Below are 57671 nucleotides of genomic sequence, written 5' to 3' on the forward strand. Positions count from 1 at the left end.
AGTTCTCGACGTCTTCGACGATATGGGTCGACAGCAGCACGATCGACTCGGCCGCCACATCCGCCAGCACTTGGTGAAAGCGGTTGCGCTCGGCCGGGTCGAGGCCGGCGGTGGGCTCATCGACAATCAGCAGGCGCGGCGAGCCGATCAGGGCCATGGCGATGCCGAAGCGGCGCAACATGCCCCCCGAGTAAGTGGCGAGCGCGCGGTGCGCGGCTTCCTGCAGGTTGACCTTGGCCAGCAGGCCTTCGACTTCCTCACGGCGCTGGCGGCTGTCGGTACGCCCCTTGAGCCAGGCGAACCGCTCAAGCAAATCCCGCGCACTCACCCCCGGGTACGCCCCCAACTGCTGCGGCAGGTAACCCAAGCGGCGGCGCAACTGCCCGGGCTCGGCGAGCACATCCAGCCCATCCAGTTCGATGCTGCCAGCGTCCGGTTGCTGCAAGGTTGCCAGGGTGCGCATCAGGCTGCTTTTGCCCGCGCCATTGGGGCCGAGCAAACCGTACATGCCAGGGCCCACATTCAGGTCCACGCCGCGCAACGCTTGGACGCCATTGTTGTAGCGCTTGCGCAGACCGCGCACTTGTAAACCTGAATCGACTGACATCCACACCTCCATCAAGGGACAAGCCCTGCAAAAGGGCGGCGAGCGACGGTAGTCAAGGGCGGCGGCGCGGCGCTACCCGATTCAAGTCATTTTCCAACCGTATCCCGCGCGGTGATCAAAGCCATGGCCCATCCCCGCGCCGCTGTCACCCGCGCCAGGCAAACGGATACGGGGCAAAAACGATTCGATGCGGGTAGTCCACACAATGAGAATGACTAGCATCTCCTTCCACGCAGTTACCTGCCTTCAGCGCCTGGGCCAACGCCGGCCCGGGCCCTTGCGATGAGAAGACGTTGAGCCATGGCCACTCCCAGCACCTCAACCGCAGCACTTTTGCGCCGCTCCCTGTCCGAAGCCCTGGGCCAGCCTGCCGAGCAGATCCCCCTGGAGGCCAACCTGATCGAATGGGGGCTCGATTCGGTGACCCTGATCCGCCTCGCCGGCCAATGGCGGCGCCACGGCCTGGCCGCACGGTTCGCCGAACTGGTGGCCGACCCACGCCTGTGCGCCTGGCTGGCGCTGCTGGACACCGCGCCGGTGACGCCAGCGCCCACCAATAGCCATGCGCACGACGGCCTGCCCTTTGAACTGGCGCCCATGCAGCACGCGTACTGGGTCGGCCGTGCACCTGGGCAACAGCTGGGCGGTGTGGCGGCGCACTTCTATAACGAATTCGACGGCCACGACGTTGACCCGCTCCGCCTGGAAGCCGCCGTACAGGCCTTGCTGGCACGCCACCCCATGTTGCGTGCGCAGTTTCTGGAGGAGGGTCGCCAACAGATCCTGCCCCGTAGCCCCTGGCCGGGGCTGAAGGTGCATGACCTGCGCCAGGCCGATGCCACACAACTGCAACAGCAACTGCAAGCCTTGCGCGCCGCGCTGTCCCATCGCCAGTTGGCGGTGGAACACGGCCAGGTGCTGGATATTCAGCTCTCGCTTTTGCCCCACGGCACCCGCCTGCACCTGAACCTGGACATGCTCGCCGCCGACGCCTTGAGCCTGCGCACCCTGCTGGGCGACCTGGTGCAGTTGTACCGCCAACAGCCCCTGCCCGCGCTGGCCTACAGCTTTCCGCGCTACCTGGCCGACCTGCGTCAGGAACAGGCCAGCCCCGAGCACCGAGCACGTCACCAACACGCCCGCGACTATTGGCTGCAGCGCCTGGACACCCTGCCCGGCGCCCCGCGCCTGCCCATCAAGCCCCAAGGCGATGAGCGCCAAGTGCGTCGCCGTCATCATTGGCTGGCGCCGTCCCAGCGCCAGGCATTTGAACGCCACGCCCGCGAGCACGCCCTTACCCCGGCCATGGCCCTGGCGGCGGTGTTTTGCGAAGCCCTCGGCGCCTGGTGCGAGACGCCCGAGCTGTTACTCAACCTGCCGTTGTTCAACCGCACGCCGTTGCATGAGGACGTCGAGCGCCTGGTCGGTGACTTTACCTCCTCGATCCTGCTGGCCTGGGATGGCCGTGTGACCGGCACCTTCGCCGCCCGTGCCACAGGGCTGCAACGACGCTTCCACAGCGATGCGGCCCACAGTGCATTTACCGGGCTGGAGGTGTTGCGCGAGCTGTCGCGCCTGCGTGGTGAGCAAGTCCTGGCACCCGTGGTGTACACCAGTGCCCTGGGCCTGGGGGAATTGTTCGCCGAGGGTGTGCAGGAGAGTTTCGGCCAGCCGGCCTGGATCATTTCCCAGGGCCCACAAGTGTGGCTCGACGCCCAAGTCACCGAGCTGGACGGCGGCATCCTGGTCAACCTCGATGCCCGTGAAGGGCTGTTCGCCGAGGGCGTCCTGGATGGACTGTTCGACGCCTATGCCGGCCTGTTGCAACGTTTGTGTCATGACGCAGCAGCCTGGGATCAAGCGACCCCGGCGCTGATCCCCACGCGCCAGTTGGTCGAGCGCAGCGCCGCCCAGGGCCAGGTCGAGACGCTGCCGAGCCAACGCCTGCACGAAGGCTTTTTCACCCAGGCCCGGCTGACGCCCGCGTTGCCCGCCCTGTTGTACGGCGAGCACAGCCTCAGCTATGGCGAGTTGGCCGAGCGCGCCCTGCGCGTCGCGGCGTACCTGGAGGGCCAGGGCCTGCAACGCGGTGACGTGGTCGCCCTGCAACTGCCCAAAGGCCCCGAGCAGGTGATCGCCGTACTGGGCATCCTCGCGTGCAGCGCCACCTACCTGCCTATCGGCATCGACCAGCCCGCTGCGCGCTGCCGCGCGATCTGCGACAGCGCTGGTGCCCGCCTGCTGCTTACCCAACTGCCGCAGGCGGGCAGCGCACTGGCGGCGCCACGGGCCGGTGCGGTCAGCGACCTGGCCTATATCCTCTACACCTCCGGTTCCACCGGTGAACCCAAGGGCGTAGAGATCAGCCACCTGGCCGCCGCCAACACCCTGGAGGACCTGCAACGGCGCTTGCAGCTCAACCGCGATGACCGAATCCTGGCGCTCTCGGCGCTGGAGTTCGACCTGTCGGTATTCGACCTGTTTGCACCACTGGCCTACGGCGCGGCGGTGGTGTTGATCGAGCCCCACGCCCAGCGCGATGCCCTGCGCTGGCGCGAACTGGCCACCCAACACCGCGCCACCGTGCTCAATTGCGTGCCGGCGCTGCTCGACATGCTGCTCGGCTGCGGCGACGCGCCGTTGCCCTTGCGTGCCGTACTACTGGGCGGTGACAAGGTCGCGCCGCAGCTGGCGCCACGCCTGTGGGCCCAAGCCCCCGGTTGCCGCTTCATGGCCCTGGGCGGTGCGACGGAAGCGGCGATTCACTCGACGCTGTTCGAAGTCGTGCCCGGCCAGGCGTTGCACTGGCATTGCCTGCCGTACGGCAAACCCCTGGGTAACGTCAGCCTGCGCATCGTCGACCCGCAGGGTCATGACTGCCCGGACTGGGTGGCCGGCGAACTGTGGATTGGCGGGGCCGGAGTGGCCCAGGGTTATCGTGGCGACCCAGTGCGCAGTGCCGAACGCTTTGTGGTTTACAACGACCTGCGCTGGTACCGCACCGGCGACAGTGCGCGCTACCACCCCGACGGTACGGTCGAGTTCCTGGGGCGCAGCGACTTCCAGCTCAAGCTGCACGGCTACCGTATCGAGGCCGGTGAAGTGGAACACGCGCTGCTGGCCTGCCCCGGCGTCGACCAGGCGGTGGCGCTGCTCGCGGGCCAGCACCTGGCGGCGGTGGTGCGCCTGGCGAATGGCCCGATGCAACCTACCGCGCTGGAGTTTCCAGGCCTGGCCGAACGTCTGCCGGCCTACATGATTCCCAGCCTGATCCTCGGCTGCGCGCAATGGCCGTTGACCACCAATGGCAAGGTGGACCGCAAGGTACTCAACGGCTGGCTGGCCGACCATCGCGGCACTCACCAAGCCTTGCTGTCGCCGCCCTGCGGCGCCATTGAACAACAGGTCGCCCACGCCTGGCAGCAGTTGCTCGGCTGTGGCCAGGTGTGCCGCGAGCACAACTTCTTCGCCTTGGGCGGCGACTCCCTGAGCGCCACGCGCCTGGTGCGCCTGCTGGCCGAACAAGGGCTGGGCGGCGCACGAATCGCCCAGGTATTCACCAAGCCAGTGCTGGCGCAGTTTTGCGCCGACCTGCATCAACAGGCCCAGGCCGAACCGCAACGCACCGTTGTCCCGGATCTGGCCCAACGTCACGCGCCCTTCCCCATGACCGAGGTGCAGCAAGCCTACTGGCTGGGTCGTGACCCGAGCCTGGTATTGGGTGGGGTGAGCTGCCATTTCTACCGCGAATACGACGTCGAAGACCTCGACCTGCCGCGCCTGCAAAACGCCCTCGGGCGCCTGATCGAACGCCACGAAATGCTGCGCGCGGTATTCGATCAAACAGGCCAGGCACGCATCCTTCCCCAAGTACCCACCTTCGTGATCGGCCAACGCTACGTTTGCGTCGAAGACCTGCGTGAGCACTGTGCCCACCGCGTGTTCGATCCCGCCCAATGGCCGCTGTTCGATGTGCAGGCGGTGACCCAGGGCCGGCATACCCGCCTGGCCATCAGCCTGGACAACCTGATCCTCGACGCCCTCAGCATCCTGCGGTTCTATGCCGAACTCGACGCGTTGTATCGCGAACCGACGCTGGCCCTGCCATCGCTGCAATTGTCCTTTCGCGACTACCAGATTCAGGCCGGCGTGGAACCCGCCGAACTGCACGCCGCGCAGCAGTTCTGGCAAGAACGCCTGCCCACCTTACCGCCGCACCCGCAACTGCCCCTGGCTGCCGACCCCGCCAGCCTGGGCCGACCGCGCTTCGAGCGCCTGCAAGGGCAGGTCAAGGCCCAGGCCTGGCAAGCGATCCTGGCCAAGGCCCAACAGCACAGCCTGACCGCCTCGGCGGTACTGCTCTGCGCCTTTGCCGAAACCCTCGGGCGCTGGAGTACGCGCCCGGACCTGAGCCTGAACCTCACGCTATTCGACCGCCGGCCTGTGCATCCGCAGATCGATCAGGTGATGGGCGACTTCACCTCCCTCACCCTGCTCGGCTACGTGCCCGTGGCCGGCGAACGCTGGCTCGACCGCGCCAGGCGCACTCAGCACACGCTCGGCGAGGCCCTGGAACATCGCTGCGTGGGGTCGGTGAGCCTGTTGCGTCAACTGGCACGCAGCAATGACGAGCACCATGTGAGCATGCCGGTGGTGTTCACCAGCGCCCTGGGCGTACCGGATGGCACCGCCGCGCCGGTGGACGGGCCATTCGCCAGGCAGGTCTTCGGCCTTACTCAGACCCCGCAGGTGTGGCTCGACCATCAGGTGGTCGAAGCTGACGGCGGCATCGCCCTGAACTGGGACCGCGTGGTCGGGCTGTTCCCCGAAGGGCTGGTCGAAGCGATGTTCGACGCCTACCTGCACAGCCTTGACTGGTTGGCCGAACACCCCTGGGACAGCGCCCCGCCTGACCTGCTGCCCCTGGCCCAGGCGCAGGTACGCGCACGGTTGAATGCCCCTGGCGCCAGCGTTGCGGGGGACCCGAGCCTGCATCAGGGCTTCTTCCAACAGGCGCACCAATCGCCGCAACGCCCTGCGCTGTTGTGGGGCGAGCATGGGAGCCTGAGCTACGGCGAACTGGCCGACCGCGCACTGCGCATCGCCCGCAGCCTGATGGACGCAGGCGTGGCGGCCGGTGACCTGGTGGCAGTCTCCCTGGCCAAAGGCCCGCACCAGATCGCCAGTGTGCTGGGCGTGCTGGCAGCGGGCGCGGCCTATCTGCCGGTGGGGGTCGACCAACCCTTGCAGCGCTGTCAGCGCATCCTGCAACAGGCCGGCGTTGGCCTGATCCTCGCCGAGCACGACCCACAATTGCCTGGGGTCAAGCACCTCACGCCTTCACAGGCGCAATGCGCCGAACCGTTATTGGCCCCCCCGGCCGTGTGCGCCAACGAACTGGCCTACGTGATCTACACCTCCGGCTCCACCGGCCAGCCCAAGGGTGTGGAAATCACCCACCGCGCCGCGATCAATACCGTGGCCGAGATCAACCGTTGCTACGGCATCGACGCATCGGACCGGGGCCTGGCGCTGTCAGCACTGGACTTCGACCTGTCAGTGTATGACCTGTTCGGCCTGCTCTCGGTGGGCGGCGCCCTGGTGTTGATCGAAGAAGACCAGCGCCGCGACGCCCGCGCCTGGCTCAAGGCCCTGCAACAGCATCGCGTAAGCCTGTGGAACAGCGTGCCGGCGCTGCTCGATATGTTGCTGGAAGCCAACGCGCTTGAGCGCCAGCCCCTGGCGCTGAAAGTGGCCCTGCTGTCGGGCGACTGGATTGGCCTCGACCTGCCGCAACGCCTGCGTCAACAGGCGCCACACTGCCGCTTTATCGCCCTCGGTGGCGCCACCGAAGCCGCGATCTGGTCCAACCACTTTGAAGTCCAGCAGCCGTTGCCGGGCTGGCGTTCAATCCCCTACGGCGTGCCACTGGCGAACCAGGCGTACCGGGTAGTGGACGCCCTTGGCCGCGACTGCCCGGACTGGGTCACTGGCGAGTTGTGGATCGGCGGCGCTGGCGTCGCACGCGGCTATCGCCATGCACCGCAGCTGAATGCCGAGCGCTTTATCGACGGTTGGTACCGCACCGGTGACCTGGGCCGCTACCGACCCGACGGTTTGCTGGAGTTCCTTGGCCGCGCCGATACCCAGGTCAAGGTCCGTGGCCACCGTATCGAACTGGGGGAAATCGAAGCCGCCCTGGCCCGTCATTCCTGTGTAAACCAGGCCGTGGCACTGGTCGCGGACACGCGCTTGCTGGCGGCGGTCACTGCCAGCACCCACGCCGAAGTACTCGCCCAGCACCTGGAACACTGCTTACCCGCGTATATGCGCCCGGAACAGATCCTGGTGCTGGAACGCCTGCCCCTGAGCGGCAACGGCAAGGTGGATCGTCGCGCTTTGCTCGTCACCTTGGCGGCTGCGGCCCAGTCACGCCCCGCGCCGGACGAAGCCCCGTTGAGCGCCGCTGAACAGCGGGTCGCCGAGTTGTGGCAGGAGTTGCTCAACGTGCCCAGCGTGTCACGCCACGACAACTTTTTCCGCCTGGGCGGCGACAGCCTGCTGGCCACGCGGTTTCTTGAAATGCTGCGCAGCCGCCTTGGCCTGGAACTGCCCATGGGCCAGCTGTTCGGCGCCGCCAGCCTGCTGGAAGTGGCGCACGCCCTTGAGCGCCAGCCCTCCCCCGACACCGTTGAAGAAGGCCTCATCTGATGCCTGCGCAAACTCCCCCTCTTCCAGGAGCTGTCCCCATGCCCGCCGCCAAACTGTTAAGCGAACTCAAATCCCTGGGCGTCGAGCTCTGGCCCCAGGATGGCCAACTCAAATTCCGTGCGCCCCAGGGCCTGCTCAATGCCGAGCGCCTGGCGCAACTGCGTGAGCACAAGCAACAGATCCTGCACCTGCTGCAAACCCAGGAGCGGCCCGAGGTCGTGGCCGACCCGGCTCAGCGCCACGCGCCCTTCCCGCTCACCGACGTACAGAACGCCTACCTGCTCGGGCGCCAGTCTTCGTTCGGCTACGGCAATGTCGCCTGCCACGGTTACCTTGAACTGAGCTGGCCGAGCCTCGACCCGCAGCAGGTGGAACAAGCGTGGAACCGCCTGATCGCGCGGCATGACATGCTGCGCGCGGTGATCGCCAGCGAAGGCTCCCAACGCGTGCTGGCCGAAGTCGCGCATTACCCGCTGGCCGTCACGGACCTGCGCGGCACCACCCGCCAACAGCACCAACACGGCGTACAACAGATTCGCCAGGCCATGGAGCAGAAGCTCTACCCGACCGAGGCCTGGCCGCTGTTCGAGTTGCGCCTGAGTCGCAGCGACAGTGGCGACACCCTGCACTTTTCCATGGACTCGCTGATCGCCGACTGGGCTAGCGCGCAATTGCTGTTCAATGAGCTGGAGCAGTTGTTGCACGATCCAGAAGCCCGCTTGCCCACGCTGGACATCAGTTTTCGCGACTATCTGCTGGCCGAACGCGGCCTGCTCGAAGGCAGCCGCCACCAACGAGACCGCGACTACTGGCTGGCGCGCATCGACGAACTGCCCGCCGCACCGCAGCTGCCGGCGCCCCTGAGCGGCGAAGACACCCGCGTGCCGCGCTTTCAACGCCACTCTGCGCAACTCGACGCCCAGCAATGGGCCGCCCTGAAAAGAGCCGCCAGCGCCCTCGGTCTCACCCCCTCCATCGTGGTGCTCAGCGCCTATGCCGGCACCTTGCAGCGCTGGAGCCAGCAACCCGCCTTCAGCCTCAACCTGACCCTGCTCAACCGCTTGCCCCTGCATCCGCAAGTGGGCCAGTTGGTGGGGGACTTCACCTCGGTCAGCCTGTTGCAGGTCAACGATCCCCAAGGCCAGGACTTCACCAGCCAGGCGCGCCAACTGGGCAACCAATTGTTCGCCGACCTGGAGCATCGGCTGTTTTCCGGCATTCAAGTGATGCGTGAAATCGGCCGGCGTCGCGGCCGGGAAGCAGCCGCCATGCCGGTGGTGTTCACCAGTGCCATTGGCCTGGGGATCGAACCTCCGGCCAGCAGCCAGCGCCGGGTCGGCCACGGCATCACCCAGACGCCCCAGGTGACCCTCGACTGCCAAGTGATGGACGACGCCCAGGGCCTGCACATTCACTGGGACGTGCGCCAAGGCGTGTTCCCTGGCGGCCTGGTCGAGGACATGCAACAAGCCTTCGTTTCCGAACTGCGATTGTTAGCCCTTGACCCGGCTGCCTGGGACCACCCGATGCACGTGCCGCTGCCGGCCTGGCAACAGCGTGAGCGCCTCGCTGCCAATGCCAGCGCCGCCCCACTGCCCACCGGTCGCCTGCATGACGCCCTGCTGGCCATGGCGTGGGAACGGCCGCAGGCGCTGGCGGTGGTCGATGCCCACGGCAGCCTGACCTACGCCGCCTTGATGGAGCGCGCCCTGGCGGTGGCCGCGGCCTTGCACGCCGCCGGTTGCCGTGCCCAGGAACCGGTCGCAATTCTCATGCCCAAGGGCCGCGACCAGGTGGTGGCGGCCTACGGTGTGCTACTGGCTGGCGCAGCCTACCTGCCCCTGGACAGCAACGCCCCGGCCGCCCGCCGCGACCGCGTGCTGCACAGCGCCAAGGTGCGGTATGTGCTCGGCTGTTCCCATGCGCTGCCCCAAGTGCCGTTGCCCGACGGTCTGGCCTGGCATGCCGTCGACCAATTGGCCCCAGCCACGCCGGACTTTCCGGCACCCGACGGCAGCCCCGACGACCTCGCCTACGTGATCTACACCTCAGGCTCCACGGGGGAGCCCAAAGGCGTGATGATCAGCCATCGCGCCGCCCTCAATACCGTGCAGGACATCAACCGGCGCTTGGAGGTCAGCGCAACTGACCGCGTGCTGGGCCTGGCGCAACTGAGTTTCGACCTGTCGGTGTATGACCTGTTCGGCCCGCTCGCGGTCGGCGGCACCTTGGTGCTGCCCGACCCGGCACGCGGCGCCGACCCGTCGCACTGGGCCGAGCTGGTGCAGCGTCATCAGGTGACGCTGTGGAATTCGGTGCCCGCGCAGCTGCAGATGCTGGCCCACTACCTGCAGGCCGAGCCACGGCCTTTGGACAGCCTGCGCCTGGCGCTGCTGTCGGGGGACTGGATCCCATTGAACCTGCCGCCCCAACTGCAAGCGCTGTTGCCAGGCCTGGCCCTGTTGGCCTTGGGCGGCGCCACCGAAGCCTCGATCTGGTCGAACCTTCACCCCATCGGCGCGATTGACCCGGCGTGGCGCAGCATTCCCTACGGCCTGCCGCTGGCCAACCAGGGTTTTCGCGTGCTGGACAGCCAATGGCGCGATGCGCCCACCTGGGTGCCGGGCGACCTGTACATCACCGGCGTCGGCCTGGCCCAGGGTTACCTGGGTGATCCAGCATTGAGCAACGCCCGGTTTTTCGCCCACCCGCTCGACGGCCAGCGCCTGTATCGCACCGGTGACCGGGGCCGCTACTTGCCGGGGGGTGAACTGGAGTTCCTCGGCCGTGAAGACGGCCAGGTCAAGATCCGTGGCCATCGTGTGGAGCTGGGCGAAATCGACGCCGCGTTGCTCGCCACGCCAGGCGTAGACAGTGCCGTGAGCCTGCTCAACGGTGAGCTGCTGGCCTTCGTCACCGCCACGCGCGTCGAGCCCGAACCGCTGCCGGGCGCGCCGTTGCTGAGCGCGGTGCAGCGTTACGCCGACAGCCAGGTCGGCAGCTTCGATGCGCAGCAGGTACGCGACTATCAGGCCGACCTCAACGCCGCGGCATTGAGTTCCATGCTGGAGGTGATGCGCAAGGCCAAGCTATTTTGTGGCGCGTTGGCCGAGCCGGATACGGCCGCCATCCTGCAGGCCCTGCAAGTACAACCCCGTCATCATTGGCTGGTACGCCGCTGGTTGGCGGCCTTGTGTGACGCAGGGCTGTTGCAACGCGAACAGTCCCGCTATCGCCTGCTGCACAGCGGGCCGACCCCGGCGCTGGCCTGGGGCCGGGTGGAACAGGCGGTCGCGTGTGGGTTATGCAGCCAGGCGCTGCTCGACTACCAGCTCGACCATGTGCGGCAACTGCCACAACTGCTGCGTGGCGAGGTCAACCCGTTCGACCTGTTGTTCCCCCAGGGCCAGCAAGACCTGGCGTTGCAGCTGTATGGCGGGGATGCCGTATCGCGCTACAACAACCACAGCATCGCCGCGCTGATCAACCGCCTGGCCACCCACCACGAGGGCGACGGCCCGCTGCGCATCCTGGAAATCGGCGCGGGCACCGGGGCCACCAGCGCCCCGGTGATCAGCCTGCTCGATGGCCTGGAAGTGGATTACCTGTTCACCGACATGACCGCCTTCTTCCTGCCGGCGGCCAAGCAACGCTTTGCCGACCACCCCTGGGTGCGTTACGGCGTGCTGGACATTGACCAGGCCATTCGCCCCCAGGGCTTGGCCAGCAACAGCGTAGATATCGTGCTGTGCGCGGGCATGCTCAACAGCGTCAAGGACATCGACCACGCCCTCGGCCAGATCAGCGAATTGCTCAGCCCCGGTGGCTGGCTGGTGTTCAGCGAACCGACCGGTGAGTGGCCCGCCATCCTGCTGACCCAGGGCTTCATGATGACCCCGGCGGGCGGTGACCACGACCAGGGCCGCAGCGGCTTGCGCAGCGCCCAGACCTGGCAGGCACGGTTGCAGGCACTGGGCGGCGAAATGCTGCCCGCCCTGCCCCACGCCGACCACCCGCTGGCGGCTCTGGGCATGCAGGTATTCGCCGCGCGCTTGAAGGCCGGGTTCCAGCGCTTGAGCGTTGAGCACCTGCGCCGTGCCCTGGCGCAGCGCCTGCCGGACTACATGCTGCCGGCACACCTGCAAGTGCTCGACTGCCTGCCCCTGACCGCCAACGGCAAGGTCGACCGCCAGACCCTGGCCCACTGGCGCCCCGCCGTGGATGCCCAGGCCGAAAGCAGCCAGGACGCGCCCAGCGACCCGCTGACCGCCGAGCTGTGCCGGGTGTGGGCCGAGGCCCTGGGCTTGGCGCAGATCGGCGCGGACGACAGCTTCTACGAGAAAGGTGCCGATTCGCTGATCCTCGCCCGCGTCGCCGGCCAGTTGCGCGAACAACTGCCCCAGGCCCACAGCCTGAGCTACGACACGCTACTGCGACAAATGCTCAACGAGCCGAATGTGCGTGCCCTGGCGCGCCTGCTCAACCACGGCCAAAGCACACCTGCCGCTGCGGCGCCTGACCAAGCGCAGCGCGCGCCCCACAGTAACGCCCTGGTAGTGCCTTTCGGCGGTGGCGAGAGCGGCCCGGTACGGGTGATGTTCCATGCCGCCCTGGGCACGTTGGATTATTTCCAGCACCTGGGCCGTGCACTGGCGGCTCAACAGGCCGGCCCGGTGATTGGCTTTGCGGTGGCCGACACCGCGCAATACCTGGCGCTGGAACCCAAGCGCCTGATCGAAAGCGTGGCCCAGGACTACGCCGATCGCTTGATCGCCGACGGCCATCAACGCTTCCAGTTGATCGGCTACTGCCTGGGCGGCCTGCTCGCCACCGAAGTTGCCCGGCGCCTGCTGGAACGTGGCATGGAGGTGGTAGACCTGAGCCTGATCGACAGCATCCCGATGTTTATCGACACCGACGAAGAGCTGGCCTATGAGGCGATCTTCGTGCCCAACCTCAACCTGGACCCGGTGAAAACCGTGTTCGGCGCGCACATCGAAGACTACGACGTGTACCGCGCCATCGACCTGCTGATGGCCCGCGACAACCGCCGCGTACCCGCTGGCGCCATGGCCGCCCTGAGCGGCGATCCCGGCCTGGAGGCGCTGGCACTGGCGGTGCGGCAACAGTCGGCACGCAGCCAGGAGGAGCGCCTGGCCGAGTACGCACGCCTGGCGTCTGGCCAGGCCGGCGTGCCCATCGGCCCCGAGCTGGTACCGACGCTGTTTCGCGTGTGCCGCCACAGCATGCGGGCGGCGCGGTTCGATCCGCCGCCGTTCCTCGGCAACATGACCTACCTGCGCTGCCTGGAGCAGCAATCGTTCGGCATTACCGGCGGCGTCGGGCACCTGGCGGCACCGTTCTGGGAAGACGCGTGCCTGGGTCAATTCACCCTGATCGACGTGCCCGGCAACCATTTCAGCGTGATCGAACCGCCCCACGTGCACACCGTCACGGCACACCTGCTTGAGGCGCTTGGGAAAAACTCATGACCACTGCCCTGGATACCCTCAAACGCCCGGTCAACCGCCTGATTCGCCTCGGCGTGGTGTTCGCCGCGATCGGCGCTCTGGTCAACCTGGTGCCCTTTATCGGCCTCACCGAACTGGGCCGCTTGCTGCTCGCGGGCAACGCCGACAGCCCCACGCTGTGGCGGTGGGCGGCCCTGGTAGTCATCGCCCTGAGCCTGGGTTGGATGGCCAGCGGCGTGGCGCTGTGGCTGACCCACCTGGCCGACCATCGCCTGCAATCGAGCTTGCGCGAAGCCATGGTGCGCAAGCTCGGTCGCGTGCCGTTGGGGTGGTACACCGACACCACCTCGGGCGCGGTGCGCAAGGTGGTGCAGGACGACCTTGAAGACCTGCACCACCTGGTCGCCCACCACGCGGTAGAACTCACCGCCGCCATTGTCACGCCGCTGGCGGGGCTGGTATGGCTGACCACGTTGAACTGGCGCCTGGCGCTGCTTGCGGTGCTGACTCTGCCGATCTATGCGGTGGCCTACAGCCTGATGATGCGCGGCTTCGGCACCAAGATGCAGTTGCTCGACAAGAGCATGACCCGGGTCAGCGCAGCGATTGTCGAGTTTGTCCACGGCATTGCCGTGGTCAAGGCGTTCGGCCAGGTGGGCCAGGCCCATCGCAGCTATCAACAGGCGGTCAATCAGTTCAGCACCCAATACGCCGGTTGGGTCAAGCCGCTGCTGCGCCTGGAGGCGTTTTCGTCGATGGCCCTGAGCGTGCCAGTGATTGTGCTGGTCAGCCTGGGGGTGGGCAGCGTGTTGCTGGCCCAGGGCTGGGTCACCCCGTTGCAGCTGTTCGCCGAAACCCTGGTGGCGGTGGTGATTCCGCAGTCACTGCTGGTGATCAACCAAAGCCTCACCGCGCAACGAACCGCCCTGGCCGCGGCCGACCGCATCGAAGCGCTGCTGGAGGTCGACGAACTGCCCACGCCCAAGGTGTGCAGCCCCCCCCAGGGCAGCGACATACGCTTTGAACAGGTGCAGTTCGGCTATGACCCCGCGCACCTGATCCTCAATGGCGTCGACCTGTACTGCCCGGCCGGCAGCGTGACAGCGCTGGTGGGGGCTTCCGGTGCGGGCAAGTCAACCCTGGCCAAGCTGGTGCCGCGTTTTCACGACGTGAACGCCGGGCGAGTCTGCGTGGGCGGTGTGGATGTGCGCGAGATCGACCCGCGCCAGCTCTATCAGCATGTGGGGTTTGTGTTGCAGGACGCGCAACTGGTGCACGGTACCGTCGCCGACAACCTGCGCCTGGGCCGCCCCGAGGCCAGCGATGCCGAGGTCGAAGCGGCAGCGCGGTCGGCGCAGATTCATTCGCGCATCCAGGCCCTGCCCCGGGGTTACCAGTCGGTGATCGGCGAGGACGCGATTTTTTCCGGCGGCGAGGCCCAGCGCCTGTCCATCGCCCGCACGTTATTGGCCGACACGCCGGTGCTGATCCTCGATGAAGCCACCTCCCACGCCGACCCCGAGTCCGAAGCGTTGATCCAGGATGCCCTGTCCGCCTTGGCTCGGGGCCGTACGGTGCTGGTGATCGCACACCGCCTGGCCAGTATCTGCGGCGTCGACCAGATCGTGGTGCTCGACCAGGGCCGCGTCATCGAAAGCGGGCGCCATGAACAACTGCTGCAGGCCAACGGTGCCTACGCCCGGCTGTGGCGCGCCAGCGCTGAAACCACCGCCCCCGACATGGAGATGTCCTTGTGATCCGCAGCCTCGTGACTTTATTGGGCCCGGCCCATGCCGCACGCTTGTACCGCTACCTCGCCTGGCTGGTGACCAGTGCCGTGCTGCAAGGGGTAGCCGTCGCGTTCCTGGTGCCGGTCCTGCACGCGCTGTTTGCCGGTGACCTGCGCAGTGCCTGCCTGTGGCTCGCCGGCCTGGCGGCGATGGCGGTGCTGACCTGCATTGCCCATTACCAGCAGGCCATGAAAGGCTTTGCCCTGGCCCTGGTGGTGTTGACCACCTTGCACGACCGTCTTGGCCAGCACCTGGTGACCTTGCCCCTGGGCTGGTTCAACTCGGAAAAGGTCGGGCGCCTGTCGCGCAGCGCCACCAGCGGCACGCTGATGGTCACCGGCTTGTTTGCTCACTACCTGGGCCCAGTGGTGTCGGGTGTGGTGGTGCCGGCTACGGTGGCGTTGACCCTGTTCGTGTTTGACTGGCGCCTGGGCCTGACCGCGGTGCTGTGTGCGCCGCTGATCTACTTTGCCCATCATTGGTCGGCGGCCGCCATCGGCAGCAACGATGCGCGGGTGGAGGCCGCCGCGACGCTGGCGGGTAACCGCGTGGTGGAGTTTGCTCGCTACCAGCAAGTGCTGCGCGCCTTCGGTCGCACCCAGGAGGGGTACGCACCTTTGCAGGCTGCCAACCTGGCGCAGAAACATGCCGGCGGCTCGATGCTGTCCCAGACCTTCCCGAAACTGCTGGCCGGTGGCTTGACTGTGCAACTGGCGTTTGCGCTGCTGGTGGGCGTGGGCATCGCCCTGGCCAGCCACGGCGAAATCGACGCCATCCAGTTGGTCGCCCTGCTCGCGCTGGCTGCTCGTTTTGTTGGGCCATTGGCCGAAGCGGCGGCGCGCAGCGGCTTGTTGCGCATGGCGGGCAACGACCTGGAACAACTGGTGAGTATCCTGCGCGAGCCGCCGTTGCCAGAGCCCGCCGTAAGCCAGCCATTGACGGCGCCTGGCAGCCTGGCCTTCGACCAGGTCAGCTTCGCTTACCCCAGCGGGCCCAAGGTATTGCACCGCCTGTCGTTCAACGCCCCGGCCCACACGATGACCGCAATCGTCGGCGCCTCGGGCTCCGGCAAGACCACCGTCACGCGTCTGCTGATGCGCTTTTTCGATGCCAGCGAGGGCAGCGTCAAGGTAGGTGGCGTGGACGTGCGTGAGCTGTCCAACGCAGCGCTGATGGCCCAACTGTCCCTGGTGATGCAGGACGTCTACCTGTTCGACGACAGCCTTGAGGCCAACATCCGCGTCGGCAGCCCGGACGCCAGCGCCGAACAAGTCGCCGAAGCGGCACGGCTGGCCGGCGTCGATGAAATCGTCGCGCGCTTGCCCCAGGGTTGGAACACCCCCGTGGGGGAAGGTGGTGCGGCGTTATCCGGCGGCGAACGCCAGCGCGTGTCCCTGGCCCGCGCGTTGCTCAAGCGGGCGCCCATCGTGCTGTTGGATGAAGCCACGGCGGCCCTCGACCCGCACAACGAAGCCTTCGTGCAAGCGGCCATTGGCAGCCTGATGCAAAGCGCCACGGTGCTGGTGATCGCCCATCGCCTGCCGACCATCATGGCCGCCGACCAAATCCTGGTGCTGGATGAAGGGTGCCTGGTGGAGTCTGGCACCCATGCCCAATTACTGGCCCAGGGTGGTCGCTACGCCGGGTTCTGGCATGACCGCCAGCGTGCCGGTGGCTGGCGCTTGAACGCCGAGGCCCAGCCATGCTGATCGGGGTGTTGGGCGCCAGTGGCGACGTGGGCCTGGCCAGTGCCCAGGCGTTGTTGACCCTGGGGGTGAGCGACCTGCGCCTGGGCGGGCGCGATGCCGTCAAGGGCGCATACTGTGTGGACCGGCTCCAGCAGCAATGGCCACAAGCACGCCTGCAGTGGGCCTCGGTGGACTTCAACGACGCACAAGCTATGGCTGCATTCGCCCGTGGCTGCGACGTGCTGCTCAACTGCGCGGGCCCATCCTGGCAGCTGCAAGGCCATGCCGCCCACGCAGCGCTGCGGGCCGATGCTCATTACGTCGATGCCGCCGACCCTGTGCAACTTGACCCGGCCCAGTGGCGTGGCCGTTGCGCGGTGCTGGGCGCCGGCTTGCAACCGGGGCTTACCGGCCTGCTGCCGCGCTGGCTGGCCGAGCAAGGGTTTACCCAGGTGCACCGCCTCACCAGCTACTTCGGTTTGCGCGATCACTTCACCCGTGTGGCCGCCGATGACTTTTTGCAAGGCGCGGTGGATGGCAGCAGCGAACCGCTGGCAGCCTGGGAACACGGCCGGCGTCATCGCGCCTTGCGCCGGCAACGCGACGTGTCGGTGCCCTGCTTCCCCGGCCGGGTTCACCTGCTGCCGTACCTCAACCTTGAGGGCGAACGCCTGGCCATGGACCTCAACCTGGACGTCGGCCAATGGTTCAACGTGATCACCGACGGCCACGTCCTCAAAGCCCTCGACCAAGCCCATGGTTTGCCACGGGCCGACGCCGTGCAGCGCTTGTGCGAAGCCAGCCGGCTCGACCTCAGCGGCCAGGCGCCCTTCGTCACCCTGCTGCTGCAACTCGATGGAATGCACCACGACCAGGCCCTGACCCGCAGCCTGGTGCTCAGCGGCGCGGGCAATGCAGCGCTGACCGCCGCCATGGCAGCGGCCACGGTCATCAGCGTGGTGGAAGGTGAAATCCGCGCCGGCTGCCATGCAGCCGCCCAGGTCCTGCCGCCCGCCGCCAGCCTTGAACGCCTGCTGCGCACCTCGGCGATTCAGGCCCTGAACCTGCTGCACAGCCCGCTCGATCAACTGCATACCGCCGACGAAGGTTGCCTATGAACACGGCGTTGAACGAGCTGGAACAGCTGAGCCTGGGCGTGATGGCCCAGGTGTTGTCGCACACCCAAGCATTGCCGCTACAGGTATGGCGCAACGCCGAACAGGTCAACCAGGCCCTGGGCACAGCGGCACGGCATGCCTGGGTAGTACGGCGTTGGCTGGTGGCCTTGGGCCGTGCGGGCCTGCTGCGCGAAGCCGGCGAACGGGTGGCCTGGCGCACGCCGCCACCTGACCCGCAGCTCGGTGAATTGCCACGCCTGTATGGCGCGCTGGGCTTTCCCGCCAGCATGGCGCGCCTGCACACCCAAGTCATCGAGTGCCTGCCCGACCTGCTGCGTGATCAGTTCACCCTCACCCACTTGCTGATGCTCGGCGGCGACCCGGTAAAGGTATTGAGCGCCTACCAGCACAACCACTTCACCACAACAATCAATCAAACCCTGGCCGAGCGCGCGCGGCAAATCAGCGCCGCTGACGGGCGGCTAAGGGTGCTGGAACTGGGTGGCGGTGCCGGCGGCACCACCGACGCAGTGCTGGCGGCGCTGCAAGCGTGCGAGAAGGACTATCGCTTCACCGACATCAGCGCGCTGTTTACCGGCGCCGCGCACCGCCAGTTTCGCCTTGAGCCAGGCATGCAGTTCGGCCTGCTCGACCTCAATCTCAACTTCAGCGGCCAGGGCATATTGCCCGGCACCCAGGACCTGGTGATCGCCGGCAACGTGCTGCACAACGCCCGCGACCTGCCCTACAGCCTTGGACAGATTCGCAGCAGCCTGCGCGACGGCGGTGCCTTGCTGTTCAGCGAATCCATCGCCGACAACCCGGCGATGCTGACCTTCATGCACCTGTTGCTGTCGCCCGCCGCCGATGCGCCGTTGCGTCCCCACGATGAAGCCTTCATGGCCGCCGATGCCTGGGACCTGGCCTTGCGGGCCACCGGCTTCGAGTTGCTTGAGGTATGGCCCAGCGCGTGCGACCCGCTCGCCGCCGCGGGGCAACGCTTGTTTCATGCCATAGGAGTTTGAGGATGAATGTCGATACCTTACTGATCGACCTGCCCGCCGGAGCGCATCCGTGGCGTCTGCCGACCTTGACCGACCTGGGCGCGCATCAACAGGCACCGGCACGTTTGCTGGCGGTGCTTGAACGCCAGCGCCCGGCGGTGGTGGTGATGAGCGCCCAGCAGTTGGAGCGCCTGCTGGACTTTCCCGCCCTGGCCTTGAGTGATCTGAGCCATCTGGAGCAGTTGGTGTTCGTCAGCGAGCGCCCCGGTGACTGGCAACTGGCCGAACGGGCCGCAGCCCAACTGGATTGCCACGTGCGGGGTTTCACCGAAGATGGACGCGACCTGGCCGACCTCAAGCGTGAGCAACAGCGCTGGTGTGAGCGAGCCTTGGGGCACCCCAAAGTGAGTGCGGTCGCGCTGCATGGCCAGACCTTGTTCGCCGTCCCCCACCCTTGCGAGCCAGCGGCTGTGGACGATCACCTGGACGCGACCGAGGCCGCCATCGACCAGTCATTCAGCCTCGCGCAATTGAGCCAGGCCGTGCAGTTGAACCAACGCTTGAGCCACGCGGCCCTGCTGTCGATGCTTAACGGCCTGGAGCAATGCGGCTTGCTGCCGGCGCCGCTCAATGATGTGGCCCAAAGTCTGGCCAATGCCGGCATCGCTCCTGGTCACCGGCCCTTGATCGCACGCTGGCTGGACGTGTTGCAAGCCCAGCAACTGCTGCAGCGCAAGGGCGACCACCTGTATCCCAGCCTCGACGCCAGCGCCTGGAGCACCGCCACGCTGGAAGGCCTTTGGGCACAGTTGAGCCTGGACTGGGCACAAAACACCGGCGGCAGCGCCACCCTCGACTATGCACGGGACAACGCCCGCCAGTTGCCAGCGCTGATGCGCGGCGAGTGCGCCGCCGTGCACCTGCTGTTTCCCCAAGGCCGCACCGATCGCGCAGCTGCGCTGTACCGCGAAAGCCTGGCGGCGCAATACCAGCATCGCAGTGTGGCGCATTGGGTGGGTGCCTGGGCAGCGCGCCAACCCACCGATGCGCCGTTGCGCGTGCTGGAGGTCGGCGCCGGCACCGGTTCCACCACCCAGGCGGTGTTGCCCGCCCTGGCGAATAGCCCCGTGGACTACCTGTGCACCGACGTGTCGCGCTACTTCAGCGAACAGGCCGCCGAGCGCCTGCACGCCTGGCCATGGGTACGCCACGGCGTGTTCGATATTGACCGCCCTGCCCTGGCCCAGGGTTATCACACTCAGGGCTGGGACTTGATTATCGCCGGCGGTGTACTCAATGCCGCTCGCGACACCGAGCGCTCCCTGGCCATTCTACTGACCTTGCTCAGGCCGGGCGGCTGGCTGGTGTTCAGCGAGCCGACCCGGGAGGAATTCTGGGTAATGGCGTCCCAGGCCTTCATGCTCAACCAGGCCAGCGATGAACGCGCACTCAGCAGTTGCACCTTCCTGGACCTCAACCAGTGGCAAAGCGCCCTGGCCCGTGCCGGCTTCCAGGGCAATCGCAGCCTGCCCGCCGCCCACCACCCGTTGGCGCGCCTGGGCCATCGCGTCTTCGTCGCCCAAGTGCCCGAGCAACGCCTGAGCCGTGCCGCGCTGGCGGCCCACCTGGAACACCCCGACCTGCAGCTTGAACTGCTCGACCGTCTGCCCGACCTGCCTATCGCCAAGGACCTGCCATGACCCCGCTGGCCTACCCCTTCAACGCTTTCACCGACCTGGCGCTGGCTGAGCCTTATCGCCATGCCCAGCAAGCGCCCGGCCTGCTGCGTATCCAGATGCCCATTGGCGCGCCCGCCTGGCTCGCCACCCGCTATGACGATGTGCGCCAGGTGCTGGGCGACCGGCGTTTCAGCCGTAGCGAGGCGTTTCGCCGTGACGATGCACCGCGGGCGTTCCCACGCATCGCCGGTGGCATCGTGATGATGGACCCGCCGCAGCTGACCCGCATTCGCTCCCGAGCTGCCCAGGCGTTTACCCGGCGCCGCGTCGAAGCCTTGCGCCCCCATGCACGGGCCTATGCCCACCAGTTGATCGACCGCATGCTCGCCGCCGGCCCGCCCGCTGACCTGGTCAACGACTTTGCCTTGCCGCTGCCCCTGGCGTTGATTTGCCAATTGCTTGGCGTACCGCTGCACGATCGCGAACGTTTCAAACAGTGGAACGACTCGTTGCTGTCGACCCGCCCCGAAGACGCGGCCCTGACGCAACAGCACTTGGGCGAACTCGCGGCGTACATCAAGGGCCTGGTCGCCGAGCGCCGCCGCCACCCCCAGGACGATTTCATGACCGCCCTGGCCCAGGCCGACGAACAAGGCGAGTGCCTGAGCGAAGAACAACTGCTGCTTTTGTGCATCGCCATCCTGGTCGCCGGCTACGAAGGCAGCGCGTCGCAGATTCCCAACTTCATCCTCGTGCTGCTGGACAACCCGCAGCAATGGCAACAGCTCAAGGCCCACCCCGAGCAGATCCCCCAGGCGGTGGAAGAGCTTTTGCGCTATATCCCGCTGGCCTCGGCGGCAATGTTTGTGCATCACGCCCTGCAAGACATTCAGGTGGGTGAAACCCTGGTGCGCCAAGGCGAGGCGGTATTCGCTTCAATCGGCGCGGCCAACCATGACCCGGCGCGCTTTGCCAACCCACAGGTCCTGGACCTGCAACGCGATACCCAGGGCCATTTCGGTTTCGGCCACGGCCTGCATCATTGCATCGGCGCGGCGCTGGCGCGGGTGGAGTTGCAGGAGGCGTTGCAGGCGCTGGTGCAACGCCTGCCCAGCTTGAAACGCTGCGGGGCGGTACAGTGGAAAACCGCGACCTTTTTCCGCGGTGCCCACTGCCTGCCGGTGACCTGGTCATGAGCCGCCCACGCCAACGCGTGATCGTCGCGGGCACCGCGTTTGGTCGCATTTACCTGCAAGCCCTGGCCCGGGCCCATGAGCGTTATGAGCTGGTGGGGATCCTGTCGCGCGGCAATGCCTACTCCCGAGCCTGCGCCGACCACTACGGCGTGCCACTGTACGAGACCGTGGAACAGGTGCCGGACACCGTCGATATCGCCTGTGTGGTGGTGCGCTCCGGCGCAACCGGTGGCGCCGGCAGCGAACTGGCCCAGCAGTTGCTGCGCCGTGGCATTCACGTGTTGCAGGAACACCCGGTGCATCACCGCGAAATCGCCACGTGCATGCAGGCGGCACGCCAGGGCCAGGCGGCCTACGCGGTGAATACGCTGTACCCCAATATCCTTGCGATCCGGCGCTTTCTCGCGGTGGCCGACTACCTGCGCGAGCAACACGGGCTGGCCTATATCGACGCGGCCTGTAACAGCCAGGTGGCCTACCCCTTGCTCGACATTCTCGGGCGCCTGGCCGGTGGCCTGCGGCCTTGGGCATTTGCAGCACCCGCCGCCAGCGTCGGCGCACACCCCTTCACACAGCTGAGCGCCAGTTTCAATGGCGTGCCCATCAGCCTGCGCGTGCAGAACCAAGTGCATCCCCAGGACCCGGACAACCATTCGTTTTTGATGCATCGCCTGGAAGTGGGCTGTGAAGCCGGCGTACTGAGCCTCTGCGATACCCACGGTCCGGTGCTGTGGAACCCGCGCCTGCATGCACCACGGGACAGCACCGACCGCCTGATCATGGCGGGCCCCGGCAGCGAACGACTGGCCGGGCCGACCATGGTGGTGCTCGACCCGCAGATACCTGCCAGCTATCACCAGGTGTTCAACCAGGTGTGGCCGGATGCGGTCTGCCTCGCCCTGGACGCGTTGTGCGCCGACATCGAAACACCCGCGCGACGCCTGCGCAGCGGCGTGTGGGCCACCGAGGTGTCGATGGCCTGGCGCGAAATGAACAGCCTGATCGGTATGCCCCAGTTGATTGAGCCGCCTGTTCCCCAGGCCTTGCCGCTGGCCGAGTTGCACCGCCGCGCCGAGGCCGTGCAACCCCCTGGCGCTGACCCCAGCGCTCAACTCTTGGGAGCCCTGCCCTTTTGAATACTGCCCAGTTCCGTTCCTCCTGCAGCCACGTATTGCTGTGGGTGCGCGACCTGCATCAGGCCGTGGCGAGTTTTCGCGCCGCCGGGTTCGAGGTCACCTACGCCACCGCCGAGGCCCGCGCCCAGCACGCGCACATTTGGTTCAGCCACGGGCCGATCATCGAGTTGCTCACCACGCCGCGCCACGCCTGGCTGTTCAAATGGCCCATCGACTGCCTGGCCGGGCGTGGTGCCGGGCGGCGCATGTTGCGCTGGGCCGCCCACGGCGAAGGCTTCTGCGACCTGGCGTTGCTGTGCGATGACGCCGCCCTGGCGCCGCGTCTGAAGGGCCTGGCGGCCAGCGGCGTGGCCATGGGCCGCGTGGTGAACTGGCAACGCACCTGTGCAGACGGCAGCCAGACGCGCTTTCGTTTTGTCTACCCGCGCCATGAGCGCCTGCCTTTCCTGGTGACGCCCTACACGCCCACGCAGCATCCGGCGCGGCTGATCCATCCCAACGGCGCCACTGGCCTGGCGGCCATTCACCTTGGCGTGAGCCCCGCCGACCACACCGCCCTAAACCTGCTCGCGGGCGACGACCCTATGTTGCACCTGCAACCGGCCACCCACACCGGCGTCCAGGCGGTGCAGATCGCCGGCCTGGCGCAACCACTGAGACTGCACGGCGCCCAATTGCTCGGCTGCCCGACTGCCCAAGGAGATTGCCATGCTTGATGGATGCACTGACTGGCCCGAAGACTTTATCCGCCGCTACCGCGAGCAAGGCTACTGGCAAGGCGCGCCCCTGGGCCAACTGCTGCGCGAGCAAGCCCAACGCACACCACAACGTGAAGCCCTGGTCGACGGCAACCGACGCTGGAGCTACGCCGAACTGGACCAACACGCCGACCGCCTGGCCGCCGGCCTCGCCGAGTGCGGGCTGTTCGCCGGCCAGCGGGTGCTGGTGCAACTGCCCAATATCGCTGAGTTTTTCAGCCTGACCTTCGCCCTGCTGCGCCTGGGGGCGATCCCGGTGTTTGCACTGCCGGCCCACCGCGAGCATGAATTGGCCCACCTGGCCCATCTGAGCCAGGCGGTGGCCTATGTGATTGTCGATCAGCACCTGGGCTTCGATTACCGGCCACTGGCGCGCACCCTGGTTGAACAGGTGCCGAGCCTGCAACAGGTGTGGGTGGTGGGCGCGGCCGAAGAGTTCGTGGCCCTGGCCGATTGCGTCGCCACACCCCGGGAGTTTGCCGCGCCAGACGCCCGGGACGTCGCGGTGCTGCTGTTGTCCGGCGGCACCACCGGCCTGCCCAAGCTGATCCCGCGTACCCATGACGACTACGCCTGCAACGCCCGGCTGGCGGCTCGCGCCTGCGGCTTCGACGACCACACCCGTTACCTGGCGGCGCTGCCGGTGGCGCATAACTTTCCCTTGGCCTCCCCGGGCGCACTTGGCGTATTCAGTGTCGGGGCCACCTTGGTGCTGGCGCCGGAGCCGAGCCCGGACACCGCCTTCGAACTGATTGAACGCGAACGCATCACCCACACGGCGTTGATCCCGCCCCTGGTGTTGTTGTGGCTGGAAGTGGCGCAATGGTCCGACAACGACCTCAGCAGCTTGCAATGGCTGCAAGTCGGCGGCGCGCGCCTCAAGGCCGAGATCGCCGCACGCATCGGCCCCGCCCTGGGCTGTGGCCTGCAACAGGTGTACGGCATGGCGGAGGGCTTGCTGTGTTTTACCCGGTTGGATGACCCGCAGACGCTGGTCTTCGAAACCCAGGGCCTGCCACTGACCGCTGCGGATGAGATCCGTATCGTTGATGGCGATGATGTAGCGGTCGCGCCTGGCGCCGTGGGGGAACTGCTGGTGCGTGGCCCATACACCATTCGGGGCTACTACAACGCCGCCGAGCACAACCAACGGGCGTTTACTGCCGATGGCTTTTATCGCAGCGGCGACCTGGTGCGGCGCCTGCCCGAGGGGCACTTGATTGTCGAAGGGCGCAGCAAGGATGTGATCAACCGTGGCGGCGAGAAGATCCCGGTGGAAGAGATCGAGAACCTGCTGCTGGGCCACCCGCTGATCCGCGATGTGGCGCTGGTGGCCCTGGCCGATGAGTTGCTGGGAGAGCGTAGTTGCGCCTGCGTGCTGGCCCACGACGAACAAATCGACCTGGCTTCGATCAACGCCTGGCTGCGCGAACGTGGGTTGGCCGCCTACAAGTTGCCGGACCGCTTGCAGGTGCTGCGCGAGTTTCCGCTGACACGCCTGGGCAAGGTCAACCGCAAGGCCCTGGCGGAACAGGTGTTGGCATCATGAGCCGCTGGCTACGCGTTTTGCGGGAGGGCCCACAGCCCCGCGCACGCTGGGTGTGCCTGCCCCACGCCGGTGGCAGTGCGAGTTTTTACCGGCCGTGGCTGGCGCACTTGCCGGGGGATATCGACCTGCTGGCGGTGCAATATCCCGGCCGTGAAGAGCGCTTCAACGAGGCGCATGTGCCGTGCCTGGCGACCCTCGCCGAGCACATCAGCCAGGCGTTGCTGGCCTTGCCTGCGCGGCCCCTGTTGCTGTTTGGCCACAGCATGGGCGCGGCACTGGCCTATGCCGTGGGCGTACACCTGGAAGCAGCCGCTGCCGGCCCGGCCCATGTGTTTGTCTCGGCCCATGCGCCGCCCCACCGGCAACCGCCCAGCGACCTGCACCGCCAGGCTGACAGTGCACTGATCGCCGACATCCTGCGCCAGGATGCCCAGGCCGCCGGCCTGTGGGCCAACCCGCAGTTGCGTGCGGTGTTCTTGCCCGCGCTGCGCAGCGATTACCAGGCCATCGAAACCTGGCGCCCTGCACACCTGCCGCCCCTGACGGCGCCGCTGGATGTGCTGCTGGCCCGCGATGACGCCGAAGTCAGCCTGGAACAGGCCCGCGCCTGGGCCGACCTGAGCGGCCATCTCCCGGATATCCGCCTGTTCGACGGCGACCATTTCTACCTCAAGCATCAGCCGCGACCGGTGATCGACCACCTGTTGCAACGCACTGCCTACCTTCAGGAAGACACATGATGAAAACCCCGGAACACTGCACTGGCCTTGCTGATATTCGCCACGCCATCGACAGCCTCGACCAACAGATCATCGACGCCCTTGGCCTGCGCATGCAGTACGTCAAGGCCGCCTCCGCATTCAAACCCGACCAGGCCAGCATCGCCGCCCCGGAGCGCGTCGCGGCGATGCTGCCGCTGCGTCGGCAATGGGCTCAGGACGTCGGGCTGGATGGGGAATTTATCGAAAGCCTGTTCAACCAGATCATCCACTGGTACATCGCCGAGCAGACCGCCTTCTGGCTGCAGAAAAAGAGCAAGGCCGTATGAACGCGAACGATTTGCTCAAGGTGTTCCAGGCCGCGCACCAACGGGCGGTGGCGTACCAACGGCCGGTGATTGCCGTCAGCGCATGCGCCGCGCCGACGCTTGCGCCCTTGGCGCTGTATCAAGCCCATCGGCAAGGTTTCTTCTGGTGTGCGCATTCGCCGGACCTGAGCCTGTTCGGCCTGGGCTGCACCTGGCAGATCGAAGCCACCGGCCCCCAGCGCATGGCCGAGGTGGATCGCCAATGGTTCGCACTGTGCGCCGATGCGCTGGTACAAGGGCCACATGCGCCCTTGTTGCTGGGCGGCATGCGCTTCGATGACCAGCAACCCAGCGCCCCCCATTGGGCGCCCTTTGCCGACGCCAGTTTTCACCTCGCCCACTGGTTGCTCAGCGAGGACGCCAGCGGGCGCTGGCTGCGTTGCCAGCGCGTGATCGAGCCAGGCAGCGACCCCGCCGCACTGGCCCAGGAAAGCCTGGCCGCCTATGAACACCTGCTCAACCCCACCCTCAACCTGGCTGCCACACCCACGGTGCTGGGCCGTAGCGCCTTGCCCCAACATCAATGGCAGGCCACGGTCGAGACCGCACTGGGCGCCATCGCCCAGGGTGAATTGAACAAAGTGGTGCTGGCGCGGCATATCGACCACCGCCTGGACGCTGCCCTCGACACCGGCGCGGTGATGGGCCGCCTGTATGCACGCCGTAACGCCTCGCACCTGTTCGCGATCCACCGTGGCGACCATTGCTTCATGGGCGCCACCCCCGAACGTTTACTCAGTTGCGCGTCGGGCCACCTGACCACCCACGCCCTGGCAGGCAGCACCCGCCGTGGGCTCAAGCCGAATGAGGACCAAGCGCTGGGGGAATGCCTATTGGCCGATCCGAAGGAGCAGCATGAGCATCAACTGGTGGTGCAGACCATCACCCAGGCGCTGCATGACAAGGTCAGCGACCTGCAGGTCGCTTCCCGCCCCTGCCTGCTCAAACTGGCCACCGTGCAGCACTTGAGCACACCGATCAGCGCCCGACTCAACACGGGCAAGCGCCTGCTGGACGGTATCCAGGCCCTGCATCCCACGCCCGCCGTTGGCGGCCTGCCCAGGGCATCGGCCCTGGCGTTCATCCGCGAACATGAAGGTTTTGATCGTGGCTGGTACGCGGCGCCGGTGGGCTGGCTGGACGCCCAGGGCAATGGCGACTTCCTCGTGGCCCTGCGGTCGGCGCTGATCACCCCAAGGCATTGCCACGCGTTCGCCGGCTGCGGCATTGTCGAGGGCTCACTGCCGGCCAATGAATACGAGGAAACCCAGATCAAGCTGGCGAGCATGCAGCAGGCCTTGCAGCTGGCCTGCCCTGCTGATACTGACGCGGCGTACAACCAAATTCGCGGCGAAACACCGTATGCAGGTACTGCGCAGAGGTGAAGCCACAGCGTGCAGCAATGTCGGCAATAGCAAGGCTGTGGTTTTCCAGGCCCTTGGCGGCAGCGGCGAGTTTGAAGCGCAAAATCTCATCATGCACGCTGCAGCCCCGCGCCTTGCGAAAATGCGCTTCCAGAGACGAGCGGGAAACACCGACATAAGCGGCGACCTGATCGGTCTTGATGCCCTGGCAGGCGTACTGACGGATAAACAACAAGGCCTGCATCACGTAAGGGTTGCCCAGGGGTTGGTGCAGGCTGGAGGCTTGCACGTTAATGGCGTCCGGCGGTACCAGCACCTGGGTGCCCGTGCAGGGTTTGCCGTGCAGCATCTGATGCAACAGCGCCGCAGCGGTGCGGCCCATGGTCTCCGTGCCCTGGATCACCGAACTGAGCGGCACCCGCGTGAGGGTACGGGTCAGCGGGTCGTTGTCGATACCGATCAACGCCACCTCTTCCGGCACCGCAATGCCCGCCGTCAGGCAGGCTTGCAGCAATTGCCGGGCACGGGCATCGGTCACCGCGATGATGCCGATAGGCTTGGGCAAACTGTGCAGCCAGGCAATCTGCTGCTCCACCGCGCTGTCCCACAACGGCGCACTGGTGCCCAGGCCGCGATACACCTCTACCTGCAAGCCATCGCGCTGCATCAAGCGGCGAAAGGCTTTCTCACGCTCCTGGGCCCAACGATTGGCCTGGGCTTCGGGCAGGCTGAAACAGGCAAACCGCGTCAACCCCGCCTCAACGAGATGCTCGTAGGCCAGCTTCATCAGGGCATGGTTATCGGTGGCCACATAGGGAATGCCCTTGGGGTACTTGCCCACATCCTCATAAGACCCACCCACCGCCACCACCGGAAGCCGACTGCCGGCCAGCGCCTCGCCGATCAGCGGGTCATCGAAGTCAGCAATGATCCCATCGCCCTGCCAACGCTCGATACCGCGCAGGCGACAGAGGAAGTCCTCTTCCAGGAACAGGTCCCAGGATGCGCGGGTGCTGCTCAGGTAGTTGCCGATACCGGCGATGATGCCGCGGTCGTAGATTTTGCTGCCGTTGAATAGCAAGGCGATACGGTGAACGGGTGGTAGGGTTTTCATTGTTTTTGTCCTGAGGCCGGTCGGTGCAGACGAGTACGCGGAGGTTTGACTGATCAGGATAGCGGGCCTCGGAGGAGGCCCGCTCAACTTACCTAAATTCCACCAACATGGCTGCAACTGCGGCCAAAAAGACGGAACCGATCAACATCATCATATTGATGGTCAACAGACGTTTTAGATGAGGGGGGAAATTTTCAAGATCGTCAGGGTCCAGTTCTCCGATGCGGATAGACGCCTTCGGCAACGTCACCATTCCGGCAATTTTTGATATTTCCCAAAGCGACCAGATTACCCCTCTCTTTCCCAGGCTGGTCCCCCAGATATAAATAAAACGACTGTTCTTCAATGCCGACCTTATAGACTCCAGGTGCCGACGACTTAGGTAAAGACTAAAAGTAATACCAGCAACGGCGAGCAAAATTGGGCCCCCTGTAACGATGATTGCGATCCAGGAAGGCCAAGTGTCGATACTGGTCACGGTTGCCTGGCCTCGTAAATTTTTTCACCTATGTACTCACCCGTTTTACCACCGTAAGTCGTACCCACCCAAGCGCCAGTGCCTACAACAGCTGCGACACAGATAACACCACCGATCCCTGTTGTGACGCCTAGTGCTACGCACACTGCAGTACTGACATAGCTGGCTGCCAATCCGCTTGCAACACCTATAGCAGTAGACCCAGCGAATTTCCCTCCTTCAGTAAATTTAACCTTCTCACACGCTGCACCAGATTCCCCGTTACACACCTGCTCAATGGCCAACAACGAAGATACACCGCCAAGACCAATCCCGATGTAACCACCAGCCTTCATATATTTCGTGGCACGGCTGACCGCCTCCACATGAGCCGCATACCCCGGAATCTGCCCCGGCCCACCCGCCTTGTCCCAATGATGCACCAAGCTGCGGCTGGATATACCCAGGGCCGTTTTCAACTTGGGATGGTCGCCCAGGGTGGTTTGGCCGCGCAGGCGGGTGGAGTTGAGCAGATGAGCATCCAACTGATTCATAAGTCGCTGACGATCAGCAAAGAACTGCGGTGACCGAAGGTGCCCATGCTGCCGATAGCTGTCCTGATGCAGGCGCTCCATAGCCTGCAGCGTTTCGCGCAAATTGCTTAGGTGCTTTTCCATCACCACAGCGCTGACGCCGAGCCAGGTAGAGGTATGGCCGATGAAACCGGCGATCTCTGCACCGTGGCGATACAGAAAGTCAGCCTCGTCCGGCGTCAGTTCATCCAGTGATGCGCTGACGTGTTGTGCAGCCTGCATCAACTGAGCTTCTTCATACGTGCAGGAGGTGTTTTTCGGATCGCTGAGCACGATCATCGAACCAGCTTTGACGTGGCCTGTGTTGGGATTCAGCGATTGAAACTTGCGCATCACAGCCGGGTCGAGCGTCGGAAAAAGTGTGGCTTCCAGCGCCTCGCGAGTCATGCTCTGGGGCACGATATGGAAGCCTGGCTCTTGGCCATTCATGCCGTTGTATGCAGTTGGAACTGTACGACCCGACGGGGCGAAACCAGACTGACGCGGCGCTACAGGGCTGCCATTTGCATTTGATGTGCTCGGTTGAGCAATGCGCTGATTAATGGGCGGCTCTGAACTTTCATTTTCATAGGTGGCGGAGTAAACCGAAGGAATAAGCCGAGCTCGACAGGGGCAGCTGCTGAAGCTGTCCAGCGTGCCGGCCACACGTTTTCCATGACTTTCGATATGAGAAATGCCACCCAAAATCTGGTACGTACCTTCATGTTTTCCGCAAGTAACCAAGTCGCCTTCGCGAGCATGGAGTACTCCATATATATTAACCCTAGGATCGCCCTCGATAATTTTTCCGCCACAGGTTGTATTATCACCCAAACCGACAAAATACCCTTCACTCATTCACGCACCCTTTTTTAAAATCTTATCTACTCAAGTACACAGCGCGGAAAAACAACTAAGTCATACACAACGCACTTAGTAATTCCTCATAAAAAATCATCTGCCTTCTGCACGCCTTCACGAGCAATCAACAGTACTGAACCTTGTGGCGTATTGATAATTTCGTCACCGTTGCTGAGCGTGCTTCCTACAAGCGCAATATGGCTATTAGCTTCACCCGCACACGTCACGATCTGCGCCGTCGTGCCGTCGGCGTATACAGCGCAATCCCCTTTGTGCGCAGCACGTACTTGCGAACCATCAGCCAATTTGAACGCCATTTGCGATGTGGTTTTTTTAATCACCCCACCGTTACGCGTCTGGCTGCCTTCGGCCGCCACTCGATAAATGGCAATAGCCGGATGAGCCTTGTTTTGGGCCTCTCGTTCATTAATGAACTTCAGAGCTTGCTCGCTGAAACCCGAAAGTTGTTGCTCGGAAAATGCAGGCATGTCCAGCTCAATTAAAAAATCAGCCGACACTTCATTGGTATATAGCAAGGTTTGTGATGCACTCATCTTTATCTTCCTCATTCTCAGCTTAGTTAGTCGTCTTCGCTTGTTCACATCAAGGCAATGGCTGACAACCCAAACTTTGAAGAGGCATATCCCCACCGTAAAGTCAGACGTTTCCCTAAATCCTGTACTCCCTGCGCCGTTCTGAGCCCTTCACTCAAAATCGCACTCCCCTTTGGTGATTTTCATAATCAGCCACCCAGGTGCCATTGCTAGTATCCAGACACCGCCCAGAACAATAAGGAAAACCCCATGCCGTACTTCCCCGGTGTCGAGAAGGTGCGCTTCGAAGGCCCTGCCAGCACCTCTGCCCTCGCCTTTCGTCACTACGACGCCAACAAACTGATCCTCGGCAAACCCATGCGTGAGCACCTGCGTATGGCGGCCTGTTACTGGCATACCTTTGTGTGGCCAGGGGCGGATATGTTTGGGATGGGTACGTTCAAACGCCCTTGGCAGCGCAGTGGCGATCCGATGGAGGTGGCCATCGGCAAGGCCGAGGCGGCGTTTGAGTTTTTTTCCAAGCTGGGCATCGACTACTACAGCTTTCACGACACCGATGTCGCGCCCGAAGGCAGCTCGCTAAAGGAGTACCGCAACCACTTTGCGCAGATGGTCGACCACCTGGAGCGCCATCAGGAACAGACCGGCATCAAGCTGTTGTGGGGCACCGCAAATTGCTTCAGCAACCCGCGCTTTGCCGCCGGTGCCGCGAGCAACCCCGACCCAGAGGTGTTCGCCTTCGCCGCCGCCCAGGTGTTCAGCGCGATGAATGCCACGCTGCGGCTCAAGGGCGCCAACTATGTGCTGTGGGGTGGCCGTGAAGGGTATGAAACCTTGCTCAACACCGACCTCAAGCGCGAGCGCGAACAGCTGGGGCGCTTTATGCGCATGGTGGTGGAGCACAAGCACAAGATCGGCTTTACGGGTGACCTGTTGATCGAGCCCAAGCCTCAGGAGCCGACCAAGCACCAATACGATTACGACAGCGCCACCGTGTTCGGTTTCCTGCATGAGTACGGCCTGGAACACGAGATCAAAGTGAACATCGAGGCCAACCACGCGACGTTGGCCGGGCACAGTTTTCATCATGAGATCGCCACCGCCGTGTCGTTGGGGATTTTCGGCAGTATCGACGCCAACCGCGGCGACCCGCAGAACGGCTGGGACACCGACCAGTTCCCCAATAGCGTCGAGGAAATGACCCTGGCCACCTATGAAATTCTCAAGGCCGGCGGGTTCAAGAACGGCGGCTATAACTTCGATTCCAAGGTGCGCCGCCAGAGCCTGGACGAGGTGGACCTGTTCCACGGGCATGTCGCGGCCGTGGATGTACTGGCCCTGGCCCTGGAGCGTGCGGCGGCGATGGTGCAGGACGACCGCTTGCAGCAGTTCAAGGACCAACGCTATGCCGGCTGGCAGCAGCCATTGGGCCAGGCGGTGTTGGCCGGTGAGTTCAGCCTGGCGTCATTGGCTGAACATGCCTTTGCCAACGAGCTGGACCCGCAGGCGGTGAGCGGGCGCCAGGAGATGCTTGAAGGCGTGGTCAATCGGTTTATCTATCGGTGACATTTGCACGACAATTCTCTGCACAGAGCGTCGAGTGACGCTCTACAGTTCAACCCGCACCACGCTGTGTCTTTCCAACAACAATAAAAGGACGCACTACCATGAAGTCATTCAAACCTGCCCTGCTCGCCGCAGCCCTGGCACTGCTCGCCCTGCCGGTGATGGCCGATTCTGCGCACCCGAAAATCGGCTTCTCCATCGACGACCTGCGTCTGGAGCGCTGGTCCCGCGACCGTGATTACTTTGTCGCCGCCGCGGAAAAACTCGATGCCAAGGTGTTCGTGCAGTCTGCCGATGCCAACGAACAGAAGCAGATTGCCCAGATCGAAAACCTCATCTCCCGTGGCGTCGATGTGATCGTGATCGTGCCGTTCAACGCCACGGTGCTGACTAACGCGGTGGCCGAAGCCAAGAAGGCCGGGATCAAGGTGGTGTCTTATGACCGCCTGATCCTCAATGCCGACATCGACGCCTATATTTCCTTCGATAACGAAAAAGTCGGCGAGATGCAGGCCAGCGGCGTGTTGCAAGCGGCGCCCAAGGGCAATTACTTCCTGCTGGGCGGCGCGCCGACGGACAACAACGCCAAGGTGCTGCGCGAAGGTCAGATGAAGGTGCTGCAACCGGCCATCGACAAGGGCGATATCAAGATCGTCGGCCAGCAATGGGTCAAGGAGTGGAATCCCACCGAAGCCTTGAGCATTGTCGAAAACGCCCTGACCCGTAACGACAACAAGATCGACGCCATCGTCGCCTCCAACGACGCCACCGCCGGCGGTGCGATCCAGGCCCTGGCCGCGCAGAAGCTGGCGGGCAAGGTGCCGATCTCCGGCCAGGACGCTGACCTGGCGGCGATCAAGCGTGTGATCGATGGCACCCAGACCATGACCGTGTACAAACCGCTCAAGCTGATCGCCACCGAAGCGGCCAAGCTCTCTGTGCAACTGGCGCGCAATGAGAAACCAACGTACAGCTCGCAGTACGACAACGGCAGCAAAAAGGTCGACACCATCCTGCTGACCCCGACGCCGTTGACCAAGGCCAATGTCGACCTGTTGGTGAAGGACGGCTTCTACACCAAAGAGCAGATCGGTCTGTAGGAGCGGGCTTGCCCGCGAAAAACGTTAACGATAACGCAACGCTATCAGCCAACCCGTGTCGCCTATGCTTTTTTCGCGAGCAAGCTCGCTCCTACAGTAATGTCGTCAGCCCTTGTGTGAGCAATAGTAATGCCCGACTACCTGCTGCAAATGAACGGCATCGTCAAAAGCTTTGGCGGTGTCAACGCGCTCAACGGCATCGATATCAAGGTACGTCCGGGAGAATGCGTCGGCCTGTGCGGCGAGAATGGTGCCGGTAAATCCACCCTGATGAAGGTGCTGTCGGCGGTGTACCCGCACGGCACTTGGGAGGGGGAAATCCTCTGGGATGGGCAGCCGCTCAAGGCCCAGTCCATCCGCGAAACCGAGGCGGCCGGCATTGTCATCATTCACCAGGAACTGACCCTGGTGCCCGACCTGTCGGTGGCCGAGAACATTTTCATGGGCCACGAACTGACACTGCCCGGTGGGCGCATGAACTACCCGGCGATGCTGCACCGCGCCGAAGCCTTGATGCGGGAACTCAAGGTGCCGGACATGAATGTGGCGCTGCCGGTGTCGCAGTATGGCGGTGGCTACCAGCAACTGGTGGAGATCGCCAAGGCCTTGAACAAACAGGCGCGCCTGTTGATTCTTGACGAGCCTTCCTCGGCCCTGACCCGTGGCGAAATCGAGGTATTGCTGGACATTATCAAGGGCCTCAAGGCCAAGGGCGTGGCCTGCGTGTACATCTCGCACAAGCTCGATGAAGTGGCGGCGGTGTGCGACACCATTGCGGTGATTCGCGACGGCAAGCACATCGCGACCACCGCCATGGCAGACATGGACATCCCCCGGATCATCACCCAGATGGTCGGCCGCGAAATGAGCAACCTCTACCCCACCGAGCCCCATGAAGTAGGCGAAGTTATCTTCGAAGCGCGTAACGTCACCTGCTACGACGTCGACAACCCCAAGCGCAAGCGCGTCGACGATATCTCCTTCGTACTCAGGCGCGGCGAAATCCTTGGCATCGCCGGCTTGGTGGGCGCCGGGCGCACGGAGTTGGTGTCGGCGCTGTTCGGCGCTTACCCCGGCCGCTACAGCGCCGAGGTGTGGCTGGACGGCCAGGTGATCGACACGCGCACGCCGCTCAAGTCGATTCGCGCCGGGCTGTGCATGGTCCCAGAAGACCGCAAGCGCCAAGGCATCATCCCCGACCTGGGCGTGGGCCAGAACATCACCCTGGCGGTGCTCGACACCTACGCGCACATGACCCGCATCGACGCAGAGGCCGAACTGGGCAGCATCGACCAGCAGATCAGCCGCATGCACCTCAAGACCGCCAGCCCGTCGCTGCCGATCACCAGCCTCTCAGGCGGCAACCAGCAAAAGGCCGTGCTGGCGAAAATGCTGATGACCCAGCCCAAGGTGCTGATCCTCGACGAGCCCACGCGCGGGGTGGACGTGGGGGCCAAGTACGAGATTTACAAACTGATGGGCGCGCTGGCGGCCGAAGGCGTGTCGATCATCATGGTGTCCTCGGAATTGGCCGAAGTGCTCGGCGTGTCCAACCGCGTACTGGTGATTGGCGACGGCCAGTTGCGGGGGGACTTCATCAATGAAGGGCTCACCCAGGAACAGGTGCTCGCCGCTGCGCTCAGCCACAACAATAACAATCGGAAGACCGCGTAGATGAACCAGGTCAAACACCTTTTCACCCGCTACAAAATGCTCGCGCTGGTGATCGCCGTGGCGATCATCTGGTTGTTTTTCAGTTGGCAGACCGAGGGCGGGTTCCTCACCCCGCGCAACCTGTCCAACCTGCTGCGGCAGATGTCGATCACCGGCATATTGGCGTGCGGCATGGTGCTGGTGATCATCAGCGGCGAGATCGACTTGTCGGTGGGCTCGCTACTCGGATTGCTGGGTGGGCTGGCGGCGATCCTGGATGTGATTTATCACGTTCCGCTGCTGGCCAACCTGAGCCTGGTGGCGCTGTGCGGCTTGATGATCGGCCTGGCCAACGGCTACATGACCGCTTACCTGCGCATCCCCTCGTTTATCGTCGGCCTGGGCGGGATGTTGGCGTTTCGCGGGATTCTGCTGGGGATTACCGGCGGCACCACCATTGCGCCGGTATCGCCGTCGCTGGTGTATGTGGGCCAGGGGTATTTGCCCCACGGCGTCGGTATCGGGCTTGGGGTGTTGCTGTTTGCCTTGACGCTATTCCTCACCTGGAAACAACGGCGCAACCGTGCGCTGCATGGGTTAGCTGCGCACTCACTGCTGCGCGATGCACTGCGCGTGCTGCTGATTGGCGCGGTGCTCGCAGGCTTTGTCACCACCCTCAACCGCTACGACGGCATCCCGGTGCCGGTGCTGCTGTTGCTGGCGCTGCTGGGCGTGTTCAGCTATGTCACGCGCCAGACCGTGTTCGGCCGCCGCGTATATGCGGTAGGCAGCAATATGGAAGCCACGCGGCTGTCGGGCATCAATGTGCAAGCGGTGAAATTGTGGATCTTTGGCATCATGGGCGTGATGTGCGCCCTCGCCGGCCTGGTCAACACCGCACGCCTCGCCGCGGGCTCACCCTCGGCGGGCAACATGGGCGAACTCGATGCCATTGCGGCGTGCTTTATTGGCGGTACTTCGATGCGCGGGGGATCGGGCACGGTGTATGGCGCGTTGCTCGGGGCGTTGGTGATTACCAGCCTGGATAACGGCATGTCGATGCTGGATGTGGACAGTTACTGGCAGATGATCGTCAAGGGCAGCATTCTGGTGCTGGCGGTGTGGGTGGATGTGAGTACGCGGGCCGGGCGGCGTGGTTGAATGAAAGTCTCGGCGTTCCGTGCGTAGCCCCATAAAAAGCGTGAAGGTGGAAGCCGCCATCAATCTTTTTGAACTGAGCATTAACCGTGTCTGGATTAACGCCAATTTTCACTCATCGTCGCTGATTTCATTGTCAAATTCAGTGTCCTGTATATTGAATTCTTCTTTCAACCACTCTTCAGTTTCCGCCAGCTCCTGTGGGGTCATATGGGTGCTTTTGCTCCACATTTGTTCTTGTGCGCGCGTCAGTTGATCCTCCTCCACGTACCGGTCATTGGGAAGTAGTTCTTTGACAATTGGCGTTAGATTGGTGTCGCGAAGTTCAGTGGGCGGTTGGTAATGACCACTCCCATTCGTCCAAAACTCGATATTGCCGTTCTTGATATAGACCTCGCCTGCAAACAGCACATCAGTAGTGCCCCCCTTCAGCGATTTCAACCCGCTGGTCAATGCCGAATGCCCACCCACCCAGTCGGGATTGGACTGTCTAACGTAAGGATAGCGCTTACCCTCGGGGGTCAAGCCTTTGTTCATCGAACCAACGTAGACCTTGTCCGGCTCTTGCGCACGTATAACAAAAGCGTAGGAGCCATCAGGCTTAAATGGCCGAGTGTCATTCGGATCCAGCGAGCTGACGGTATAGTCGGAACCGGGTTTTCGATTCAGCTCTAATATTTGTTCGGCGGTAGCGGGCCTTTCCAGCGTGGTACCTGCAATGCGCTCTTTTAGAAAAACTGGTCCGTTGTTACCACCGGCGATCCCTCTTGCTCGCCAAACGCCATTGGCATCCGGCTTCGCAAGCTTGCCGGAACTTACCAGTTTTTCTGGATCATTCAGGTCTCGACTACGCAACAAATAGTGCACACCATCCCCGGCATCTGGCTTGTCAGCGACAATATACTTTCGGCCCCTGAACTCTACTTCCCGCATGCCTGCCAAAGGTCCAGGGGGGCTTTCAACGGTCACTGTCGAAACCGTCGGGGTTCGCACCAATTCAAAGTCATTCTCAAGAGATTTATTACTCCATTTGACGCGATTGGTTATATCCGAACCGAGTTCACTTTCTCCCCCACCCGCAGCAGAGGTCGCAAGTTCGTGCACCAATTGCAGGCTGGATATCACCGCAGCCGCATCACCGCCAACGCGATCATCAGCAGTCATGCCGTAGAGGGCGTCATGCACACCAAAAACAATATTTCCCGCATTGCCGACACCAGGTATGTAGCCGAACGTATGACTCCACAACTCTTTGGCATTCTTCCAATTTTGCTGCGAGGAACCAAACACCTCAGTCTGGTCATCCCACACCGCATTATTGGCGTTCACGGCCTGGTAGTGCTCGGCAATCGAATCCAAGTTGCCGTATTTCAAGCGATAATCTCGGCCTCGCGACTCGCTGTAATTAAAGGTTTCCCACACCGGCACGCGCTTGTCGGAGACTACACTTCGATAGCCCGGATAGGTTCCAACGTTACCCGCGATATAGTTATCCAATAATTCTCCGGCCTTTGGCCAGTGTTCATCTTTACCGCCTTGCCTGTCGCGCGCGTTAAAACTAGACAGCAATTGATCGCGATTACTTCTAGCCCAATTATTAAAATCCTGGTCCCCCCCCAATTCAGAGACCGTGCCGTTCTTCAGATCTATCATTATGCCTTTATTGGGTCGGTTCGCCGGGTTGCCGTCGTAAGGTGGCGTTGGAATAAAGGCATACCCTGCCAGGGGGTAGCCATAGAGATTGGGAATGATGATTTGCCCATTCTGCTGCAGTACGCGCTGGATAGTTGTCTTAGTATCGCTACTCATCAGCGCCCAACTGTCCTTGTCATTGACCAGGCTTTGCAAGGTGCCCCTGATTACATAGGCATCTGCCTTTCCCGAGCGTTGCGCCAAGTCTCCCGATGGGCTCCGCATGGCGCTGGATATTTCACTTTCCCAATGGTCCTGAAGGTTCCGGCCCGCCGACTCCAGATCTGCAACCTTGCTCCGATCTTTTTGCTCGATACGCATCGATTGGAAATTGATCGGGCCACCTCGCTCCACTTTATCGTGCGCAAGCGCTCCGGCGGCAATTTCCCATGCAAAGTAAGTGCGTGTGCTGCTGTCAGTCAACGTATCGGGGCTTCCCCGCCCTACGTATGAATTGAACGTCACCGTGATTTTTTCATGCGGGTCGTACCCGGCAGCCAACAACCCACCACTGAAATAACCCGCTGGCTCCAGAAACTGGCGAGCCTGCTGGAACTTGACATTCCGCTGCCCCTCAATGCCCACCTCTATGTTTTCGATCGCTGCCAGCACACGGTCCGCATAGGCAGTGATTCGCTGCGTGCGCTCATGCTGTGTAGGGGGCGGGCTGGGCGCAGTAACGTTGGCCGAGCCATAAATAACCCTCTTGTTAAAAACATCATGTGACAGAGGCGTGCTTCCGATGGGCGGAGTGTAAACAAATGAAGTGTATAGGCCGCCTACCGAGGAGCTTCTTATGACGAGGGGCGTTGAGGGTGATCGATTAAAATCTGAGCCCAAGAAGGAGTGCCTGGAGGGATTAGGCATTTCAGGGTCACCCACTAACGCCCCACCAGGAGTGACATCAGTCATGGTGTCTACTACACCCTTTATGACCGGAGGCAACGTTACAATCATTATCTTCCCCACTCTTTCACCCCACTAAAATCAAGACCACACCCTGCAATCAAAAATCGCTATCGCACCCCAAGCAGCGAACGCAACTAAAATTATATTGGGTGAAACGTCATACACTGATGTGATGAGCAAAATCCTACCCGGCCCCTCGATCCCGCAAAAGGCGGGCTTGGGTATAGGAGCACAAAAAAATGCTGCCAATGGCCCCACTGAAGAACCGGATGAGCTTAATAAATAAGCTTCCCATCAAATACATTGTAAATGTGCTTCGGCAGTTTGGAAGGTGAGGAGACGTATACAAACAACTTTTCACCCTGCTCTTTGAAAGCCAACACTTTCATAAATTCTCCAGCGCCTATGGCAACATGATCCTTCAAAAAGTCCGTCGACAAATTCTTTTTGGGGATTGACTCATCAAATACATACACCACCTGCTGGGCGGCACTGGTTCGTTGCTTCGCCGCCCCTTTGGCCCACCCTTCCCATTCAGCAGAATTACGCACCGTCGCCGACGCAGATTGTACACCGGAGTCCTGAAACACTTTTCCAACGTTTTCTTTAATTCTTTTCGCTCCTTCTGCCGTCACAAAGGCTGAGCGATAGGCTTTGCCTTCATAAGCGTTTAATTGATTGAACTCGAGCAGAAACGCTTCAAGCTCAGGCGTACTTTTACCCGCTCTTAACGGTCCGTTGACAAAATCTGAATCTGCGTGCGTATAGGTTTCAATCAACCCAAAATCATCCGCATTACTCTCCCCGATGAGTTTAGTCATCGTTTCTGTGAACCGCTCCACTTCCTCCTCCTTGGCGGGGAGCGCCATGTTTGCATGCTGTTCAACAACTGCGTCCAGCTCTTCCCGAGCGTTTCTGAATTTAAGGGAAAAATGTTCTTTTAGCCCACCACCCGAGATTCCCATCTTCTTCCATACACCCGCCTCATCGGGCTTGGCAGCAATGCCGCTATACGCCAATTTTGAGGGGTCTTTCGGATCGAGTACTTGCAGCTTGTAATGCTCACCATCTGCCACATCGGGTTTGTCAGCCGCAAAGTACTTCTTCCCTCTAAACTTCACCTCGCGCATTCCCGGAAAGGATGACGCCGGCGTGGATATCGGGGTGGCCGCAGGATTCGATATTCGCGTCAGTTCAAGTTCGTTGGGCTGCGCTGTAGGGTGCCAGCGGTAACGTTCGTTGGCGCTGGCATTAACCGGTATGAGCGGCTTATCCACCGCAGCCTCCGCCCCAACGTGGAGAAGCTCATGCGCCAGTTGCAAACCTGAAATAACTGCTGCGGCATTGCCCCCCACACGATCGTTCGCCGTCATACCATAGATGCCGTCATGCGCCCCGAAAACGACATTGCCGATATTGCCAAGGACGGGTACATAACCAAAGGTACTGCCCCAAAACTCTTTCGCGGCCTTCCACCGTTGCTGCGAGGAGCCAAACACCTGCGTCTGGTCACTCCATACCGCGTTTTTGGCATTCAACGCTTGGTACTTTGCGGCAAGACCGGAGCGGAGGCTGCCGTATTTCAATACATAATCACTGCCTCGCGACTTCGTATAATTGAATGTTCCCCATACCGGCACGGCTTGGTCTACGAGTAGACTTTTACGCCCCGGATAGCTCGCATGATTGCCCGCAATGTAATTATCAAGTACATCGCCAGCCTTTGGCCAATGCGCATCTTTACCGCCTTGCCTGTCGCGGGCGTTGAAACGACTAACGACGTTATCACGATTATTTTTTGCCCACTCGGAAAACTCCCTATCACCCCGAATCTCACTGAGCGTGCCATTCTTCAAATCAATCATCACTCCCTTATTGGGTCGATGCTCGACATCACCATCAAAGGGTAAGTAAGGGATAAATGCGTAGCCCGCCAATGGATAGCCATAAATGTTTGGAATAATGACTTGGCCGTCCCAATTTAACGTGCGATGAATGGCCTTCCTAGCGTCCAGGCTTAACTTTTCAAAACTGGCTTTGTTGCCTACCAGACTTTGTAAGGTTCCCCGCAACACATAGACGTCTGCGTTCCCCGAGCGCTTCGCCAATGCACCCGACTCATCTCGCATGGGCTTGGCTATCTCATCTTCCCAGTGATCCTGGAGCTTCGCGCCCAACGCTTCCAGATTGTCAATCTTGCTCTGGTCTTGTGGCTCGATTCTGGTTGTTTGGAAGTTGACCAGGCCACCTTCCTGTGCCCTATCGTGCTTGAGGGCTCCGGCTGCAATTTCCCATGCAAAATAGGTGCGTTTGTCGGTGTTGGTCCTTACTTCTGGCTTCCACTTCCCTACGTAAGAGTTGAACGTCACCGTGATTTTTTCTTGTGGGTCGTACCCTGCAGCTAATAACCCAGCGCTAAAGTAACCTGCGGGCTCCAAGAACTGACGAGCCTGCTGGAACCTGATATTACGCTCACCCTCTTTACCACTTTCTATGCTATCGATCAGGTCGAGGACCCGAACAGCATACGCATCGATGCGCTGCTTCTGTCCTTCAAGTGTGCCGCGCGAAAAGTCCTTGGACGGACCAAAAACCACCGTACTGTAAAGCGCTTTTTGAGAAAGAGGTCGGGCTAGAATTCTTGAGGTTTCGCTTAGAATAGGGCTGCCAATGGGAACGAACCCTCCGGCCATCTCTGAATACCCTAGACCTGGGGCCGGTGATATATTCGGCGAAATCAGAGGCATTAAAAATTTACCTTTTTCAAGACTATCGCGATTGCCCCAGCTCACACTTCAGATGCAAACGCGGATTAGCCACTGACTGTCTCCCGTTCACATCGCATCGTATGGGCATCCTGTGTTGGTGGAATGCGCGTACACCGCTCACACCCTCTTGCTTACACCAGCGGTCAAGTGAGTAGCACTTACCAGTCAATAGGTTCCTTCAATAAGCGCGGCACTTGTTACATGCCGTTTTCGCCAATCCTTCCGGATAGCCACTATTTTTCCGCCTCCTCCCCTCACACATTGGCCGCATTTTTTTCTTGGGTTATTGCGAATACAGACTAAACGTCCATAATAGACAAATAAGTTTACCCAGAGGCATCCATGTCCAATACTCCCCTCATCATCAACCAGACCCAGGCGCGTGAACTGCTTGCCCAGGTCGACGTGCCCCTTATCTTGCGCAAACTGTTCCGCGACCTCGCTGCCGGGCATGCCGTGCAGCCCGCTCAACAGTGGGTGGAGTTCCCCCAAGGCGCCGGTGACTTCATCAACTACCTTGGCGTGTTGGCGGAAGATGGGGTGTATGGCGTCAAGACCTCGCCCTATATCGTGCGTGACCAAGGCCCACTGGTGACAGCGTGGACCCTGTTGATGTCGATGCACAGCGGCCAGCCCCTGCTGTTGTGCGATGCCTCTGAACTGACCATCGCACGCACCGCTGCAACCACGGCCGTGGCAGTGGATGCACTGGCGCCGTTGTCGGCACAGCGCCTCGCGATTATTGGTAGTGGCAAGGTTGCTCAGGCCCACCTGCGTTATGTGCAGAATCTGCGGGACTGGCAACACATTCGCCTGTATTCGCCCAGCCTGGGTCAGGCCACGGCCGAAACACGCGCACAACTCAACCTGCTGGACCCGCGCGTGACGCTCGCCGATACCTGTGAAGCGGCCCTGGAAGATGCCGATGTGATCCTGCTGTGCACTTCGTCCGCCGGCCCGGTCATCGACCCATCGCGCTTGAGCAAACCCGCGCTGATCACCTCCATCAGCACCAACGCACCGCGTGCCCATGAAGTACCGCCCCACTGCCTCAACCAGATGCACGTGTTCTGCGACTACCGCCAAACCACCCCGGGCTCGGCCGGCGAGATGTTGATCGCCAGCGAACAGCACGGCTGGGACAAATGCGCGATCATCGGCGACCTGCCCGAGTTGCTCAGCGACATGGCGCAGCGCCCGGACTACGATCGTCATGTATTTTTCCGCTCCATCGGCCTGGGCCTGGAGGACATCGCACTGGCCAATGCCTTGTACCGACTGTAGGAGCGAGCTTGCTCGCGAAGACCTCACAGGCACTGCGGTCACACAGGATGGGCGCGTTATCGTTAACGTTTTTCGCGAGCAAGCTCGCTCCTACAATGCTTATTTCAGGGGATCTTCATGCGCCAGGCAGACTTCATCATCATCGGCGGCGGCATTGCCGGCGCGTCCACCGGGTTCTGGTTGTCGCAGCATGGCAAGGTCCTGGTGCTGGAGCGTGAAAACCACCCGGCCTATCACTCCACCGGGCGTTCGGCGGCGCTCTACACCGCCGCGTACGGCACCCCGCAAGTGCGCGCGCTGACCTTGGCCAGCAGGGCCTTCTTCGATAGCCCACCCGCGGGCTTCTGCGAGCATCCCCTGCTGACGCCCCGGGGCGAGATGACCGTTGATTTCAACGGCGACCCGGCCGAACTCGACAGCCAGTACCTGAGCGCCAAGGCCACCGTGGCGCAGGTGCAGCGTCTGACGGTCGATGAAGCCTGCGCACGCCTACCGATCCTGCGCCGTGAAAAAGTCCACGGGGCTATCTACGACCCCACCGCTTGCGACATCGACACCGACGCCCTGCATCAAGGCTACCTGCGCGGTATCCGCCGCAACCAGGGCGAAGTGCGCACCGACAGCCATGTGCTGGGCTTGAGCCGCGACGCCGACGGCCTGTGGCAGGCGCGCACGCAGGATGCGACTTTCACCGCGCCGGTCATCATCAACGCCGCCGGTGCCTGGGCCGACCATATCGGCGGGCTGGCGGGCGCGGCGTCCATCGGCTTGCAGCCCAAGCGCCGCTCGGCCTTTATCTTCGCTGGCCCCGACGGCGTGGACAGCCACGACTGGCCGATGCTGGTGGCCCTCGACGAAGCGTTCTACATGAAACCGGATGCCGGCATGTTCCTCGGCTCGCCGGCCAACGCCGACCCGGTAGAACCCCAGGACGTGCAGCCCGAAGAACTGGACATCGCCATGGGCATCTACCAGATCGAGGAAGCCACCACCCTGACCATCCGCCGTCCGACACGCACCTGGGCCGGGCTGCGCAGTTTTGTCCAGGACGGTGATTTGCTGTCGGGCTTTGACCCGCAAGTACCGGGGCTGTACTGGGTGGCAGCTCAGGGCGGCTACGGCATCCAGACCTCACCGGCCATGGGCCAGGCAAGCGCGGCCCTGGTGCGCGGCGAACCGCTGCCGGAGGCACTGACCCGGTTCGGCCTGGACGCTGGTATGCTCTCCCCCGTCCGCCTGGAGCCCCATTGATGAACACCGCCGAACACGACAAGGTCATGCAGAACTTCCGCGCGATTGCCGATGCAATCGCCACGCTGTTCTTTCCCCATGCAGAAGTGGTGCTGCATGACCTGCGCACGCAAACCGTGGATTACATCGCCAATAACCTGTCCAAGCGCAGCCTGGGTGACGACTCGTCCCTGGAGGACATGCTCGACGGTGACGTCAGCGAGGTGAATATCGGCCCTTACGAAAAGCTCAACTGGGACGGCCAGAAAATCCGCAGCCTGAGCACCGTGCTGCACGACCACAAAGGGCACAGGCTGGCGGTGTTGTGCATCAACCTGAATATTTCAATGTTCGAAACGGCCAAGGCGGCGCTGGATTTGTTCCTGTCGCCGAGCAAGCTGATCGCACAGCCGGACGCGCTGTTTCGCGATGACTGGCAGGAACGCATCAACACCTTCCTGCATGCCTGGCTGCGCGAGCGTCAGTTGAGCCTGAACCTGTTGACCCGCGACCACAAACGCGAACTGGTGCTGGCGCTGCACGCCGAAGGCGCATTCAAGGGCAAGAGCGCCTCGAACTATGTGGCCAATGTGCTGGGCATGGGGCGGGCGACGGTCTACAAGCATTTGAAAGAATTGAAGGCTTGATCAGTTGTAGGAGCGAGCTTGCTCGCGAAGAACTCTCAGGCACCGCGTTTATCCAGAATGCACGCGTTATCGTTAAAGTTCTTCGCGAGCAAGCTCGCTCCTACACGAGTTAGATCCGATCGGATCAGTCGCCGTAGATATCGGCCTTGAAGTACTGCTGTGAAATCTTCTGGTATTCGCCGCTGGCGCGAATGCCGTCGATGGCCGCGTTCAATTCGCTGACCAACTCGCCGTTGCCCTTGCGTACTGCAATGCCGGCACCCTCACCCACGTATTTCGGGTCCTTGAGCTCCGGGCCGACAAAGGCATAACCCTGCCCGCGCGGCATCGACAGGAAGTCGTTCAGGGGAATGGTGTCGGCAAAGATCGCATCCAGGCGCCCTGCTGCCAGGTCCATGTAGATTTCTTCGTTATTGCTGTAGCGCTTGACGTTGATGCCCTTGGGTTCGAACACCTCGGTGGCATACCGGTCGGTAGTCGTGGCGCGCTGTACACCGACGTTCTTGCCCTTGAGGCTGGCGTACTGGTCATCCACCACGGCGCCGTCCTTCATCACCAGGCGCGACGAGGTGAAGTAGTACTTGTGGGTGAAATCCACCGACTTCTTGCGGTCTTCGTTGATGGTCATGGACGACAACGCCATGTCGATCTTCTTGACCTTGAGGGACGGAATCAGCCCGTCGAACTCCCCTTCGATCCACACGCACTTGACCTTCATTTGCGCACACAGGGCGTTGCCAATGTCGTAGTCGAAACCCACGATCTTGCCGTCGCCGGTCTTGGAGGCGAACGGTGGGTAAGCCGCCTCGATACCGATACGCAGGGTTTTCTCGGCGGCCAGCAGGTGGCTGGAGGCGAACAGGCTCAAGGCCAGGGCGGGAAGGAGGTGGCGTTTCTTCATGAGGGGGTTCTCGCAAGTTGTTGTTGGTTTGGCAAGAGTGAAGAAAAACGTGCAGCGCTGATTTTGTACTTATAATTCCATACTGGACTTTTATGTGTTTATCCGTCAACAGGCAAAAAAATGTGGGAGGGCTTGAGCCCTCCCACATCAGATCCTGCAGCACCGCTTAACCGCTACTTGGACACCGGCATCGCAAACTCCGCGCCCTGCTCGATGCTCTCTGACCAGCGCTGCATGATCGACTTCTGCTTGGTGTAGAAGCGCACCCCCTCGGTGCCGTAGGCATGCATGTCACCGAACAGGCTCTTCTTCCAGCCACCAAACCCGTGCCAAGCCATAGGCACCGGGATCGGCACGTTGATACCGACCATGCCCACTTCGATGCGCCGCGCAAACTCACGAGCAATGTTGCCATCGCGGGTGAAACAGCTCACGCCGTTGCCGAACTCGTGGTCGTTGACCAGCGTTACTGCCTCGGCAAAATCGTTAACCCGCACACAGGCCAGCACCGGGCCGAAGATCTCTTCGCGGTAGATGCTCATGTCCCGGGTCACATGGTCGAACAAGGTCGCGCCCAGCCAGAAGCCATTTTCCAGGCCGGGTTCGGTGGGCACATAGTCACGGCCATCGAGCAACAACTGCGCGCCGGCTTGTACGCCTTGCTCGATATAGCCGCTGATGCGCTCCAGGGCCACCTTCGACACAATCGGCCCCATCTCGGCTTTCAAATCGCGGCCATCGGTGATGCGCAGCGTCTTGGCGCGTTCGGTCAAGGCTGCAATGACTTTGTCACCGACATCACCCACCAGCACCGCCACCGAGATCGCCATGCAACGCTCGCCGGCACTGCCATAGGCGGCGCCCATCAATGCATCGACGGTGCGGTCGATATCGGCGTCGGGCATCACCACCATGTGGTTTTTCGCCCCGCCCAGGCCTTGCACGCGCTTGCCGTTGCGGGCGCCGCTTTCATAGATGTATTGGGCAATCGGCGTGGACCCGACGAAGCTCACGGCCTTGACGTCCGGGTGTTCGATCAGCGCATCCACCGACTCTTTATCACCCTGCACCACGTTGAACACGCCCTTGGGCAGGCCGGCTTCATGCAGCAGCTCGGCCATGAACAGCGAGGCGCTCGGGTCGGTGGGGCTGGGCTTGAGGATGAAGGTGTTACCCGCTGCAATGGCGATGGGGTACATCCACATCGGTACCATCACCGGGAAGTTGAACGGCGTCACGCCGGCGACCACGCCCAGCGGCTGGCGCATCGTCCAGTTGTCCATGCCACGGGAGACCTGGTCGGAATGTTCGCCCTTGAGCAGGTTGGGAATGCCGCAGGCAAATTCTAGAATATCGATGCCACGGTCGACTTCGCCCTGGGCATCGGTGAAGACCTTGCCGTGCTCGGCGACGATGATGCGCGCCAGGTCGTCCTTGCGTTCGCGCAGCAGGTGCAGGTATTGGAACAACACCCGGGCGCGGCGGATCGGCGGGGTGTCGGCCCAGCCGGCAAACGCGGCCTGGGCGGCGGCGACGGCTTCGGCCACCGTCTGGCGGCTGGCCAGGGCCACGCGCGCGGTGACTTCACCGGTGGCCGGGTTGTAGACGTCCTGATAACGGTCATCGCGGCTTACGCGCTGGTCGTTGATGTAGTGCTCGATGGTTGCGGTCATGGCAGGCGATCCAGGTGGGTAGCGTTGGACCACACGATAGGCTTTCACTTTGTTCCTAACCAGAGCAGAATCCAGAACTTATTGTCCTTATATGCGAACAATACAGCCATGGAAAAAACTGAGATCGAAGGGCTGTGGACCCACATCCACTGGCTGTCGGTGCTGGAGGAACAAGGCACCTACACTGCTGCCGCTGCGCGCCTGGGGGTGAGTAAATCGGCGGTGAGCCAGCGCATTTCCGATCTGGAAAAAGCCACCGGCACGCGCCTGGTGACGCGCACCACCCGCAGCGTGCGGCTGACCGACGCGGGGCTGTCATTGACCCGCGAAGTGCGCAGCGCCTACGCGCAGATCGCCCGCGGTTTTTCCTCGGTGCGCGACTCGGTGGGAGAAATCCGTGGACTGGTGCGCCTGACCGCTCCCGTGGCCTTCGCCCGGCAACAACTGGTGCCGCACCTGTCCGGCTTTTTGCAGCAGTACCCCAAGGTGCGTATCCAACTGGACGTCTCCGATGCCTTGAGCTCACTGGCCGCCGAGGGTTACGACCTGGCGGTGCGCCACGGCTTCCAAGTGCCCGAAACCCATGTGGCATGGAAGCTGTGCGACACCACCTCGGTGCTGGTCGCCACCCAAGATTACCTGCAACGCCACGGCGAACCTCGCGAGCCTGGCGACCTGGCGGCGCACAACTGTCTGTTTTATCCGCGGGGCACCGACCAGCCCGCCTGGACTTTCGAACGCGGCAGCCAACCCCTCGAGCGCCTCACCGTGCCCATCGCCGGCAGCTTCGCCACCAATAACAGCGAGGCCTTGCGCGACGCGGCGCTCAACCACCTGGGCATCGCCCTGCTCCCGGACTTCAGCGCCCAGGCGGCGCTGGCCGCTGGTCAGTTGGTGCAGGTGCTCAAGGACTGGACCCTCAAGGGCGCGTTTGCCGATGAAATTTATCTGATTCGGCCTTACTCGCCCCATGTGCCCAAGTCGGTGAGCGCGTTGGTCAACTATCTGAAGGACAAGCTCTCGGGTGGGTTCCGCTAGGCGCCAGGGTTAAAAATCCACCGTCGCCGACACCTGCAAGGTACGCGGATAGCCCGGCGAGAAGGCGCCGTAAGACGCCACACCCGACCAGTACTCGCGGTCAAATACGTTCTGCACGGTGGCGCGCAAGGTGGTGGGCCGCCCTTCTATCTTGGTCGCATAGCGTACGCCGGCATCAATGCGCGTCCAGGCGTCCAGTTCCTGGGTGTTGGCCTGGTTGACGTATTGGCTGTCGGTGTAGATCGCGCCGCCGGTGAGGGTAAAGTCTTCCAGCCACGGGGTGTCGTACTCGGCCCACAGGTTGGCCTGGATGTCGGGCACGCCGACCGGTTTGTTGCCTCGGTTGGCGGCAGTAGCCGACTCGGTCAGCTCGCCGTCGAGGAAGGTCACGCCGCCCATCAAGCGCGTGCCAGGCGCCACTTCACCGTAGACGCTCAACTCGACGCCACGGTTGCGCTGCTCGGCTTGCACCGAGTACACCCCGTTGGCACCCAATTCGCCGCTGGGCTTTTCGATCTGGAACAACGCCAGGGTGGTCATGAAGGTGCCGTGTTCATACTTCACGCCCAGTTCGTGCTGCTTGGACTCATAAGGCGCGAAGGTTTCACCGGCGTTGCTGGCCGTGCCCGGCGCGATATCGCCTTTGCTCAGCCCCTCGACATAGTTGTAGTAGAGCGAGACGTCATCCCAGGGCTTGACCACCACGCCCACCAAGGGTGTGGTCGCAGCGTCCTTGTAGCGCGAACTCACCGAGCCTGCGGCGTTGTAGTTACGCGACTCGATGTCCTGGCGACGCACGCCCAGGGTCAGTTGGATGCGCTCATCGAGAAAGCCCAGGGTGTCGGTGAGCGCCACGCCGGACAGCTCAGATTCGGAGATGCGCAGCACTTTCGGCGCCCGCAGGTTTTGCTTGGGCGTGTCCACCGGGTGGTAGATATTGGAGCGGATTTCGGTGCCGTTGTTGATGCCGCGAGACAGCTCGTCCTGGTAACGGGTCGCCATCAGCGTGGTGGTGTGGGTGACCGGGCCGGTGGCGAACTGCGCACGCAGGCCCACATCGGCGGTGGAACGGTCGACGTTGAATTTGTAGTAGCCCGGAATATTACTGGTGTCGCCAGCATCATTGAGGATGCGCGGCACCTGGTCCGACAGGCGCTTGACATCCGACCGGCCGCCCCCGGCATGGGCGAACACGGTGAGCGAATCACTCAGATCATATTCACCACCGAGCAAGGCCGACTGCTCCTTGGTGTCCGACCAGCCCCACTTCTGCGGCAGGCTGGTGCGGCCATTGGGGGCCGAAGGCACCTGTACGTTCGGCGCGATGGTGAACGGCCGCGAGGCGCCTTCAAAACTTTCTTTCTGGCTGATGTAGTCAAGGTTCAGACGCAGCCGCTCACCGCGATAATCCAGGGCAATGGCGCCCACCCCCACGTCGCGATGCTGATCGTCCACGGCCGTGTCGCCCCCTTGCAGGCTGCCGTTGAAGCGCACGCCAAACTGGTTTTCTTCACCGAAGCGTCGGCTGATATCCAGGTGGCCGCCGACTTGGGTATCGGACGCGTAACTGCCGGTAAAGCGGGTCAGGTCCTGGTCCAGCGGGCGCTTGGGCACGATGTTGATCACCCCGCCCACGCCGCTGTTGGGCGAGATGCCGTACATCAGCGCCCCCGGCCCCTTGAGCACTTCAACGCGTTCGGCGTACTCGGTGAAGGCGCGGTAGTTGGGCGCCACCCCATACACGCCGTCATAGGCCAACTCGCCCAGGTTGCCCTCGCCAATCGCAAAGCCGCGCACGAAAAACGAGTCGACAATACCGCCGGTCTGCCCGGTAGAACGCACCGACGGGTCGCGCTCCAAGGCATCGGCCACGGTCACTGTCTGCAGGTCGGCGAGGGTCTTGGCGGTGTAGCTGGTCACGCTGAACGGCGTGTCCATCACGTCCTTGTTACCCAGCATGCCCAGGCGCGCGCCACGGGCCACCTGACCACCGGCGAGCACCTCGGGCAGGTCGGTGGGGCCCAGATAGCGGGCGTTGACGTTCGTCGCGTCAAGGGTCAGGCTCTGCGCGCTGTCGCCGCTTGACTCGGCGGTGGCGGCCCAGGCGTTGCCACTGGCAGCAGCCAGCAACAGGGCGGTACGAATAGCGAGGGTTAACCGGCTGGCAACAGGCATGACGTCAGGGCCCTTTGATCAAGTGAAGTGAGAATTACGCTTGATGCCAGTCGACGCGTGAAAAAGTATCACCCCTGCCGCGACTTTTTTTACCTAGCGAGACAGCTCCATGCCACCCACCCGTGTCCTGATTGCCCTGCTGTTCACGATCCAGCTTGTGTCCATGGGCGCCATGGAAATGAGCGGGCCGTTCTGGCCGGTGCATTTACGCCAACTGACTGACTCCGACACGCTGTTCAGCTTCGCCAGCATCACCGTGTACGTGGGGCCGATGCTCGGCATCCTGTTGACCAGCGCATTCTGGGGCCGCATCGGCGATCGCTACGGCCACAAGCTGATGATGATTCGCGCACTGGCGGGCCTGACCCTGACGCAACTGGGGCTGGCACTGTTCAGCGACCTCTGGGCGATCCTCGCCCTGCGTTTTCTGCAAGGCGCCTGTGCCGGCTACATCGCCCCGGCCCAGGCGTATGGCGTGAGTATCGAGGTGCCGTCACGGCGCGCGCGGCTGTTCGCACTGCTGCAGATTTCCACCAACGTCGGCTCGCTGCTCGGCGCCGTGCTCGGCGGTTTGATTCTCGATCATGCGACGTTCTTCTGGATCAACCTCAGCGCCGCCGCGCTCTGCGCGGTGTGCACGGTGATTGCAGCGCTGACCTTGCCGAACGTGCCACCGGTTAAGAAAACCACGGCTGCGTCAACGGGCGGCACCTGGCAGGCCTCGGCCTTGCTGCCGCTGCTGACGGTGATGGGCATTCTGCTGCTGGCGCGGATGCTGCCGCAGACCTCGTTCGCGCTGTATGTGAGTACGACGTTCACCGTCAGCAACGCCCTGGTCGGCCTGTGCTATGGCTTGCTGGCCCTGGGTTTTATCCTGTCGGCGACCGCCTGGGCGCGCCACTTCGAAGGTCGCAGCCAGGCAGACAGCTTGCGCCGCCTTTCCTGGGTGGTGGCCGGCTGCATCGCGCTGACCGCCCTCGCCGGCCTCACCCGCAACCCACTGGTGTTTGTGATCGCCTACTTTGTCTGGGGCGTGTTGCTGGGTGCGACCACGCCGGTACTCATGGCGCTGGTTTCAAAGACTGCCGACAGCGCGCAGCAGGGCCATGTGCTGGGGATCGCCCAAGGCACCGCGCAATTTGCCTCCATTGTGGGTATCTGCGCCGGCGGCCTGCTCAGCCAGGTCTATGGCTTGGCGTACACCTACCTGTTTGTGTGTATGGCGTATGCCATGGCGCTGATTGCGATTCTCGCGTTGCGCAACCGACGGGTTTGCACTTAGCATTGGGAATACTTCTCAATTGCACGGTTGCGCGCCATGAGCGAAAGCCTTCCCGCCGATAACACCCCTCACCTGCGCGCAATCGAGGCGCTGTACAGCGGCCATCACGGCTGGCTCTACGCCACGCTCAAACGCAAACTCGGCAATGCCATGGATGCGGCGGACCTGGCCCAGGACACCTTCACCCGCATCCTGGCCTCACAGGTTACGGTGATCGACCAGCCACGCGCCTACCTGAGCTGCGTGGCCAAGGGCATCCTGGTCAACTGGTACCAGCGCAAGGCCCTGGAACGCGCTTACCTGGAAGCGCTCGCCAGCGTGCCGGCCCACGAGGTGCCGTCGCCGGAAGCGCACTTTCTGGTGCTGGAGACCCTGCACGAAATCGACGCGATGCTCGACGCGCTACCGCCGCTGGTCAAGCGTGCGTTCCTGCTCTCGCAGCTCAACGGCCTCAAATACCAGGACATCGCCGAGCAATTGGACGTGTCGCTGATCACCATCAAGCGCTACATGAAACAGGCACTCGTCCAGTGCCTGATGCGGGTGGAATAAGTGCTCAACCTGGGCAAGGAGCCGCCGCTGCCCACCGACGCCCTGGAAGAAGCCGCCGAGTGGCTGATGCGCCTGAGCGAGAACGAGCTGAGCGCCAGCGAACGCGCCGAGTGGGAGCGCTGGAAAGTCAGCAGCCCCGAGCGCAGCCGTGCCTGGGCGCGCGCGCAATTGCTGCAAAGCAAGCTTGGTGGCCTGCCGCCGTCCCTGGCGATGTCGGCGCTGGACCGCCCGAGCAGCCCACAACGCCGCGCAGCCTTGGGCAAACTGGCGCTGTTGCTGGCGGTGATGCCGGCGGGCTGGGGCAGTTGGAAGCTGGTGCAGTCCCAGCAATGGACCGCCGATTACAGCACCCGCGTCGGCGAGCGCCGCGAACTGACCCTGGCCGACGGCTCGCGCCTGACCCTCAACACCGAGACCGCCATCGACGTACGGTTCGACAGCCAGCAGCGGCTGGTGAGCCTGCGTGAAGGCGAAATACTGGTGCAGACCGCACAGGATCCATCCCGCCCGTTTCGGGTGAACACCCGCCAGGGCCATATGCAGGCCCTGGGCACACGCTTTACTGTGCGCGAACTAGGCGCACGCACGCATCTGGCGGTGCTTGAGGGCGCGGTCAACGTGATGCTGGCCGACAATAGCCAGAGCGCGCCATTGATCGTCAACGCCGGGCAACGCACGGATTTTTCCGCACAACAGTTCGGCGCGCTCAGCCCCGCCGACCGCAATGTGAGTGCCTGGGCCCAAGGCATGCTGATGGCCGACAACATGCGCCTGGCAGACTTCGTCGCTGAGCTGACCCGTTATCGGCGCGGCTTCGTGCGCTACGACCCGGCCATTGCCAACCTGCGGATTTCCGGGGCCTTCCCCATTGCCGATACCCAGCGCACCTTGAACATGCTGGTGCAGACCTACCCGGTGCGCGCCAGCGGCCATTTGAATGGCTATTGGGTCAGCCTGTCGCCGGCTTGAGGCGGCGCAAAAATAAATGTCGGCACGGGTGATACTTTTTTCGCGCTCGGCTGGCAAACACTCAAACCTCTTCCCCTCCCGTCCATAGGGCTGCCCTCCATGCTTGTGATTCGCAGCGCGCTGCTCAGCCTGGCCCTGGCCGGTGCCGCCCTGGCGGACGTGCCGGCGCAATGGGACAGGATGACGGTGCGCGCCTACCACATCGACCCTGGCCCGCTCGGCGCCACGTTGTCGAGCTTTGCCGTGGACGCCGGTATTGCGCTGTCATTCCTCCCGGCACTCACCGAAGGCCTGACCAGCCCGGGATTATCCGGCCGTTACTCGCCCCAGGACGCCATTACCCACCTGTTGGCCGGCAGTGGCCTGGAAATGGTGCAGCGCAGCGACGGCAGTTACACCCTGGTGCCGCGCCAAGTCACGCTTTCGGACATCACCGTCAGCGCCACCGAGCAACGCACCAACGACCTGCCGCCGCTGTATGCCGGCGGCCAGGTAGCCACCGGCGGGCGCCTGGGCATGCTGGGCAATACGGACGTGATGGATGCCCCTTTCAGTGTCAGCACCTACACCGCCGCGCTGATCCAGGACCAACAGGCAACCACCGTGGGCAATGTGCTGGAGCGTGATTCCTCGGTGCGCTCCACCGGGCAGACGGGCGGGATTGTCGACTCGTTCTTCATCCGCGGTTTCCCGGTGGGTGAAGGCAACCTGGGAGAACTGGCGTTCGACGGCGTGTACGGGGTGGCCTCCAACTACCGGGTGTTTACCGACTACGCCGAGCGTATCGAAGTGGTCAAAGGCCCCGGTGCGCTGCTGTACGGCATGTCGCCCAACAGTGCCGTAGGCGGCGTGATCAACGTGGTGCCCAAGCGTTCCCTGGACGAAGACCTGACCCGCTACACCGCCAGCTACACCCAGGACGCGCAGCTCGGCAACCACCTCGATATCAGCCGGCGCTTTGGCGACGAGCGCCGCTTCGGCGTACGCCTCAACGCCAGCCTCCAGAACGGTGACACAGTGATTGACCAGCAGTCGCGCAATGTCGGCATTGGCGCACTGTCCCTGGACTACCAGGGCGAACGCCTGCGCACCAGCCTCGACCTGATCTCCCAGCAGGAGACACTCGACGCGGCGTCGCGCCCCTTCCTGATTGCTTCCGGCGTCGACCTCCCCAGCGCCGCCAACGGCCGCACCAACGTCAGCCAGGACTGGGGCTGGTCGCGCACGCGAGATAAATCCGCCCTGCTCAGCGGCGAATACGACCTCACCGACGCCATCACGCTGTTCGCCCATGCCGGGGGCGGCAGGTCGGCAGTGGCGCGTATGTCCGACCAGACGCCGACCATCGTCAACGCTGCCGGCGACACCTCGTCAATCCCCGGTTATTACCGTTTCAACGTGCAGCGCTACACGGTCGACGCCGGTGCACGGCTGCGCTTTGAGACCGGGCCCATCAGCCACAGCAGCACCGTGCAGGCCAGCCGTTATCGCGACGAGCTGTCACGGGGGATTATTTCCGGGGCACCGGTGCTGTCCAATCTCTACCACCCGGTCGACCGGCCCAAGCCCGTGATCGCCAAGCCCGCCACGCCGACAGTATCGGCCAGTGAACTGTCCGGCGTGGCCATCGCCGACACCTTGTCAGTGCTCGACCAGCGTGTGCAAGTCACCGTCGGCCTGCGCCAGCAGCGTATCCAGTCCAGCAACTACAACAGCGCAGGCGTGGCCACCAGCACCTACGACGATGGCAAGATCACGCCGCTGTTCGGCGCGGTGCTCAAGCCCTGGGAGCATGTGGCGTTCTACTACAACTATCTCGAAGGCCTGAGCAAGGGTGACGTGGCGCCTTCCAACGCCGCGAACGCCGGTGAGGTGTTTGCGCCTTACGTGTCCAAACAACATGAGGTCGGGGTCAAGGTCGACTACGGCACATTCATGTCGACCCTGGCGCTGTTCCAGATCCACAAGCCCAGCGGCGAGTTGGCCGCCGGGCGCTTCTCGGTACAGGGCGAACAGCGCAACCGTGGCCTGGAGCTCAATGTGTCTGGCGAAGTCGCCCACGGCATGCGCCTGCTTGGTGGCGTGACCCTGCTGGATGCACAACTGACCCACACCGCCATTGCCGCCAACACCGGCAACACACCGGTGGGCGTGCCCGACGTGCAAGCCAACCTGTGGGCCGAATGGGACACCCCGTGGGTCGAGGGCCTGACGCTTACCACAGGGGCGATTTATACCGGCAGCCAGTACGTCAACCAGGCCAACACCCAACAGCTCGATGCGTGGACCCGCTTCGACATCGGCGCACGCTACAGCACGCGGATCGCCGAGCACCCGACCACTCTGCGCGCCACGGTGCAGAACCTGTTCGACCGCGAGTACTGGTCGGGCGTCGCCTCCTACGGCGCGTTCTCCCAAGGCTCGCCGCGCACCCTCCTCCTCTCGGCCACGGTCGATTTCTGACACCTGCAAGGGCTTGATTCATGATCTGCATTGTTCGACGTTGCCACCTTCTAGCGGCGCTGCTGTTCACCGGGTTGCTGGGGGTAAGCCTGCCAACCATGGCGGCGCTGACCACCGTCACCGATCTGCTCGGACGCCAGGTCAAGGTCACGCTGCCGGTGCAGCGGGTGATTCTTGGCGAGGGCCGCCAGCTGTACCTGGTGGCTGCGCTGGACACGCACAACCCGATTGAACGGATCGTTGGCTGGCGCAAGGACCTGATCCAGTCCGACCCGGACACCTATAACGCTTACCTGCGCAAGTTTCCCGCCATCGCCAAGATCCCCACCTTCGGCGGCTTTGAAGACGGAACCTTCGATATCGAGCAGGCCATCTCGCAACGCCCCGACGTGATCATCCTCAATATCGAGGCGCAACATGCCACCGAAGACGCGCGCTATATCGAGAAGCTCGATGCCTTGGGCATCCCGGTGGTGTACGTGGACTTTCGCAACCAGCCGATGACCAACACCGAGCCGACCATGCGCCTGTTCGGCCAGTTGTTCGGCAAAGAGCAGCGGGCCGAGGAGTTTATTGCGTTTCGCAACCAGCAGATCCGCCGCGTGACCGACGTGATTGCGGCGCAGCAACCGGCGCGCCCGTCAGTGTTTATCGAGCGTATCGGTGGCTACACCGATGACTGCTGCCTGAGTTTCGGCAATGAAAACTTCGGCTTGTTCGTGCAGATGGCCGGCGGCGACAACATCGCCAAAGACATTATTCCCACCACCTTTGGCCAGTTGAACCCCGAACAGGTGATCGTGGCCAACCCTGACCAGGTCGTTGTCACCAGCGCCAATTGGGAGGCGTTTGCCCCTGGCGGGCATTGGGTCGGCGTGGGGCCGGGTGCCGACATGGCCCAAGCCCGAGCCAAGCTCGCGTGGTACACCCGGCGCCCCGCCTATGCCGGCATCAAGGCCCAGGGCCCGCAAGCCTTCCACGCCATTTGGCATCAGTTCTACAACAGCCCGTATCAGTTTGTGGCGATCCAGCAACTGGCCAAATGGTTTCATCCTGACCTGTTCGCCGACCTGGACCCGGACGCTGCGTTTCGAGAACTGCACGAACGCTTCCTGCCCGTGCCTTATGAACCGGGTTACTTCGTGAGCCTCAAGCCATGAGCGCCCCGACCTACCGCAGCCTGGTAGTGCGCAAACGCCTGATCCTCGTGGCCCTGGCGCTGCTGTTGCTGTGCAGTGTGCTGCTCGACCTGGCCCTGGGCCCGGCGCGCTACAGCCTCAGCGAAGTGCTCGGCGCCCTGTTCTCGCCGGACAACGCCGCGCCGCAGGTGCGTGTGGTGATGTGGGACATCCGCCTGCCCGTCGCACTGATGGCGGTCGCCGTGGGCGCCGCGTTGTCCCTGGCCGGGGCGCAGATGCAGACCATCCTCAACAACCCGCTGGCCAGCCCCTTCACCCTGGGCATTTCCGCCGCCGCCAGTTTCGGCGCGGCCATGGGCCTGGCGTTCGGTGTGGCGTTGTTTCCGCTGGCAGCGCAGTACATGGTGCCGGTCAACGCGTTCATCATGGCGATGCTCTCGGCACTGCTGATCCACTTCTTGAGCCTGCGTCGCGGGGTGACGGCCGAAACCATCGTGCTGCTGGGCATTGCCCTGGTCTTTACCTTCAACGCGCTGCTGGCCCTGGTGCAGTTTTTCGCCACCGAGCAAGCTGTGGCGGCCGTGGTGTTCTGGACCATGGGCAGCCTGACCAAAGCCACCTGGCCCAAGCTTGGGGTGATCTGCCTGATCATCCTGGTTACCCTGCCGATTTTCGCCAAACGCGCCTGGGCCCTGACCGCGCTGCGCCTGGGTGACGACAAGGCCGCCAGCTTCGGTATCAACGTGCGCAGCCTGC

The 57671-nt window shown here is 63.1% G+C and carries 38 protein-coding genes (2 of these 38 cut by a window edge); 28 read left to right on the top strand and 10 right to left on the bottom strand.

Going from position 1 to position 57671, the window contains the following annotated elements; all coding sequences use genetic code 11:
- On the bottom strand, positions 1-607 hold the 5' portion of the coding sequence (locus BUE92_RS18260) for an ABC transporter ATP-binding protein (protein WP_073525496.1). 278 nt of this gene lie to the left of the window's left edge; only the first 607 of its 885 coding nucleotides appear in the window; it begins with the start codon at positions 605-607; its stop codon lies beyond the left edge, outside the window.
- 300 nt (positions 608-907) lie between these two features.
- Here BUE92_RS18260 and BUE92_RS18265 point away from each other — a divergent pair, with 300 nt between their 5' ends.
- Genes BUE92_RS18265 through BUE92_RS18330 form a run of 14 tightly spaced genes read left to right on the top strand, consistent with a single transcriptional unit; the run spans position 908 to position 27179 of the window.
- Entirely contained in the window at positions 908-7318 is a 6411-nt protein-coding gene (locus BUE92_RS18265) for a non-ribosomal peptide synthetase (RefSeq protein WP_073525498.1), read from the top strand.
- A gap of 38 nt (positions 7319-7356) precedes the next feature.
- The gene (locus BUE92_RS18270; RefSeq protein ID WP_073525501.1) at positions 7357-12810 is read left to right on the top strand and encodes a non-ribosomal peptide synthetase; all 5454 of its coding nucleotides are present in this window, start codon (positions 7357-7359) and stop codon (positions 12808-12810) included.
- A complete protein-coding gene (locus tag BUE92_RS18275; RefSeq protein WP_073525503.1) occupies positions 12807-14546 on the top strand; it encodes an ABC transporter ATP-binding protein in 1740 nt (579 codons plus the stop codon). The genes BUE92_RS18270 and BUE92_RS18275 overlap by 4 nt, the downstream gene beginning before the upstream one ends.
- Entirely contained in the window at positions 14543-16288 is a 1746-nt protein-coding gene (locus BUE92_RS18280) for an ABC transporter ATP-binding protein (protein ID WP_073525504.1), read from the top strand. The genes BUE92_RS18275 and BUE92_RS18280 overlap by 4 nt, the downstream gene beginning before the upstream one ends.
- Positions 16282-17385: a saccharopine dehydrogenase NADP-binding domain-containing protein gene (locus BUE92_RS18285; RefSeq protein WP_073525505.1), complete on the top strand. Its 1104-nt coding sequence runs from the start codon at positions 16282-16284 to the stop codon at positions 17383-17385. The genes BUE92_RS18280 and BUE92_RS18285 overlap by 7 nt, the downstream gene beginning before the upstream one ends.
- Positions 17382-18410, top strand: coding sequence for a class I SAM-dependent methyltransferase (locus BUE92_RS18290; protein WP_073525506.1), 1029 nt, complete (start codon positions 17382-17384; stop codon positions 18408-18410). The genes BUE92_RS18285 and BUE92_RS18290 overlap by 4 nt, the downstream gene beginning before the upstream one ends.
- A gap of 2 nt (positions 18411-18412) precedes the next feature.
- On the top strand, positions 18413-20089 hold the full coding sequence (locus tag BUE92_RS18295) for a class I SAM-dependent methyltransferase (RefSeq protein WP_073525507.1): 1677 nt from the start codon (positions 18413-18415) through the stop codon (positions 20087-20089).
- Positions 20086-21264: a cytochrome P450 gene (locus BUE92_RS18300; protein WP_073525508.1), complete on the top strand. Its 1179-nt coding sequence runs from the start codon at positions 20086-20088 to the stop codon at positions 21262-21264. The genes BUE92_RS18295 and BUE92_RS18300 overlap by 4 nt, the downstream gene beginning before the upstream one ends.
- Entirely contained in the window at positions 21261-22400 is a 1140-nt protein-coding gene (locus tag BUE92_RS18305; RefSeq protein WP_073525509.1) for a Gfo/Idh/MocA family oxidoreductase, read from the top strand. The genes BUE92_RS18300 and BUE92_RS18305 overlap by 4 nt, the downstream gene beginning before the upstream one ends.
- Positions 22397-23116, top strand: a complete 720-nt coding sequence (locus tag BUE92_RS18310; protein WP_073525510.1) for a VOC family protein — start codon at positions 22397-22399, stop codon at positions 23114-23116. Before BUE92_RS18305 ends, BUE92_RS18310 begins: the two co-directional genes overlap by 4 nt.
- Complete coding sequence (locus BUE92_RS18315) at positions 23109-24707, top strand: (2,3-dihydroxybenzoyl)adenylate synthase (protein ID WP_073525511.1); 1599 nt, start codon at positions 23109-23111, stop codon at positions 24705-24707. The genes BUE92_RS18310 and BUE92_RS18315 overlap by 8 nt, the downstream gene beginning before the upstream one ends.
- A complete protein-coding gene (locus BUE92_RS18320; protein ID WP_073525512.1) occupies positions 24704-25447 on the top strand; it encodes a thioesterase II family protein in 744 nt (247 codons plus the stop codon). Before BUE92_RS18315 ends, BUE92_RS18320 begins: the two co-directional genes overlap by 4 nt.
- Positions 25447-25755 carry an isochorismate lyase gene (locus BUE92_RS18325; RefSeq protein ID WP_073525513.1) on the top strand — a complete coding sequence of 103 codons (309 nt, stop codon included), beginning with the start codon at positions 25447-25449 and terminating at the stop codon, positions 25753-25755. The genes BUE92_RS18320 and BUE92_RS18325 overlap by 1 nt, the downstream gene beginning before the upstream one ends.
- Positions 25752-27179 carry an isochorismate synthase gene (locus tag BUE92_RS18330; RefSeq protein ID WP_073525514.1) on the top strand — a complete coding sequence of 476 codons (1428 nt, stop codon included), beginning with the start codon at positions 25752-25754 and terminating at the stop codon, positions 27177-27179. Before BUE92_RS18325 ends, BUE92_RS18330 begins: the two co-directional genes overlap by 4 nt.
- Here BUE92_RS18330 and BUE92_RS18335 read toward each other — a convergent pair.
- The 4 genes from BUE92_RS18335 to BUE92_RS18350 all read right to left on the bottom strand — a co-directional run bounded on the left by BUE92_RS18335 (position 27067) and on the right by BUE92_RS18350 (position 30716).
- Entirely contained in the window at positions 27067-28272 is a 1206-nt protein-coding gene (locus BUE92_RS18335) for a XylR family transcriptional regulator (protein ID WP_073525516.1), read from the bottom strand. The two genes, BUE92_RS18330 and BUE92_RS18335, sit on opposite strands and share 113 nt — an antisense overlap.
- A gap of 88 nt (positions 28273-28360) precedes the next feature.
- Positions 28361-28750 (bottom strand): hypothetical protein, encoded by a 390-nt coding sequence (locus BUE92_RS18340; RefSeq protein WP_073525517.1) that lies wholly within the window; start codon positions 28748-28750, stop codon positions 28361-28363.
- Complete coding sequence (locus BUE92_RS18345) at positions 28747-30159, bottom strand: PAAR domain-containing protein (protein WP_073525518.1); 1413 nt, start codon at positions 30157-30159, stop codon at positions 28747-28749. Before BUE92_RS18345 ends, BUE92_RS18340 begins: the two co-directional genes overlap by 4 nt.
- Positions 30160-30245: 86 nt before the next feature.
- Positions 30246-30716 carry a hypothetical protein gene (locus BUE92_RS18350; RefSeq protein WP_073525519.1) on the bottom strand — a complete coding sequence of 157 codons (471 nt, stop codon included), beginning with the start codon at positions 30714-30716 and terminating at the stop codon, positions 30246-30248.
- A 249-nt stretch (positions 30717-30965) separates the two neighbouring features.
- On the opposite strand from BUE92_RS18350, the gene xylA reads away from it, so the two are divergent.
- From xylA to BUE92_RS18370, 4 genes are all read left to right on the top strand, one after another.
- On the top strand, positions 30966-32282 hold the full coding sequence (gene xylA / locus BUE92_RS18355) for a xylose isomerase (protein WP_073525520.1): 1317 nt from the start codon (positions 30966-30968) through the stop codon (positions 32280-32282).
- Between the two features lie 101 nt (positions 32283-32383).
- Positions 32384-33382 (top strand): D-xylose ABC transporter substrate-binding protein, encoded by a 999-nt coding sequence (xylF, locus tag BUE92_RS18360; protein WP_073525521.1) that lies wholly within the window; start codon positions 32384-32386, stop codon positions 33380-33382.
- A 129-nt stretch (positions 33383-33511) separates the two neighbouring features.
- Complete coding sequence (gene xylG / locus BUE92_RS18365; protein ID WP_073525523.1) at positions 33512-35056, top strand: D-xylose ABC transporter ATP-binding protein; 1545 nt, start codon at positions 33512-33514, stop codon at positions 35054-35056.
- Positions 35057-36196, top strand: coding sequence for a sugar ABC transporter permease (locus tag BUE92_RS18370; RefSeq protein WP_073525525.1), 1140 nt, complete (start codon positions 35057-35059; stop codon positions 36194-36196).
- A 108-nt stretch (positions 36197-36304) separates the two neighbouring features.
- On the opposite strand, the gene BUE92_RS18375 is transcribed toward BUE92_RS18370, so the two are convergent.
- Both BUE92_RS18375 and BUE92_RS18380 read right to left on the bottom strand, forming a co-directional pair.
- Positions 36305-38497, bottom strand: coding sequence for a hypothetical protein (locus tag BUE92_RS18375; protein WP_073525527.1), 2193 nt, complete (start codon positions 38495-38497; stop codon positions 36305-36307).
- A gap of 572 nt (positions 38498-39069) precedes the next feature.
- Entirely contained in the window at positions 39070-41487 is a 2418-nt protein-coding gene (locus tag BUE92_RS18380) for a hypothetical protein (protein ID WP_073525529.1), read from the bottom strand.
- Between the two features lie 417 nt (positions 41488-41904).
- Between BUE92_RS18380 and BUE92_RS18385 the strand changes: the two genes are divergently transcribed.
- From BUE92_RS18385 to BUE92_RS18395, 3 genes are all read left to right on the top strand, one after another.
- Entirely contained in the window at positions 41905-42846 is a 942-nt protein-coding gene (locus BUE92_RS18385; protein WP_073525531.1) for an ornithine cyclodeaminase family protein, read from the top strand.
- Between the two features lie 117 nt (positions 42847-42963).
- Positions 42964-44097 (top strand): NAD(P)/FAD-dependent oxidoreductase, encoded by a 1134-nt coding sequence (locus BUE92_RS18390; protein WP_073525533.1) that lies wholly within the window; start codon positions 42964-42966, stop codon positions 44095-44097.
- Positions 44097-44723, top strand: coding sequence for a helix-turn-helix transcriptional regulator (locus tag BUE92_RS18395; RefSeq protein ID WP_073525535.1), 627 nt, complete (start codon positions 44097-44099; stop codon positions 44721-44723). The genes BUE92_RS18390 and BUE92_RS18395 overlap by 1 nt, the downstream gene beginning before the upstream one ends.
- A 124-nt stretch (positions 44724-44847) precedes the next feature.
- Here BUE92_RS18395 and BUE92_RS18400 read toward each other — a convergent pair whose 3' ends face one another.
- The gene (locus tag BUE92_RS18400) at positions 44848-45624 is read right to left on the bottom strand and encodes an ABC transporter substrate-binding protein (protein WP_073525538.1); all 777 of its coding nucleotides are present in this window, start codon (positions 45622-45624) and stop codon (positions 44848-44850) included.
- Between the two features lie 173 nt (positions 45625-45797).
- The gene (locus BUE92_RS18405; protein ID WP_073525540.1) at positions 45798-47297 is read right to left on the bottom strand and encodes a CoA-acylating methylmalonate-semialdehyde dehydrogenase; all 1500 of its coding nucleotides are present in this window, start codon (positions 47295-47297) and stop codon (positions 45798-45800) included.
- A 108-nt stretch (positions 47298-47405) separates the two neighbouring features.
- On the opposite strand from BUE92_RS18405, the gene BUE92_RS18410 reads away from it, so the two are divergent.
- Complete coding sequence (locus tag BUE92_RS18410; RefSeq protein WP_073525541.1) at positions 47406-48335, top strand: LysR family transcriptional regulator; 930 nt, start codon at positions 47406-47408, stop codon at positions 48333-48335.
- Positions 48336-48344: 9 nt separating this feature from the next.
- On the opposite strand, the gene BUE92_RS18415 is transcribed toward BUE92_RS18410, so the two are convergent.
- The gene (locus BUE92_RS18415; protein WP_073525542.1) at positions 48345-50510 is read right to left on the bottom strand and encodes a TonB-dependent receptor; all 2166 of its coding nucleotides are present in this window, start codon (positions 50508-50510) and stop codon (positions 48345-48347) included.
- A gap of 109 nt (positions 50511-50619) precedes the next feature.
- Here BUE92_RS18415 and BUE92_RS18420 point away from each other — a divergent pair, with 109 nt between their 5' ends.
- From BUE92_RS18420 to BUE92_RS18445, 6 genes are all read left to right on the top strand, one after another.
- Positions 50620-51792, top strand: a complete 1173-nt coding sequence (locus BUE92_RS18420; RefSeq protein ID WP_073525543.1) for an MFS transporter — start codon at positions 50620-50622, stop codon at positions 51790-51792.
- A gap of 36 nt (positions 51793-51828) precedes the next feature.
- Positions 51829-52344, top strand: a complete 516-nt coding sequence (locus BUE92_RS18425; RefSeq protein WP_073525544.1) for a sigma-70 family RNA polymerase sigma factor — start codon at positions 51829-51831, stop codon at positions 52342-52344.
- Complete coding sequence (locus tag BUE92_RS18430) at positions 52345-53313, top strand: FecR domain-containing protein (RefSeq protein WP_073525545.1); 969 nt, start codon at positions 52345-52347, stop codon at positions 53311-53313.
- Between the two features lie 99 nt (positions 53314-53412).
- The gene (locus BUE92_RS18435; RefSeq protein ID WP_073525548.1) at positions 53413-55776 is read left to right on the top strand and encodes a TonB-dependent receptor; all 2364 of its coding nucleotides are present in this window, start codon (positions 53413-53415) and stop codon (positions 55774-55776) included.
- A gap of 20 nt (positions 55777-55796) precedes the next feature.
- Positions 55797-56936: an ABC transporter substrate-binding protein gene (locus BUE92_RS18440; protein WP_073525551.1), complete on the top strand. Its 1140-nt coding sequence runs from the start codon at positions 55797-55799 to the stop codon at positions 56934-56936.
- A protein-coding gene (locus BUE92_RS18445; protein WP_073525554.1) for a FecCD family ABC transporter permease crosses the window boundary here: on the top strand, positions 56933-57671 show its 5' portion. 296 nt of this gene lie beyond the right edge of the window; 739 of the gene's 1035 nt are visible here — the first part of the coding sequence; the start codon lies at positions 56933-56935; the stop codon falls past the right edge of the window. The genes BUE92_RS18440 and BUE92_RS18445 overlap by 4 nt, the downstream gene beginning before the upstream one ends.

Origin of the sequence: Pseudomonas fluorescens (assembly GCF_001902145.1) — a bacterium.
GTDB classification, from domain to species: domain Bacteria; phylum Pseudomonadota; class Gammaproteobacteria; order Pseudomonadales; family Pseudomonadaceae; genus Aquipseudomonas; species Aquipseudomonas fluorescens_BV.

What these genes read in the sequence shown, in the direction of transcription:
- BUE92_RS18425 (WP_073525544.1), top strand. Translation starts at nt 51,829, where the DNA reads ATGAGCGAAAGCCTTCCCGCCGATAACACCCCTCACCTGCGCGCAATC.
- BUE92_RS18305 (WP_073525509.1), top strand. Translation starts at nt 21,261, where the DNA reads ATGAGCCGCCCACGCCAACGCGTGATCGTCGCGGGCACCGCGTTTGGT.
- BUE92_RS18410 (WP_073525541.1), top strand. Translation starts at nt 47,406, where the DNA reads ATGGAAAAAACTGAGATCGAAGGGCTGTGGACCCACATCCACTGGCTG.
- BUE92_RS18315 (WP_073525511.1), top strand. Translation starts at nt 23,109, where the DNA reads ATGCTTGATGGATGCACTGACTGGCCCGAAGACTTTATCCGCCGCTAC.
- BUE92_RS18370 (WP_073525525.1), top strand. Translation starts at nt 35,057, where the DNA reads ATGAACCAGGTCAAACACCTTTTCACCCGCTACAAAATGCTCGCGCTG.
- BUE92_RS18385 (WP_073525531.1), top strand. Translation starts at nt 41,905, where the DNA reads ATGTCCAATACTCCCCTCATCATCAACCAGACCCAGGCGCGTGAACTG.
- BUE92_RS18320 (WP_073525512.1), top strand. Translation starts at nt 24,704, where the DNA reads ATGAGCCGCTGGCTACGCGTTTTGCGGGAGGGCCCACAGCCCCGCGCA.
- BUE92_RS18415 (WP_073525542.1), bottom strand. Translation starts at nt 50,510, where the DNA reads ATGCCTGTTGCCAGCCGGTTAACCCTCGCTATTCGTACCGCCCTGTTG.
- BUE92_RS18380 (WP_073525529.1), bottom strand. Translation starts at nt 41,487, where the DNA reads ATGGCCGGAGGGTTCGTTCCCATTGGCAGCCCTATTCTAAGCGAAACC.
- xylG (WP_073525523.1), top strand. Translation starts at nt 33,512, where the DNA reads ATGCCCGACTACCTGCTGCAAATGAACGGCATCGTCAAAAGCTTTGGC.
- BUE92_RS18390 (WP_073525533.1), top strand. Translation starts at nt 42,964, where the DNA reads ATGCGCCAGGCAGACTTCATCATCATCGGCGGCGGCATTGCCGGCGCG.
- BUE92_RS18395 (WP_073525535.1), top strand. Translation starts at nt 44,097, where the DNA reads ATGAACACCGCCGAACACGACAAGGTCATGCAGAACTTCCGCGCGATT.
- BUE92_RS18440 (WP_073525551.1), top strand. Translation starts at nt 55,797, where the DNA reads ATGATCTGCATTGTTCGACGTTGCCACCTTCTAGCGGCGCTGCTGTTC.
- BUE92_RS18325 (WP_073525513.1), top strand. Translation starts at nt 25,447, where the DNA reads ATGAAAACCCCGGAACACTGCACTGGCCTTGCTGATATTCGCCACGCC.
- BUE92_RS18420 (WP_073525543.1), top strand. Translation starts at nt 50,620, where the DNA reads ATGCCACCCACCCGTGTCCTGATTGCCCTGCTGTTCACGATCCAGCTT.
- xylF (WP_073525521.1), top strand. Translation starts at nt 32,384, where the DNA reads ATGAAGTCATTCAAACCTGCCCTGCTCGCCGCAGCCCTGGCACTGCTC.
- BUE92_RS18435 (WP_073525548.1), top strand. Translation starts at nt 53,413, where the DNA reads ATGCTTGTGATTCGCAGCGCGCTGCTCAGCCTGGCCCTGGCCGGTGCC.
- BUE92_RS18345 (WP_073525518.1), bottom strand. Translation starts at nt 30,159, where the DNA reads ATGAGTGAAGGGTATTTTGTCGGTTTGGGTGATAATACAACCTGTGGC.
- BUE92_RS18300 (WP_073525508.1), top strand. Translation starts at nt 20,086, where the DNA reads ATGACCCCGCTGGCCTACCCCTTCAACGCTTTCACCGACCTGGCGCTG.
- BUE92_RS18330 (WP_073525514.1), top strand. Translation starts at nt 25,752, where the DNA reads ATGAACGCGAACGATTTGCTCAAGGTGTTCCAGGCCGCGCACCAACGG.
- BUE92_RS18290 (WP_073525506.1), top strand. Translation starts at nt 17,382, where the DNA reads ATGAACACGGCGTTGAACGAGCTGGAACAGCTGAGCCTGGGCGTGATG.
- BUE92_RS18335 (WP_073525516.1), bottom strand. Translation starts at nt 28,272, where the DNA reads ATGAAAACCCTACCACCCGTTCACCGTATCGCCTTGCTATTCAACGGC.
- xylA (WP_073525520.1), top strand. Translation starts at nt 30,966, where the DNA reads ATGCCGTACTTCCCCGGTGTCGAGAAGGTGCGCTTCGAAGGCCCTGCC.
- BUE92_RS18350 (WP_073525519.1), bottom strand. Translation starts at nt 30,716, where the DNA reads ATGAGTGCATCACAAACCTTGCTATATACCAATGAAGTGTCGGCTGAT.
- BUE92_RS18400 (WP_073525538.1), bottom strand. Translation starts at nt 45,624, where the DNA reads ATGAAGAAACGCCACCTCCTTCCCGCCCTGGCCTTGAGCCTGTTCGCC.
- BUE92_RS18275 (WP_073525503.1), top strand. Translation starts at nt 12,807, where the DNA reads ATGACCACTGCCCTGGATACCCTCAAACGCCCGGTCAACCGCCTGATT.
- BUE92_RS18285 (WP_073525505.1), top strand. Translation starts at nt 16,282, where the DNA reads ATGCTGATCGGGGTGTTGGGCGCCAGTGGCGACGTGGGCCTGGCCAGT.
- BUE92_RS18295 (WP_073525507.1), top strand. Translation starts at nt 18,413, where the DNA reads ATGAATGTCGATACCTTACTGATCGACCTGCCCGCCGGAGCGCATCCG.
- BUE92_RS18270 (WP_073525501.1), top strand. Translation starts at nt 7,357, where the DNA reads ATGCCCGCCGCCAAACTGTTAAGCGAACTCAAATCCCTGGGCGTCGAG.
- BUE92_RS18265 (WP_073525498.1), top strand. Translation starts at nt 908, where the DNA reads ATGGCCACTCCCAGCACCTCAACCGCAGCACTTTTGCGCCGCTCCCTG.
- BUE92_RS18405 (WP_073525540.1), bottom strand. Translation starts at nt 47,297, where the DNA reads ATGACCGCAACCATCGAGCACTACATCAACGACCAGCGCGTAAGCCGC.